Origin of the sequence: Mycobacterium senriense, assembly GCF_019668465.1 — a bacterium.
Taxonomy (GTDB): Bacteria; Actinomycetota; Actinomycetes; order Mycobacteriales; family Mycobacteriaceae; genus Mycobacterium; species Mycobacterium senriense.
Genome location: NZ_AP024828.1, coordinates 2,905,129 through 2,962,203, shown reverse-complemented (window position 1 = coordinate 2,962,203; position 57,075 = coordinate 2,905,129). Strand labels below are relative to the sequence as shown.

53 protein-coding genes, 1 tRNA gene and 3 pseudogenes (2 of these 57 cut by a window edge) are annotated in these 57,075 nt (G+C 66.6%); 31 read left to right on the top strand and 26 right to left on the bottom strand.

Annotated features, from left to right (window positions below; genetic code table 11):
* Together MTY59_RS14330 and MTY59_RS14325 are read right to left on the bottom strand one after the other, a co-directional pair.
* On the bottom strand, window positions 1-1,170 hold the 5' portion of the coding sequence (locus MTY59_RS14330; protein WP_221041736.1) for a cell division protein PerM. It extends 249 nt beyond the left edge of the window; only the first 1,170 of its 1,419 coding nucleotides appear in the window; its start codon is at window positions 1,168-1,170; its stop codon lies beyond the left edge, outside the window.
* Between the two features lie 47 nt (window positions 1,171-1,217).
* The gene (locus tag MTY59_RS14325) at window positions 1,218-2,129 is read right to left on the bottom strand and encodes a DUF5336 domain-containing protein (protein WP_221041735.1); all 912 of its coding nucleotides are present in this window, start codon (window positions 2,127-2,129) and stop codon (window positions 1,218-1,220) included.
* A gap of 255 nt (window positions 2,130-2,384) precedes the next feature.
* Between MTY59_RS14325 and MTY59_RS14320 the strand changes: the two genes are divergently transcribed.
* The gene (locus MTY59_RS14320; protein ID WP_221041734.1) at window positions 2,385-3,233 is read left to right on the top strand and encodes an LLM class F420-dependent oxidoreductase; all 849 of its coding nucleotides are present in this window, start codon (window positions 2,385-2,387) and stop codon (window positions 3,231-3,233) included.
* A gap of 27 nt (window positions 3,234-3,260) precedes the next feature.
* Here MTY59_RS14320 and MTY59_RS14315 read toward each other — a convergent pair whose 3' ends face one another.
* From MTY59_RS14315 to sucC, 3 genes are all read right to left on the bottom strand, one after another.
* Window positions 3,261-4,787: an acetyl-CoA acetyltransferase gene (locus tag MTY59_RS14315; RefSeq protein ID WP_221041733.1), complete on the bottom strand. Its 1,527-nt coding sequence runs from the start codon at window positions 4,785-4,787 to the stop codon at window positions 3,261-3,263.
* Between the two features lie 61 nt (window positions 4,788-4,848).
* Complete coding sequence (sucD, locus tag MTY59_RS14310) at window positions 4,849-5,751, bottom strand: succinate--CoA ligase subunit alpha (RefSeq protein WP_221041732.1); 903 nt, start codon at window positions 5,749-5,751, stop codon at window positions 4,849-4,851.
* Between the two features lie 12 nt (window positions 5,752-5,763).
* Complete coding sequence (sucC, locus tag MTY59_RS14305) at window positions 5,764-6,927, bottom strand: ADP-forming succinate--CoA ligase subunit beta (protein ID WP_221041731.1); 1,164 nt, start codon at window positions 6,925-6,927, stop codon at window positions 5,764-5,766.
* Between the two features lie 323 nt (window positions 6,928-7,250).
* On the opposite strand from sucC, the gene MTY59_RS14300 reads away from it, so the two are divergent.
* Together MTY59_RS14300 and MTY59_RS14295 are read left to right on the top strand one after the other, a co-directional pair.
* A complete protein-coding gene (locus tag MTY59_RS14300; protein ID WP_221041730.1) occupies window positions 7,251-8,294 on the top strand; it encodes a M23 family metallopeptidase in 1,044 nt (347 codons plus the stop codon).
* Window position 8,295: 1 nt separating this feature from the next.
* Entirely contained in the window at window positions 8,296-8,874 is a 579-nt protein-coding gene (locus MTY59_RS14295) for a hypothetical protein (protein ID WP_221041729.1), read from the top strand.
* A gap of 20 nt (window positions 8,875-8,894) precedes the next feature.
* Here MTY59_RS14295 and pcrA read toward each other — a convergent pair whose 3' ends face one another.
* Window positions 8,895-11,294 (bottom strand): DNA helicase PcrA, encoded by a 2,400-nt coding sequence (gene pcrA, locus MTY59_RS14290; protein WP_221041728.1) that lies wholly within the window; start codon window positions 11,292-11,294, stop codon window positions 8,895-8,897.
* Window positions 11,295-11,682: 388 nt separating this feature from the next.
* On the opposite strand from pcrA, the gene MTY59_RS14285 reads away from it, so the two are divergent.
* Together MTY59_RS14285 and pgi are read left to right on the top strand one after the other, a co-directional pair.
* Window positions 11,683-12,000, top strand: coding sequence for a chorismate mutase (locus MTY59_RS14285; RefSeq protein ID WP_221041727.1), 318 nt, complete (start codon window positions 11,683-11,685; stop codon window positions 11,998-12,000).
* A 78-nt stretch (window positions 12,001-12,078) separates the two neighbouring features.
* Window positions 12,079-13,743, top strand: coding sequence for a glucose-6-phosphate isomerase (pgi, locus tag MTY59_RS14280; protein ID WP_221041726.1), 1,665 nt, complete (start codon window positions 12,079-12,081; stop codon window positions 13,741-13,743).
* A gap of 1 nt (window position 13,744) precedes the next feature.
* On the opposite strand, the gene MTY59_RS14275 is transcribed toward pgi, so the two are convergent.
* From MTY59_RS14275 to cobF, 4 genes and pseudogenes are all read right to left on the bottom strand, one after another.
* Complete coding sequence (locus MTY59_RS14275; protein WP_085289756.1) at window positions 13,745-14,494, bottom strand: SDR family oxidoreductase; 750 nt, start codon at window positions 14,492-14,494, stop codon at window positions 13,745-13,747.
* A gap of 42 nt (window positions 14,495-14,536) precedes the next feature.
* Entirely contained in the window at window positions 14,537-14,995 is a 459-nt protein-coding gene (locus MTY59_RS27365) for a zinc finger domain-containing protein (protein ID WP_250160868.1), read from the bottom strand.
* A gap of 162 nt (window positions 14,996-15,157) precedes the next feature.
* Window positions 15,158-15,400: pseudogene (locus MTY59_RS27360) on the bottom strand (DNA-formamidopyrimidine glycosylase family protein); the annotation flags it as partial.
* A gap of 4 nt (window positions 15,401-15,404) precedes the next feature.
* The gene (gene cobF, locus MTY59_RS14265) at window positions 15,405-16,151 is read right to left on the bottom strand and encodes a precorrin-6A synthase (deacetylating) (protein WP_221046442.1); all 747 of its coding nucleotides are present in this window, start codon (window positions 16,149-16,151) and stop codon (window positions 15,405-15,407) included.
* 125 nt (window positions 16,152-16,276) lie between these two features.
* Between cobF and MTY59_RS14260 the strand changes: the two genes are divergently transcribed.
* From MTY59_RS14260 to MTY59_RS14245, 4 genes are all read left to right on the top strand, one after another.
* Window positions 16,277-17,182 (top strand): AurF N-oxygenase family protein, encoded by a 906-nt coding sequence (locus MTY59_RS14260; RefSeq protein ID WP_221041724.1) that lies wholly within the window; start codon window positions 16,277-16,279, stop codon window positions 17,180-17,182.
* The gene (locus tag MTY59_RS14255) at window positions 17,179-18,405 is read left to right on the top strand and encodes a DUF4873 domain-containing protein (RefSeq protein ID WP_221041723.1); all 1,227 of its coding nucleotides are present in this window, start codon (window positions 17,179-17,181) and stop codon (window positions 18,403-18,405) included. The genes MTY59_RS14260 and MTY59_RS14255 overlap by 4 nt, the downstream gene beginning before the upstream one ends.
* Window positions 18,406-18,801: 396 nt before the next feature.
* Window positions 18,802-19,545, top strand: coding sequence for an STAS domain-containing protein (locus tag MTY59_RS14250; protein WP_221041722.1), 744 nt, complete (start codon window positions 18,802-18,804; stop codon window positions 19,543-19,545).
* A 114-nt stretch (window positions 19,546-19,659) separates the two neighbouring features.
* Window positions 19,660-20,526, top strand: coding sequence for an LLM class flavin-dependent oxidoreductase (locus MTY59_RS14245; RefSeq protein ID WP_221041721.1), 867 nt, complete (start codon window positions 19,660-19,662; stop codon window positions 20,524-20,526).
* A 3-nt stretch (window positions 20,527-20,529) separates the two neighbouring features.
* Here the strand turns inward: MTY59_RS14245 and MTY59_RS14240 are convergent, their stop codons facing one another.
* Complete coding sequence (locus tag MTY59_RS14240) at window positions 20,530-21,336, bottom strand: enoyl-CoA hydratase/isomerase family protein (protein WP_221041720.1); 807 nt, start codon at window positions 21,334-21,336, stop codon at window positions 20,530-20,532.
* A 75-nt stretch (window positions 21,337-21,411) separates the two neighbouring features.
* Between MTY59_RS14240 and MTY59_RS14235 the strand changes: the two genes are divergently transcribed.
* A complete protein-coding gene (locus MTY59_RS14235) occupies window positions 21,412-22,329 on the top strand; it encodes a class I SAM-dependent methyltransferase (protein WP_221041719.1) in 918 nt (305 codons plus the stop codon).
* 13 nt (window positions 22,330-22,342) lie between these two features.
* Here the strand turns inward: MTY59_RS14235 and MTY59_RS27690 are convergent.
* Window positions 22,343-24,293 (bottom strand): annotated as a pseudogene (locus MTY59_RS27690) (fumarylacetoacetate hydrolase family protein).
* Complete coding sequence (locus MTY59_RS14225) at window positions 24,290-26,557, bottom strand: ATP-dependent DNA ligase (protein ID WP_221041718.1); 2,268 nt, start codon at window positions 26,555-26,557, stop codon at window positions 24,290-24,292. Before MTY59_RS14225 ends, MTY59_RS27690 begins: the two are co-directional and overlap by 4 nt.
* Window positions 26,558-26,686: 129 nt before the next feature.
* Between MTY59_RS14225 and MTY59_RS14220 the strand changes: the two genes are divergently transcribed.
* From MTY59_RS14220 to ku, 5 genes are all read left to right on the top strand, one after another.
* On the top strand, window positions 26,687-28,213 hold the full coding sequence (locus MTY59_RS14220) for a mannitol dehydrogenase family protein (RefSeq protein ID WP_221041717.1): 1,527 nt from the start codon (window positions 26,687-26,689) through the stop codon (window positions 28,211-28,213).
* Entirely contained in the window at window positions 28,210-29,067 is an 858-nt protein-coding gene (locus MTY59_RS14215; RefSeq protein ID WP_221041716.1) for an HAD family hydrolase, read from the top strand. The genes MTY59_RS14220 and MTY59_RS14215 overlap by 4 nt, the downstream gene beginning before the upstream one ends.
* A gap of 56 nt (window positions 29,068-29,123) precedes the next feature.
* Window positions 29,124-30,551, top strand: a complete 1,428-nt coding sequence (locus tag MTY59_RS14210; RefSeq protein WP_221041715.1) for a mannitol dehydrogenase family protein — start codon at window positions 29,124-29,126, stop codon at window positions 30,549-30,551.
* Entirely contained in the window at window positions 30,548-31,456 is a 909-nt protein-coding gene (locus tag MTY59_RS14205; protein WP_221041714.1) for a carbohydrate kinase family protein, read from the top strand. Before MTY59_RS14210 ends, MTY59_RS14205 begins: the two co-directional genes overlap by 4 nt.
* A gap of 96 nt (window positions 31,457-31,552) precedes the next feature.
* Complete coding sequence (gene ku / locus MTY59_RS14200; protein ID WP_221041713.1) at window positions 31,553-32,458, top strand: non-homologous end joining protein Ku; 906 nt, start codon at window positions 31,553-31,555, stop codon at window positions 32,456-32,458.
* 12 nt (window positions 32,459-32,470) lie between these two features.
* Here the strand turns inward: ku and pstA are convergent, their stop codons facing one another.
* The 4 genes from pstA to pstS (MTY59_RS14180) form a co-directional block, all read right to left on the bottom strand.
* Window positions 32,471-33,373 carry a phosphate ABC transporter permease PstA gene (gene pstA, locus MTY59_RS14195; RefSeq protein ID WP_221041712.1) on the bottom strand — a complete coding sequence of 301 codons (903 nt, stop codon included), beginning with the start codon at window positions 33,371-33,373 and terminating at the stop codon, window positions 32,471-32,473.
* Window positions 33,374-33,422: 49 nt separating this feature from the next.
* On the bottom strand, window positions 33,423-34,421 hold the full coding sequence (pstC, locus tag MTY59_RS14190) for a phosphate ABC transporter permease subunit PstC (protein ID WP_284145214.1): 999 nt from the start codon (window positions 34,419-34,421) through the stop codon (window positions 33,423-33,425).
* A 6-nt stretch (window positions 34,422-34,427) separates the two neighbouring features.
* Window positions 34,428-35,540, bottom strand: a complete 1,113-nt coding sequence (pstS, locus tag MTY59_RS14185) for a phosphate ABC transporter substrate-binding protein PstS (protein ID WP_221041711.1) — start codon at window positions 35,538-35,540, stop codon at window positions 34,428-34,430.
* Window positions 35,541-35,794: 254 nt separating this feature from the next.
* Complete coding sequence (gene pstS, locus MTY59_RS14180) at window positions 35,795-36,901, bottom strand: phosphate ABC transporter substrate-binding protein PstS (protein WP_221041710.1); 1,107 nt, start codon at window positions 36,899-36,901, stop codon at window positions 35,795-35,797.
* A 240-nt stretch (window positions 36,902-37,141) separates the two neighbouring features.
* Between pstS (MTY59_RS14180) and MTY59_RS14175 the strand changes: the two genes are divergently transcribed.
* The 6 genes from MTY59_RS14175 to MTY59_RS14150 all read left to right on the top strand — a co-directional run bounded on the left by MTY59_RS14175 (window position 37,142) and on the right by MTY59_RS14150 (window position 42,393).
* On the top strand, window positions 37,142-37,933 hold the full coding sequence (locus tag MTY59_RS14175; RefSeq protein ID WP_221041709.1) for an SDR family oxidoreductase: 792 nt from the start codon (window positions 37,142-37,144) through the stop codon (window positions 37,931-37,933).
* A gap of 24 nt (window positions 37,934-37,957) precedes the next feature.
* Complete coding sequence (locus MTY59_RS14170) at window positions 37,958-39,034, top strand: NAD(P)H-dependent amine dehydrogenase family protein (RefSeq protein WP_221041708.1); 1,077 nt, start codon at window positions 37,958-37,960, stop codon at window positions 39,032-39,034.
* Between the two features lie 98 nt (window positions 39,035-39,132).
* The gene (locus MTY59_RS14165; protein WP_415822721.1) at window positions 39,133-40,359 is read left to right on the top strand and encodes an Nramp family divalent metal transporter; all 1,227 of its coding nucleotides are present in this window, start codon (window positions 39,133-39,135) and stop codon (window positions 40,357-40,359) included.
* The gene (locus MTY59_RS14160) at window positions 40,360-41,436 is read left to right on the top strand and encodes a poly-gamma-glutamate hydrolase family protein (RefSeq protein ID WP_221041707.1); all 1,077 of its coding nucleotides are present in this window, start codon (window positions 40,360-40,362) and stop codon (window positions 41,434-41,436) included.
* A gap of 7 nt (window positions 41,437-41,443) precedes the next feature.
* Complete coding sequence (locus tag MTY59_RS14155) at window positions 41,444-42,268, top strand: LLM class F420-dependent oxidoreductase (protein ID WP_221041706.1); 825 nt, start codon at window positions 41,444-41,446, stop codon at window positions 42,266-42,268.
* Window positions 42,269-42,317: 49 nt separating this feature from the next.
* Window positions 42,318-42,393 (top strand) — tRNA-Arg (locus tag MTY59_RS14150).
* 804 nt (window positions 42,394-43,197) lie between these two features.
* Here the strand turns inward: MTY59_RS14150 and MTY59_RS14145 are convergent.
* A complete protein-coding gene (locus MTY59_RS14145) occupies window positions 43,198-43,818 on the bottom strand; it encodes a nitroreductase family deazaflavin-dependent oxidoreductase (protein ID WP_221041705.1) in 621 nt (206 codons plus the stop codon).
* 138 nt (window positions 43,819-43,956) lie between these two features.
* Here MTY59_RS14145 and MTY59_RS14140 point away from each other — a divergent pair, with 138 nt between their 5' ends.
* The 3 genes from MTY59_RS14140 to MTY59_RS14130 all read left to right on the top strand — a co-directional run bounded on the left by MTY59_RS14140 (window position 43,957) and on the right by MTY59_RS14130 (window position 44,920).
* Entirely contained in the window at window positions 43,957-44,124 is a 168-nt protein-coding gene (locus MTY59_RS14140) for a hypothetical protein (protein ID WP_221041704.1), read from the top strand.
* A 112-nt stretch (window positions 44,125-44,236) separates the two neighbouring features.
* Window positions 44,237-44,407, top strand: coding sequence for a hypothetical protein (locus MTY59_RS14135; RefSeq protein ID WP_221041703.1), 171 nt, complete (start codon window positions 44,237-44,239; stop codon window positions 44,405-44,407).
* Window positions 44,408-44,605: 198 nt separating this feature from the next.
* On the top strand, window positions 44,606-44,920 hold the full coding sequence (locus tag MTY59_RS14130) for an Mtp family mycobacterial-type pilin (RefSeq protein WP_221041702.1): 315 nt from the start codon (window positions 44,606-44,608) through the stop codon (window positions 44,918-44,920).
* 66 nt (window positions 44,921-44,986) lie between these two features.
* Here the strand turns inward: MTY59_RS14130 and MTY59_RS14125 are convergent, their stop codons facing one another.
* From MTY59_RS14125 to MTY59_RS14115, 3 genes are all read right to left on the bottom strand, one after another.
* Window positions 44,987-45,241, bottom strand: a complete 255-nt coding sequence (locus MTY59_RS14125) for a hypothetical protein (RefSeq protein ID WP_250160566.1) — start codon at window positions 45,239-45,241, stop codon at window positions 44,987-44,989.
* Between the two features lie 820 nt (window positions 45,242-46,061).
* Complete coding sequence (locus tag MTY59_RS14120; RefSeq protein WP_221041701.1) at window positions 46,062-46,229, bottom strand: hypothetical protein; 168 nt, start codon at window positions 46,227-46,229, stop codon at window positions 46,062-46,064.
* A 17-nt stretch (window positions 46,230-46,246) separates the two neighbouring features.
* Complete coding sequence (locus tag MTY59_RS14115; RefSeq protein ID WP_221041700.1) at window positions 46,247-46,852, bottom strand: phage major capsid protein; 606 nt, start codon at window positions 46,850-46,852, stop codon at window positions 46,247-46,249.
* Between the two features lie 171 nt (window positions 46,853-47,023).
* On the opposite strand from MTY59_RS14115, the gene MTY59_RS14110 reads away from it, so the two are divergent.
* Window positions 47,024-47,212: a hypothetical protein gene (locus MTY59_RS14110; protein ID WP_221041699.1), complete on the top strand. Its 189-nt coding sequence runs from the start codon at window positions 47,024-47,026 to the stop codon at window positions 47,210-47,212.
* A gap of 78 nt (window positions 47,213-47,290) precedes the next feature.
* Window positions 47,291-47,743 (top strand): DUF1931 family protein, encoded by a 453-nt coding sequence (locus MTY59_RS14105; RefSeq protein WP_221041698.1) that lies wholly within the window; start codon window positions 47,291-47,293, stop codon window positions 47,741-47,743.
* A gap of 379 nt (window positions 47,744-48,122) precedes the next feature.
* Here the strand turns inward: MTY59_RS14105 and MTY59_RS14100 are convergent, their stop codons facing one another.
* Complete coding sequence (locus MTY59_RS14100; protein ID WP_221041697.1) at window positions 48,123-48,350, bottom strand: hypothetical protein; 228 nt, start codon at window positions 48,348-48,350, stop codon at window positions 48,123-48,125.
* A 403-nt stretch (window positions 48,351-48,753) separates the two neighbouring features.
* Here MTY59_RS14100 and MTY59_RS14095 point away from each other — a divergent pair, with 403 nt between their 5' ends.
* Both MTY59_RS14095 and MTY59_RS14090 read left to right on the top strand, forming a co-directional pair.
* Window positions 48,754-49,146 (top strand): hypothetical protein, encoded by a 393-nt coding sequence (locus MTY59_RS14095; protein ID WP_221041696.1) that lies wholly within the window; start codon window positions 48,754-48,756, stop codon window positions 49,144-49,146.
* A gap of 113 nt (window positions 49,147-49,259) precedes the next feature.
* The gene (locus MTY59_RS14090) at window positions 49,260-49,553 is read left to right on the top strand and encodes a hypothetical protein (protein WP_221041695.1); all 294 of its coding nucleotides are present in this window, start codon (window positions 49,260-49,262) and stop codon (window positions 49,551-49,553) included.
* 31 nt (window positions 49,554-49,584) lie between these two features.
* On the opposite strand, the gene MTY59_RS14085 is transcribed toward MTY59_RS14090, so the two are convergent.
* Entirely contained in the window at window positions 49,585-50,964 is a 1,380-nt protein-coding gene (locus MTY59_RS14085) for a PPE family protein (RefSeq protein ID WP_221041694.1), read from the bottom strand.
* Between the two features lie 28 nt (window positions 50,965-50,992).
* Window positions 50,993-52,219, bottom strand: a complete 1,227-nt coding sequence (locus MTY59_RS14080) for a PPE family protein (protein ID WP_221041693.1) — start codon at window positions 52,217-52,219, stop codon at window positions 50,993-50,995.
* Window positions 52,220-53,231: 1,012 nt separating this feature from the next.
* Between MTY59_RS14080 and MTY59_RS14075 the strand changes: the two genes are divergently transcribed.
* Window positions 53,232-53,447 (top strand): hypothetical protein, encoded by a 216-nt coding sequence (locus tag MTY59_RS14075; protein ID WP_221041692.1) that lies wholly within the window; start codon window positions 53,232-53,234, stop codon window positions 53,445-53,447.
* 57 nt (window positions 53,448-53,504) lie between these two features.
* Here the strand turns inward: MTY59_RS14075 and MTY59_RS14070 are convergent, their stop codons facing one another.
* The gene (locus MTY59_RS14070) at window positions 53,505-53,891 is read right to left on the bottom strand and encodes a hypothetical protein (RefSeq protein WP_221041691.1); all 387 of its coding nucleotides are present in this window, start codon (window positions 53,889-53,891) and stop codon (window positions 53,505-53,507) included.
* Between the two features lie 46 nt (window positions 53,892-53,937).
* Window positions 53,938-55,473, bottom strand: coding sequence for a glycoside hydrolase family 183 protein (locus MTY59_RS14065; protein WP_221041690.1), 1,536 nt, complete (start codon window positions 55,471-55,473; stop codon window positions 53,938-53,940).
* Window positions 55,474-56,275: 802 nt separating this feature from the next.
* Between MTY59_RS14065 and MTY59_RS14060 the strand changes: the two are divergent.
* A pseudogene (locus MTY59_RS14060) lies at window positions 56,276-56,449 on the top strand (acetyl-CoA acetyltransferase); the annotation flags it as partial.
* A gap of 55 nt (window positions 56,450-56,504) precedes the next feature.
* On the top strand, window positions 56,505-57,075 hold the beginning of the coding sequence (locus tag MTY59_RS14055; RefSeq protein WP_221041689.1) for a carotenoid oxygenase family protein. It continues 944 nt past the right edge of the window; only the first 571 of its 1,515 coding nucleotides appear in the window; its start codon is at window positions 56,505-56,507; its stop codon lies beyond the right edge, outside the window.

The following is a 57,075-nucleotide window of genomic DNA, read 5'->3' as shown; positions in this document are numbered from 1 at the left end:
GGCCGGGACCGGTGCGCGCCTGGGCTTGATCCTTCGGGGACGGCGCATGATCCCGCCGCTCATCACCACAGTGATCCCGCCGACGACCGCGAACCAGAAGAAGACGCCGACGAGCAACGCGCCCTGGTCCACGCCGACGTGGCCGAAGTTGCCCAGCTGGCCGCTGCCGGCGTAAGCGAGCAACGACATCACCAGCGTCCCGCCGACCGCGGCGACCAGGAGCTTGGCCGCGGCGGGGAGCAGCGGCAGCGCACGCCGGGCGCATTGCTGGCCGACCGCCACGCCGGAGGACGCGCCGACGATCAGCAGCGCCACCCAAACCGGTCCCAACGGTGGCCTGGGGACCGCGGCCAGCACCGGCAGGGCCGGGATATCGCCACCGAACACGGTGAATGAACTGAAGGTCGCGAACCCGATGTGCGCGCTGGAGCCGACGGCCATCGCCGCGGTGCCCACAATCACGTTGGGCGCGTAGAGCATTGACAGCAGGGTGAGGCTGAACTCACCAAAGATCGAATCGGTGATGCCGTAGAGCTCCTGCATGGTCGACCAGTGCACGACCAACGATCCGGCCGCCACCAGCCCGGACAGCCCGAGCAACGCCAGCAGACCGGCGGATGCGGCGCGCACGGAGTCGCCGAGCCAGAACGGCAGCGACGCGGCCGCCAGCACGCGCGGCCCCACCCGGGACCACACACCGATACCGGCGCCGGCGGCATGAACCACGAGCACGCTGAGGAACGCGCGCAGCGCGCTGGGTGTTTGCAGCTCGGTGATCACCGAGGACGCGTCGTGGATGACCGCCAGGGCGATCGCCGCCATCAGCAGCGGGCCGCCCAGCGCCGAGGCGACGACCCAGCGGACGACCAGCCACGACGAGTGGGGTGTGGTGGCACGCGCCGTGCTGCGCGCGGTCGCCCAGACCATCAACAGGACCGGCAGCAGCGGCATCACCCCGAGTTCGCGGCCACCGATCGAGACCGGGACCTGGTGCACGCCCAGCCACATGCTGGCGATGGCGCCCAGCGCGCCGGTCATGTCGCTGTTGGCGATCAACAACTGGATCAGCGTGACCGCGGCGATGATGACCAACGCCACCACTGCCGGCGCGAACGCGACCCTGACTAGGTCACGCGCCTGGCGAGCGCCCGCTGCCCGGTTGTCCTCCACCCGTGTCACTCTGGGGCACGTCCCCGACTAGGCGCGACAGCGCACGGTTAGGAGGGCGCTGGCCCAGACGGTGACGACCCCGACTGCTGCTCCTGGCCGAACTGCTGGCCCCCACCCTGCTCGGAGAAGTTCGTGGTCGCCGAACCGGCATCCGATCCGCCGGCGTTCGGCGGCGGGCTGAAGCTGGGGAAGCCAGTGGGCGGCGTGGACGGGCCATGCTGCTGCGCGGACGGCTGGGGACCCGACTGCGGCGACGGCTGCGCGCCGAAACCGCCGGTGTGCGCGCCACTATGGGTGGGCGCCGCGCCGGGCGAATAGCCGCCGTACTGCGACCCGTATCCCTGCGGCGACTGCTGCTGGCCCCCGTGCTGCTGGCCCGCCTGCTGTCCGTAGTAGGGCTGCTGACCGTACTGGCCGTATTGCCCGTACTGCTGGTTGTACTGCGCGTAGGGGTCGTACTTGGGCCGCGGCGCCGGCGCGGTGATCACCCCGGACTCCAGCAGGACCACGACGACCGCGGCGATCGCCTGCAGCACGACGGCCGCCACCAGCGGCCACATCGCCCAGCCGATCGCGAAACCGGCGGGCAGGTTGATCGTCTCGGTGATGGCCAGCAACGCACCCAGGACCGCGATCACCGCGACGATCCCCGGGTAGTTCTTAGTCTTTGGCAGCAGGCCCAGCCCGGCGAGCAGCGCGGCCAGCACGGCAACCACCACCGCGGTGCCCGCGTCGCCGGCGCGCCCACCGATGCCCGGGCCGAGGTCGGCGCCGATGGTGAAGGTGGGTCCGAAGTTCAGCAGGTACGCCGCCAGCCCCAGCACAACCACCGCGATGTTCAGGTAGAACGGCAGCTTGCTCGTTCCGTCGTCGTCCTTGGCGAAGGACGGTGTGGCACCCGCATAGCTGCCGCCGGGTTGCGCCGGTGGATAGCCCGGGCTTCCGGGAGAGTAGGTCATGGCTCCTCCTGTTGCTTCCAGTGCCTTGAACTGCCTAGCGGTCGCCACGGTTGCAGTGCAACGCTGTGCTTCCAGGCGCCTCGCTGCGTTAGCGACGCGGTCGATCACCCACGCTAGCGCACGTGCGGCAACCTGTGCCGCCGCCACCGGCTTGGACGGCGCGGCCCACGCCAGGCGGCGCCGCGAGCCCCTCGCGAGACGGTCCGTGTCACAACGGCTTGCCCCGCGGAGGTAGAACACGTTCTAATTCTCTGCATGGATTACGGGCTTGTGCTTTTTACCAGCGATCGCGGCATCTCCCCGGCGAAGGCCGCGAAGCTCGCCGACGACCATGGCTTTCAGACCTTCTACGTGCCAGAACACACTCACATCCCGGTGAAGCGCGAGGCGGCGCATCCCACGACGGGCGACGAATCGCTGCCCGACGATCGCTACATGCGGACACTAGACCCATGGGTAAGTTTGGGTGCCGCGTGCGCGGTCACCTCGCGGGTGCGGCTGTCCACCGCGGTGGCCCTGCCGGTCGAGCACGACCCGATCACCCTAGCGAAAAGTATTGCCACCCTTGACCACCTGTCGGGCGGACGAGTCAGCCTGGGCGTCGGGTTCGGCTGGAACACCGACGAACTGGCCGACCACAACGTGCCACCGGGCCGGCGCCGCACCATGCTGCGCGAATACCTCGAGGCGATGCGGGCGCTGTGGACCGAAGAGGAAGCCCAGTACGACGGCGAGTTCGTGAAGTTCGGCCCCAGCTGGGCCTGGCCCAAGCCGGTGCAGTCGCACATCCCGGTGCTGGTGGGCGCCGCGGGCACCGAGAAGAACTTCAAGTGGATCGCCCGCAGCGCCGACGGCTGGATCACCACTCCGCGCGACTTCGACATCGACGAGCCGGTGAAGCTGCTGCAGGACACCTGGGCGGCCGCGGGCCGCGACGGCGCCCCGCAGATCGTGGCGCTGGACTTCAAGCCGGTGCCCGAGAAGCTCGCCAAGTGGGCCGAGCTCGGGGTGACCGAGGTGCTGTTCGGGCTGCCGGACAAATCCGAGGACGAGGTCGCCGCCTACGTCGAGCGGCTGGCCGGCAAGCTCGCCGCCCTGGTCTGACAACGATTCGTCGCACGGACCGCGGCGTCAGGCCAGCGTGGCCCGGTTGTCCTTCTCGGTCGGCCGGACCACGATCGAGGCCCCGAGCGGCTCGCCGTCGCCGAGCAGGCCGACCAGATCGGGGTCCTCGCTCAGGGCCAGGAAGCGGCTGCCGTCGTCGTCGAGGCGGCCGACGATGATGCCGGTGTGCACCGGCCAGTCGTAGCGCACGGTGTAGGTCTCGATGGTGGCCGGACCGTCGGCCTTGATGCTCACCGGCATCGTGGGACGGGCGGCGACCTCGGCGCGCAGTGCGGCGCTGTTGTCGGGTTTCCAGTTCACCGGCGTTGTCGAGTACACGCCGACGGAGTACTTGCTCATGATCCCGCCATTGGCCGCGACCAGGCCGAACTGGCCTGGGAGGTCCCGCATTTCGCTGACCGTCTCGGCGATGCCGTGCAGTGAGTAGCTGTTTCCGGGTCCGCCGAAGTACGGCAGACCGCCGGTGAGCGTCAGCCCGCGGGGATCGTCGGGGGCCAGACCCGCTCCGTCGCAGAAGTTGAACACCGGCACCGGGAAGCAGCTGTACAGGTCGAAGGTCGAGACGTCGTCGATGCCGACGCCCGCCCCGGCAAGAGCTTCCCGGACCGCCAGCACCGAGGCCGAGTTGTGCGTCAGGTCGAGGCGGTCCAGCAGCGGCTGGTCCACCATGTCGGCGTGGCCGTGCAGGAACACCCAGCGTTCCTCGGGCACGCCGAGCCGGCGGGCGGCGCCCACCGACATCAGCAGCGCGGCCGCCCCCTGGTTGACCTGGTCGCGGGCCACCAGCAGCCTCGGGTACGGATCGCAGATCATCCGGTTGGACGCGGTGACGGTGATGAGCTCGTCGACGCTGCGCTCCACCGGGGAGGACGCGAACGGGTTCTTCGCCGCCACCTTGGTGAACGGGGCGAACAGCTCGCCCATCTGGCGCCGGTAGTCGGCCACGCTCAAGCCCAGCCGGGCGCGGCGCGCGTTCTCCAGCAGCCCGTACTGTGCCGGCGCTCCGATCAGGCCGTGCGCGACCGTGTAGTCGTCGAAGAGGCCGTCGTAGCCGAAGCCCCGGTCCTCGAGGGAACCCTCGACGGTATCGGAGTGGTCCGGCTTATCCCGGTCGGCGAAATACCGGATGCTGGACGTGTTTTCGGAGCCGAAGATCATCACGACCTCGGCCTGGCCCGAGGCGATGACGCCGGCGAACTCGGTGACCAGGTGCTGGGGGCCCTGGCCGCCGATCGGCTCAAGAATCGCGTGGGCCGGTGCGGCGCCGATGCGCTTGGCCACCGACCGCGGGTAGTTGTTGGACTTGCCCATCGGCGCGGGTGTGCGGCCGGAGAGCTCGAACTGCCGGAGCGCGGCGACGGTGTCGATAGCCGCGGCGACGGCCGTTGCGTCGGCCCCGGTGTCATGCAGCGCGGCCCGCGCCGCTGCCGTCGCCAGTTCCACCGACGACATTCCGCGGTAGCCGGAGTCCTCGATTCGCTCGGTGAACTGCCCCACGCCGACGATGACGGGGGTGTTCGGGTCGAGATTCATAGACCCACTATCTACCGAGGGTCGGGCGCCGGCCAAATCCGCGGCCCGTGCAGGGTTGGCCCTACAGGGTCTGCAGGATCTCCCGGGCCAGCGCGGCGGTCTCTGACGGGGTCTTGCCCACCTTGACGCCGGCCGCCTCCAGGGCCTCCTTCTTGGCGGCCGCGGTGCCCGACGAGCCGGACACGATGGCGCCCGCGTGGCCCATCGTCTTACCTTCCGGTGCGGTGAATCCCGCGACGTAGCCGACGACCGGCTTGGACACGTTGGCCTTGATGTAGTCGGCCGCACGCTCCTCGGCGTCACCGCCGATCTCACCGATCATCACGATGACCTTGGTGTCGGGGTCCTTCTCGAAGGCCTCGATGGCGTCGATGTGGGTGGTGCCGATCACCGGGTCGCCACCGATGCCGATCGAGGTGGAGAAACCGAAATCGCGCAGCTCGTACATCATCTGGTAGGTCAGGGTGCCCGACTTGGACACCAGGCCGACCGGGCCGGGCCCGCTGATGTTCGCCGGGGTGATGCCGGCCAGCGCCTCGCCCGGGGTGATGATGCCGGGACAGTTCGGCCCGATGATTCGCGTCTTCTGCCCCTTGTCGACGTTGTAGGCCCACGCGTACGCGCTGTCCTGCACCGGGATTCCCTCGGTGATGACGACCAGCAGCGGGATCTCGGCGTCGATGGCCTCGATGACCGCGTCCTTGGCGAACTTCGGCGGCACGAAGACGACCGACACGTTGGCGCCGGTCTCCTTCATCGCCTCCGCGACGGTGCCGAAGACCGGGAGCTCGACGTCCTTGCCGACGGGGTCCACGTGCGACACGGTCGTGCCGGCCTTGCGGGCGTTCACGCCGCCGACCACCTGGGTGCCGGCCTTCAACATGAGCGCGGTGTGCTTGGTGCCCTCACCACCGGTGATGCCCTGGACGATTACCTTGGAGTCTTTGTTCAGGAAGATCGACATCTCTCGTGTCCCTTACTTGTTCGCCAGCTCGGCGGCTTTGTCGGCACCGGCGTCCATGGTCTCGGCCTGGATCACCAGCGGGTGGTTGGCTTGGGCCAGGATGCGGCGGCCTTGGTCGACGTTGTTGCCGTCGAGCCGGACCACGAGCGGCTTGTTGGCCTCGTCGCCGAGCATGTTCAGCGCGGTCACGATGCCGTTGGCGACGGCGTCGCAGGAGGTGATGCCGCCGAACACGTTCACGAACACGCTCTTGACCTGCTTGTCGTTCAGGATGACGTCGAGACCTGCGGCCATCACCTCGGCCGACGCGCCACCACCGATGTCGAGGAAGTTGGCCGGCTTGACCCCGCCGTGCTTCTCGCCCGCGTAGGCGACGACGTCGAGCGTCGACATGACCAGGCCCGCACCGTTGCCGATGATGCCCACGGCACCGTCGAGCTTGACGTAGTTGAGGTCGTGTTCCTTGGCCTTGAGTTCGAGTGGGTCGGTGGCGTCGCGGTCCTCGAACTCGGCGTGGCCGGGCTGGCGGAAGTCGGCGTTGGCGTCCAACGTGACCTTGCCGTCCAGCGCCAGGATCTGGTCCTGCGGGTCGCGCACCAGCGGGTTGACCTCAACCAGGGTGGCGTCCTCGGCGACGAAGACCTCCCACAGCTTGTTGATGGTGATCGCGGCGGCGTCCAGCACCTCGGCGGGCAGGTGGCCCTGCTCGGCGATGGAACGCGCGGTCGCCAGGTCGACACCCTTGACGGCGTCCACCGGAACCTTGGCCAGCCGCTCGGGCTTGGTGGCGGCGACCTCTTCGATCTCCATGCCGCCCTCGACCGAGCACATGGCCAGGTAGGTGCGGTTGGCGCGGTCGAGCAGGAAGGAGATGTAGTACTCCTCGGCGATGTCGCTGGCCTCGGCGACCAGCAGCTTCTTCACCACGTGCCCCTTGATGTCGAGACCGAGGATGTTCTTGGCGTGCTCGTAGGCGTCGTCGGGCGTCGCCGCGTACTTGACGCCACCCGCCTTGCCACGGCCGCCGACCTTGACCTGCGCTTTGACCATCACCGGACGGCCGATCTCGGTGGCGATCTCGCGAGCGCCCTCGGCGGTGTCGGTCACGCGTCCCGGCGTAGTCGGTACGTTGTGCTTGGCGAACAATTCTTTTGCTTGATACTCGAAAAGGTCCATGGACTCTCTGTCTTCGCTCGACTCAACTACTAGGCCTCTTGGTGGGCGGTGCCGCGCTCGGCAACTCGCACGGACGAACTGTATCCACCCCTCAAACGCCTTTGACCGCCGCGTCCGCCGATGTGGCACAGCTCACCGGCTAGGGGTTGACCGCCCGCGTGATCCAAATCACAATTCTGCCCGGATTTTCCAACGAGGTTGCCAGCCCCGCGCGTTAGCGGATACCTTCCTAGGGTCCAGATAACGTTATGGTCACGATACGAGGACATTTCAGGTTGTCCCAGCATCTTTTTGCCCGGCCTTCTGCCGTAACTGAAGGCGTTGTGCGGGTAGGTCGCGCCGCAGGCGCCCGGTGGGCCGACGCACCGCACCGCACCGAAGTCACCGAGATCCTTCCGCTCGACGGGTTTGACTTCGACGAGTTCGAGTTCAGCGACGACGCCGGTGATCTCGGCGACTTGGACTTCAGCAACGACTCTCCGTTCAACAACGAAGCTCAGGTGTTGCTGGCGCCCGAGCTAGACGACCTGAACGAGGCCGACGACGTCCGCCCGGTATGGCTGGCCGCACCCGTCACCGAGGTGCTGCCGCGGGTGATCGTCGAGCCGCGCACCGAGCGGAGGCCCGCCACCGACGTCGTCGGCGTCGCACGCCGCGGCGGGCAGCACCGCAAGCAACCGACCAGCGCGGCCCGGGGCCGGCTGCTGATCTCGGCGATGGCCGCCGGCGCCGCCGCCGCGGCCGCCCACACGGCCACCAGCCACGCCGACACCCCCAAGACCGACGCCGTGCTGACCGCCAACGCGTCCGCGCTCACCGGCGGGGCCGGCGGCAGCAGCACCGTCCGCGGCCCCCAGGTGATCGCCGCGGCGCCGGCATCCACCGCCGCGCTGCACAACCAGGAGCTCGCCAAGGGCGTCGCCTTCGCCAACGATCGGGCTCAGCGCGAGGCGCGGTTGTCACAGCCGCTCTACGTGATGCCGACCAAGGGCATCTTCACCTCAAACTTCGGCTATCGATGGGGCGTGCTGCACGCCGGTATCGACCTGGCCAACTCGATCGGGACACCGATCTACGCGGTGTCCGACGGCGTCGTCATCGACTCCGGCCCGGCCAGCGGCTACGGCATGCTGGTCAAGCTGCGTCACGCCGACGGCACGGTCACGCTCTACGGCCACATCAACACCACGCTGGTAAGCGTCGGTGAGCGCGTAATGGCCGGCGACCAGATCGCCACCATGGGCAACCGGGGTAATTCCACCGGCCCGCACCTGCACTTCGAGGTGCTGCAGGGTGGCAGCGAACGCATCGACCCCGTGCCGTGGCTCGCTAAGCGTGGTCTTATGGTCGGCAACTACGCTGGCTGAGGTGACCGCGCCGAACGACGAAACCTCCGGTCCGCGTCCGCCCGAGCACGATTCGCCCTCCGACTCACGGACACGGATCATAAGGCGCGCGCCCACCGGGCCCATCCCCACCACGCCGGACAGCCCGACCACCCACTTCGCTCCGCAGTCGGCGCCCTACCGGGCCGGTTCCCGTGCGGGTCGCACCGGCTATGCCGGAGTGCCGGCCCTTGAGCCCAGCGATCGGACGGCCGTCGCCGCCTGCGCGGTGAGCATCGTCAGCGGCTGGGCCACCTCGGTCGTCGCCACGGATCTGATCGCCGGTTGGTGGCGAACCGACCGCCTGTTCTGCATCGCGGTCGCCTTTCTGGCCCTGGTGTTCGCTGGCACCACGGTGTCGGGCGTGATCCTGTTGCTGCAGCGCCGATCGATCAGCCGCTACCTCCTGATGGCCGGCGCGCTGGTCGCCTTCCTCACTTACATCGGCGTGTTCATCGCCGGCGCCCGCGTCGCGTGGGTCGTCCACCTGATGCCGATATTGCCGATCGCCACGGTCGTGCTGGTGTTGCTGCCGCAGACCAAACGATGGCTGGAAGCCTGACGTTCGCCGGACGCGGCCGGCTAGAGCTTGCTGATCGGGGCGTGGTTGTGCATCAGCTTCACCCGCCCGGCGCTGCCGAAGTCGATCAGCGACATCGCCGATTCGCCGACGCCGGAGACCTCTTCGACCCGGCCCAGCCCGTACTTGTCGTGCGTCACCCGGTCGCCGGCCGCGAGCACCAGTAGCGGCCGCTTGCTCATCCCCGAGCGGGTCGGGGCCGCCCGCGGGGTGCCGAACCGGCCGGCGCCGCTCACCGGCGAACTGAACGACGGGGCCGGCGCGGTGCGCCGCCATTCGATGAGTTCCTGCGGAATCTCTTGCAGGAAGCGCGATTCCGGGTTGAGCATCGGCTGCCCCCAGGACGACCGGACGATGGCCCTGCTCACGTAGAGCCGTTGTCGCGCCCGAGTGATCCCGACGTAGGCCAGCCGCCGCTCCTCACAGAGTTCGACCGGATCGTCCAGCGACCGCATGTGGGGGAACATTCCGTCCTCCCAGCCGGTCACGAACACCACCGGAAACTCCAGACCCTTGGCGGTGTGCAGCGTCATCAGGGTGACCATGCCGGCGCCGTCCTCGGGGATCTCGTCGCTGTCGGAGACCAGCGAGACCCGCTCCAAGAACTCCGCCAGCACACCGGTGTCCGGCACGTCTTCGTCTTCGGGGGTCTGCAGCGACTCGCCCAGCGCCGCGGCGTTGGCCCGGTCGGTGCTGAATTCGTGTGCCACGCTGACGAGTTCGTTCAGGTTGTCCAGGCGCGCGAGCTCCTGGGGATCGGTGGAGGATTCGAGTTCCCGGCGGTATCCGGTGCGTTCGAGCACCGACTCGACCAAGTCTCCCAGATCGTCGTCCAGGCGGCCGCGCAGCTCGTCGAGCAACTCGACGAAACCGGCGATCGCCTTCTCCGCACGCGAATTCAGCATCGGCACTTTGCCTTCGGCCGCGGCCACGATCGCGTCGGCGAAACTGGCGCCGGTGTTCTCGGCGTACACCGCGACGCACGCCTCGGCGCGATCGCCGATGCCACGGCGGGGGGTGTTGAGGATGCGCCGCATGCTGACCGCGTCCCCGGGGTTGTCCAGCACCCGCAGATAGGCGACGATGTCGCGAATCTCCTTGCGCTCGTAAAAGCGCACTCCGCCAACGACTTTGTAAGGGATTCCGGCGCGGATGAACACCTCTTCGAACGACCGCGACGAGTTGTTGGTGCGGTAGAAGACGGCGACGTCGTTGTAGTTGATCTCGCCCTTTTCGGCGAGCGCGTCGATCTCCTCGGCGACGAAACGGGCCTCGTCGTGCTCGTTGTCGGCGACGTATCCGACGATCAGCTCGCCGGCACCTTCGGCGGTCCACAGCCGTTTGTCCCGGCGCCCGGTATTGCGGGCGATCACCGAGTTGGCCGCGGACAGGATGTTCTGCGTCGAGCGGTAATTCTGTTCCAGCAGAATGGTTGTCGCGTCGGGGTAGTCGCGTTCGAAGTCCTCGATGTTGCGGATCGTGGCCCCGCGGAACGCATAGATCGACTGGTCGGCGTCGCCGACGACGCACAATTCCGCAGGCGGCACCTCGTCACTGCCGGGCTGATTCGGCGGTCCGGGCTTCGCGTCGCCTCCACCGGCCCCCGGGCCGGCTCCGGCGAGTCTCGCTGAACCGCCGTGGCCGGCCAGTTCGCGCACCAGCACGTACTGCGCGTGGTTGGTGTCCTGGTACTCGTCGACGAGGACGTGCCGGAACCGCCGCCGGTAGTGCTGTGCGATCTGCGGGAAGGCCCGCAGCACCGCCACGGTCTCCCCGATCAGGTCGTCGAAGTCCAGCGCATTGGCCGCCCGCAGCCGCCGCTGGTATTCGCCGTAGACAGTGGCCACCGTGCGGGACAACTCGTCGGAATCGTCGGTCAGGTTGCCCACCGCCTGCGTGGGGTCGATCAGCTCGTTCTTCAGGTTGGAGATGGCATTGGCCAGCAGCCGGGGCGAGTACCGCTTGATGTCGAGCCCCATGTCGCGCCCGATCATCTGCAACAGGCGCCGCGAGTCGTCGGCGTCGTAGATGGAGAAGTTGGAGTTGAGGCCTTCGATCAGGGACGCCTGATTGCGCAGGATGCGCACGCAGGTCGAGTGGAAGGTCGAGACCCACATGGCGCGGGCCCGGTTTCCGACCAGCCGCACCACCCGTTCGCGCATCTCGGCGGCGGCCTTGTTGGTGAAGGTGATGGCCAGCACCTGGCCGACCCCGACCCCGCGTTCCGCGATCAGGTAGGCGATGCGGCGGGTCAACACCGCGGTCTTCCCCGAACCCGCACCCGCGACGATCAGCAAGGGGGAACCCTCATGCACCACTGCTTGGCGTTGTTGCGGATTGAGGCCTTCGAGCAGTTGATCTGCTTCGGAGGCCGGCTTGGCATCTGTTGCGTGCACACTCATGTCAGTCCAAACTTACCGCCGCCCACTGACGCACAGCGCCGCGGCATCAGACCAGGCTAGTGGGCCGGACGGCCGGGACGGCGTCACTCGGACTACCGGGAATTCGGCGTGTCGGAATGCAATTCACCACCCGAATTTTGCCCGGCGCCTTAATTGCACCCGAGTCAAAAAGCGCAGCTTAAACCCCCTTTTGCGCCTTTACCGCTTTTAGTGGCACACTCGATTGGTGCTCACCGTGCAGTGTCGGCGACGCTCCTCGACTCAGGAGTGGCATCGCCGATTTCCCTACGGGTACCAGTTCGCGGCGCCCGTGGCATAACTGCTTCCGCAGAGCCCCGTGGTCCGCTTGCGGCACTCGGGGCTCGTCTTTTGTGAGGCCCGATACTGCATGAGACCAGAACCCCCACATCACGACGACGCGGAGCCAGCAGACATGGACATCGACACGGTGACGACCGACGAAATAACCGACATAGATGAGTTGCGCCAAGAGATCGACCGGCTCGACGCCGCGATTCTCGCAGCGGTCCAGCGGCGCACCGAGGTGTCACAGGCAATCGGCAAAGCCCGGATGGCGTCCGGCGGCACGCGGCTTGTCCACAGCCGCGAAATGAAGGTCATCGAGCGCTACAGCGAGCTCGGCCCCGAGGGCAAGGACCTGGCGATACTGCTGCTGCGGTTGGGCAGGGGCCGGCTCGGCCACTGACCTCGGCGGTTCATTCGTCGGGCTCAGAGCTCCCCGCTACACCTGGCTCCGTCACGGCGCAGCCCATAGGGTCGAAGCATGACCTCCGTGCACACCCTGCCCGACATCACCGCCACTCCGGCGTGGGACGCCCTGCGCAGGCATCATGAACGAATCGGCGAAACCCATCTGCGGCAGTTCTTCGACGACGATCCCGATCGCGGCCGCGAGCTGACCGTCTCCGTCGGCGACCTCTACATCGATTACAGCAAGCACCGCATCACGCGAGAAACGCTGGGGCTCTTGGTCGATCTGGCGCGCACGGCCAACCTCGAAGAGCGCCGCGACCAGATGTTCGCCGGCGTGCACATCAACACCTCGGAGGATCGCGCGGTGCTGCACATCGCGCTGCGACTGCCCCGGGACGCCGAGCTGGTCGTCGACGGCGAGAACGTTGTCCAAGAGGTGCACGAGGTGCTCGACGCCATGGGTAAATTCACCGACCGGTTGCGCAGCGGTGAATGGACGGGGGCCAGCGGGAAACGAATCAGCACGGTGGTCAACATCGGGATCGGTGGATCGGACCTCGGCCCGGTGATGGTCTATCGGGCCCTGCGCCACTACGCGGACGCGGGGATCTCGGCGCGGTTCGTCTCCAACGTCGACCCGGCCGACCTGATCGCCACTCTGGCCGACTTAGACCCGGCCACAACACTTTTCATCGTCGCGTCGAAGACGTTCTCGACGCTGGAAACCCTGACCAACGCCACCGCGGCGCGCCGGTGGATCACCGATGCCCTCGGCGACGCCGCGGTGGCGCAGCACTTCGTCGCCGTCTCCACCAACAAACGTCTGGTCGACGACTTCGGCATCAACACCGACAACATGTTCGGTTTCTGGGACTGGGTCGGCGGCCGCTACTCGGTGGACTCGGCGATCGGCCTGTCGGTGATGGCCGTCATCGGCCGAGAAGCCTTCGCGGACTTCCTTTCCGGGTTCCACATCGTCGACCGGCACTTCAAGACCGCGCCACTGGAGTCCAATGCGCCTGTGCTGCTTGGGCTTATCGGCCTGTGGTACTCCAACTTCATGGGCGCACAATCGCGCGCCGTGCTGCCGTACTCCAACGACCTGGCGCGCTTCGCGGCCTACCTGCAACAGCTGACCATGGAGTCCAATGGCAAGTCGACCCGCGTGGACGGCACCCCGGTCACCACGGACACCGGTGAAATCTTCTGGGGCGAACCGGGAACCAACGGGCAGCACGCGTTCTACCAGTTGTTGCACCAGGGCACCCGGCTGGTGCCCGCCGACTTCATCGGCTTCAGCCAACCCCTCGACGATCTGCCCACCGCCGAGGGCGACGGCAGCATGCACGACCTGTTGATGAGCAATTTCTTCGCCCAGACCCAGGTGCTGGCCTTCGGCAAGACCGCCGAAGAGATCGCCGCCGAAGGCACGCCCGCGGAGATCGTGCCGCACAAGGTGATGCCCGGTAACCGGCCGTCGACCTCGATCCTGGCCACCCGGCTCACCCCGTCGGTCATGGGACAGCTGATCGCGCTGTACGAGCATCAGGTCTTCACCGAGGGCGTGATCTGGGGAATCGACTCTTTCGACCAATGGGGTGTGGAGCTGGGCAAAACCCAGGCCAAGGCACTGCTTCCGGTGATCACCGCCGACGGGTCGCCGGCGCCGCAGTCGGACAGCTCCACCGATGCCCTGGTGCGCCGCTACCGCAGCGAACGCGGGCGAACCAGCTGACTCAGGCGAACATCTTGGTCAGCTGAGGCGGCAGCACCCGCATCAACTGCACCAGCGGGGCCCACGGCCACCACGGCACCGCGGCGCGGCCGGGCTCCCGTTCCATCGCGGCGACGAGGGCGTTGACGCCGGTTTCGTTGTCCACCATCAACATTGTGCTGTTGGACTTGGCCGTCATCTCCGACTCGATGTAGCCGGGCTCGATGACCGAAACCTTGACGGGCCCCTTGGCGTATTCGGCGCGCAGCGATTCACCCAGTGAGCTCACCCCGGCCTTGCTCGCCGCATACGCCGCCTTCACACCCGGCACGCCCTTGTTGCCGAGCACCGACGAGATCAGCACCAGGTGACCCGAACCGTTCTTGTTGAACATCTCCAGCGCGGTCTCGATCTGCACCAGGGCCGAGACCAGGTTGGTCTCGATGGTGGCCTTGTTGGCCCACAGCTTGCCGGAGCCCAGCTTCGCGCCCTTGCCGATGCCGGCGTTGACGACGATTCGGTCGATGCCGCCCAGCTCGTCGCTGAGTTCGGCGAACACCTTGGGGACGGCCTCGTGATCGTTAACGTCCAGCGCGGCGACCGCGATCTGGATGCCCGGATACTTCTGCGAGAGCTCGGCTTTCAGCTCATCGAGCCGGTCGGTGCGACGCGCGCACAGCGCAAGGTCGCGGCCCTTGGCGGCGAAGGCGCGCGCCATGCCGGCGCCCAGGCCCGAGCTGGCGCCGGTGATGAGGATCTTCTGGCGAGTCATCGGGGCAGCATATCGACAGGTGTCGAGTCCGGAGTCGGGCGACTACTTCAGCAAACGCGACATGCGCCGGTCCGCCAGGATCTTGCCGCCGGTCTGGCACGTCGGGCAGTACTGGAAAGACTTGTCCGCGAACGACACTTCGCGCACGGTGTCCCCGCATACCGGGCAGGGCAGCCCGGTGCGGGCATGCACCCGCAATCCGGAGCGCTTCTCGCCCTTGAGCATGGCGGCCCCCTGCCCGACGGACCGGCTCACCGCGTCGGTGAGTACCGAGACCATCGCGTCGTGCAGCGTGGCGAGCTGCGCGTCGGACAGCTTGCCGGCAGTGGCGAACGGAGAAATGCGCGCGACGTGCAGGATCTCGTCGCTGTAGGCGTTGCCGATCCCGGCGATCACCTTCTGGTCGGTGATGACCGTCTTGATCCGGCCGGTGTTGCCCGCCAGCACGTCGGCCAGCGCGCCGAGGTCCAGGTCCAACGCGTCCGGGCCGAGCGCGGCGATCCCGGGGACCTGGGCCGGGTCGTCGACCAGCCACACCGCCAGCCGTTTCTGGGTGCCGGCCTCGGTGAGATCGAAGCCCGGCGCCTCACCGGGCGTGCCCAGGTGCACCCGCAGCGCGATCGGGCCCTTGCCGGGCCGCAGCGGCGCCGCGGCCAGCTTGTCCGACCACCGCAGCCAGCCCGCACGCGACAGATGGGCGATCAGGAAAAGATTGTCGGTGCGCAGCCCCAGGTACTTGCCCCACCGCTCGGCCCCGACAACGGCCTGGCCGTGCAGCGCATTGATCGGCGGGTCGAAGGTCTTCAGCACGGACAGGGCGGCGACGTCGACCCGCCCGATCGTCAGGCCGACGGCGTGGCGCCGCAGATGGTCGACCAGCGCTTCGATCTCGGGTAGTTCGGGCACGGTTTCAGTGTGCCGGTCGCAGCAAATAGGTGTCCATGATCCAGCCGTGCCGGGCGCGGGCTTCGGCTCGCAGCGAAACGATGCGGGGACCCGCCTCGCCGACCGTGCCCGCGATGAGCAGTTCGTCGTCGGTGCCCAGGTAGGCGCCCCACCAGATTCGCGTGTCGGGCGGGCAGAGCTGGAACGAGCAGTCGGCGTCGAGCATCACGACGGCGGATCCGGCGGTCGGCCCGTGGGTGCGCAGCTGCCGCCCGGTGGTGATCAGAACGGGCTCGCCGACCTCGTTGAGCGGGATGCGGTGCCGGGCGGTCAGCGCCTGCACGGCGGTGATGCCCGGGATGACGTCGAACGTGAAGTCGACCCGTTCGGCCACCGCGTCGAGGATGCGCAGCGTGCTGTCGTAGAGCGACGGGTCGCCCCACGCCAAAAACCCGCCGACGCCGTGCGGACCCAGCTCGGCGCCGATGGCGTCGGCCCAGATCTGCGCGCGGGCGGCGTGCCAATCCGCAACCGCGTCCCGGTATTCGGCGTCATCGGCACGCTTGGGGTCGGGCAGCTCGACGAAGCGGAAGCCCGGCTCACGGATGAAACGGCCGCAGATCTCGCGGCGCAGCGCCACCAGGTCGCTCTTCTGCTCGCCTTTGTCCATCGCGAAGAACACCTGGGTGTCGTTGAGCGCCTCGATCGCCTGCACGGTCACGTAGGCGGGGTCGCCGGCCCCGATGCCGATGACGTGAATGTGCCGGCCCACCATGCCGCCTCCTGATGCTCGTTGCCCGCCAGATTGCCGAATCGCAACCTCTGGGATCTAGCCGGGACCGCAAGTACCCAGTACCATGGGTACCGTCTGAAGCACCCAATGGAGGGACGCCAGCGATGACCACCCCGGTGAAGCCAACTGGACCGAGTCGTGAAGACTTCTCGGACCGATTGCTGAAGGGCTCGGTCAAAAAGTCCTACGAACCCGTCGTCGACATCGACTGGGACGCCCCGCTGGACCCGGACAAGTTCTACCTGCCGCCCCGGCTGGTGTCGCTCTACGGCACGCCGATGTGGGACGAGATGACCCGCGAGCAACAGATCGAGCTGTCCCGACAGGAATTGGTCAACACCCTCTCTGCCGGGATCTGGTTCGAGAACATGCTCAACCAGGCGCTGCTGCGCACGATCCTGCACGAGGACCCGACCAGCAGGTCGACCCATTACAAGCTGACCGAACTGGGCGACGAGACCCGCCACATGGTGATGTTCGGCAAGGCGATCGAACGTATCGGCGCCAAACCGGTGCGCCCCAAACTGTTTCACCGGATGATCATCAACTGCCTGCCGCTGGCGTTTCAGCGCGGCTCGATGCTCTGGGTGGCCGCCCTGATCGGTGAGGAGATCTTCGACTCGCTGCAGCGACAGATGATGGACGACCCGGAGCTGCAGCCAATCATTCAGCGGCTCATGCGGATTCACGTCACCGAAGAGGCCCGCCACATCCAGTTCGCGCGCGACGGTGCCCGCAAGCGCGTGGTCGAGATGCCCCGGTTCAACCGCTGGTTCATGGCCAACATCAACGGACTGGGCGGCTACTTCTTCAACTACCTGTTCAGCAATCCCGTCCCCTACGCGCGGGCGGGTCTGGACCCTAAGCAGGCCCGCAGGGTCGCGCGCACCAGTCCGCACCGCCGCGACATACAGGCCGCCGGATTCGCGCCACTGGCGGCGTTTTTGACCGAGGTCGGCCTGATGGGCTCGATTGCACGCCGCGGCTGGAAGCGCAGCAGGTTTCTGTGACGCAGCCGCCGGACCACACCGAGCGCCGCTGCCACATCGTCGTCGTCGGGGCGGGTGCCTGCGCCACGAGCGCCCAAACTGCCTTGCTGGCAGCCGGTTTCACCGACCACATGATGCTGGACCGACCCGCCGGGGACGCGCGCTTTGAGGACGACTCCGACACATGGCTGTTGACCACGGCGGCGGGCGACCAAATCCGGGCCGATGTCGTCGTCGCCGCCCACCATCCGGTTCAGCGGCCCTGGCTGCCCGACATCCCCGGACGCGACGAGTTCGGCGAAGCGGCGTTTCACGCGGCGGCGTGGGATCCCGTATTCGATCCGTCCGGCAAGCACATCGCGGTAATAGGCACCGACGCCGCAGCCGCCCACCACCTCGGTCGGCTGACCCAGGCGGCGGCATCGGTCACCGTGTTCGCCCACGCACCGCGTCGCGTGGTGGCCGACATCCCGGCGTGGTCCAGCCGCGCCACACGCTGGCTGCGCCGCCGCACGCCGGCCTCGCGGCCTCGGGTCGCCATCGCCGGATCCGCGATCGAGGCGGTGACCGCATCGGGCGTGCGCACCGCCGACGGCGTCGGCCACCGCGTCGACGCCATCGTCTACGGCACCGGCTACTTCATCCCCGAGGACGTCGCCGACCAGACCCTGGTCGGCTCGGCCGCGCAGACCATCCGGCAGGTCTGGCACGACGGCATGGAGCCGTTCTGCGGGGTGGCGATTCGCGGGTTCCCCAATTACTTCTTCGTCACCGGTCCCGATCCGGACGCGCAGGCGCGCTACGTCGCCGAGTGCCTGAAAGTCATGAGGCGCACGGCCAGTGGCCGCATCGAGGTGCGCGCCAGCAGCCAGCGGGTGTTCAACGAGCGCGCCCTGCTGCGGCCGGCCGAGCCGCCCTCGGTGGCATCCGCCTTCGATCTCTCGGCCAGCGCGCCCGCCGGTGACGACACGTACGACGGCGCCGCCACGCTCGAAATCGCCGGCGCCCACCACTCGGTGCGGGTCCGGCTGACCGGTCATCTGGACCCGATCGACGGCCGCTACCACTGGCAGGGCACGGTGTTTGGTTCTCCGTCGGGCGGCGACATCCTCAAACAAGCACGGACGGGCACGCTCACGGTCGGTGAGCGCAGCGCGCCGGCACGCATCGTCGAACAGACACCGTGGGGGACGCACTCGGTCGCCGGAGTGGGCGCTCCCCCCTACGCGCTGAGCAACCACTGAGCCGACATGTGCTCCGCCGCGCCGGCTTACGCGCGGCGCGGCGGCTCAAGCCTTTGCGCTGGTTAACCCCCTGTTCTTCGGACATACCGAAAAGTTTGGCGGTGGTCACCGCGTGGTAACCCGGTGGGAAGCGTGGGCTGGGCATTTGACTCCATAGCGCATCGGGGCGGGGATTGGTCGGCTCCCCGACGGGTGTGGGAGGGGGCGCATGGTGCTTTCGTTCCGGGCTTGCGGCATGGATTTGCGAAAATCCCAATCGCGGCCCGCGGTTCGCGGCTGTATTGAGGCCGCTGGTTCGCGAAGTAGACTTTTGCCGCTGAGAGCGGATACTCAAGCAGTCGGCCCGGCATGATGCGAGGAGCGGGAAATGGAACCGGACGCCAGGACCGAGCTGGGATGAGCCCGGTGGCCGTTGCGATGCGGACGGATGACTCGGTTGCCGTTCTGACCGTCGACGGCGAGCTTGACGCCGCGCACTCGACCGCCCTTCGCGAACGCATCCTCAAAGCCACGCTGGAAGATGCCGCCGCGGTGATCGTCAACGTCTCCGGGCTCAAGGTGCACACCGAATCGGCATGGGCGACCTTCATGGGCGCGTACTGGCAGCTCGGCAGCGCCCCCCACATTCCGATCGCGCTGGTCTGCACCGACCGGGCGGCTCGCGAGGTGATCACCAATAGCGGTGTCACCCATTTCATGCCGGTCTATGCGAGCGAGAAAGCCGCGCTGAAGGCGCTCGGCCAGAACAGCCGGCGCCCGGTTCGGCGCACCGATGTGCAGCTGCCCGCGGACCTGACCAGTCTGCGCGAGTCACGGCGCCTGGTCCGCGAATGGCTCACCACCTGGTCGCAGTCCAAGCTCATTCCGGTGGCGCTGGTGGTGGTCAACGTGTTCGTGGAGAACGTGCTGGAGCACACCGCCAGCGTTCCGGCGGTGCGCATCGAAGCGCAGGGCACCACGGCGACCATCGCGGTCTCGGATGCGAGCAACACGCCCGCGGTGCGACTGCCGTCGCCGAAAAAGGGCATCGACGTGTCCGGACTCGCGATCGTCGACGCGTTGTCCCGTGCCTGGGGCAGCACGCCCACCTCGTCCGGCAAGACCGTGTGGGCGGTCATCGGCCCCGAGAACCAGCTGTAGCCCAACACCTCTCCCGGTCGGCGGCCCGGTTGTCGCCGCGCCGATCTGCCGGTTGTGCTGAAACTAGAACACGTTCTAATGTCGAGTGACGACCCCTTCAGGAAGGCAGATGACGTGCGGTTTACCTACGCAGAGGCGATGACGGACTTTAGGTACTACATCCCGCTGGCCAAGGCAGCCGAGGCGGCCGGCTACGACGCCATGACGATCGCCGACAGCATCGCCTACCCGTTCGAATCCGACTCGAAGTACCCCTACACCCCGGACGGCAACCGCGAATTCCTGGACGGCAAGGAGTTCATCGAAACCTTCGTGCTCACTTCGGCATTGGGCGCGGTGACCACGAAGCTGCGGTTCAACTTCTTCGTGCTCAAGCTGCCCATCCGGCCGCCGGCGTTGGTGGCCAAGCAGATCGGGTCGCTGGCCGCGATGACCGATAACCGGGTGGGCTTCGGCGTCGGCACCAGCCCATGGCCCGAGGACTACGAGTTGCTGGGTGTCCCGTTCGCCAGGCGCGGCAAGCGGATGGACGAATGCATCGAGATCATCCAGGGCCTCACCACCGGCGACTACTTCGAGTTCCACGGTGAGTTCTATGACATCCCCAAGACCAAGATGACCCCGGCGCCCACCAAACCCGTCCCGATTCTGATCGGCGGGCACGCCGACGCGGCGCTGCGGCGCGCGGCGCGCCTGGACGGCTGGATGCACGGCGGCGGCGACCCCGAGGAACTCGACCACCTGCTGGCCAAGCTCAAGAAGTTCCGCGAAGAAGCCGGCAAGACCGGGCCGTTCGAGATCCACGTGATCTCGGCCGACGCCTACACCGCCGACGGCATCAAGCGGCTCGAGGACAAGGGCGTCACCGATGTCATCGTCGGCTTCCGTATCCCTTACATCAAGGGCAAGGACACCGAGCCGCTGGACAGCAAGATCCGCAACCTGGAGATGTTCGCCGAGAACGTGATCGCGAAGGTCTAACCGTCACAGCGGATCCCATTTCGGGGCGCGCTTTTCCCGGTGCGCCATCGCGGCCTCGACCGGGTTGTTCGTGAAGCCGCTGAGGATCTGGGTGCGGTTCTCGATCTCGATGGCATGGCGCAGGCCGGGCGCGTCCAGTGCGGCGTTGAGGCCAATCTTGGTCTGCCACACGCCGTATGCGTTGTTCTCGGCGATCTCGCGCGCCTTGCGCAGTGCCGCCGGCATCAGCTCATCGGCGGCGACGACCTCGTGCACCAGCTTGATGCGGTAGGCCTCCGCCGCGTCGATGATGCGACCGGTGAGCATGAGTTCGCGCGCCACCCCGGCCCCGACGATCTTGGGCAGTAGGTAGCTGGTGCCCATGTCCATCGACGAGAACCCCGCCTTGATGAACACCGAACCGAAGCGGGCCTCCTCGGCGGCGACCCGGATATCGCAGACCAACGAGAACGCCAGCCCACCCCCGACGGCGACACCGTTGACCGCTCCGATGACCGGAATGTCCATCTCGTAGATCCGGGTGTACAGGTTGGCCAGCCGGACCTGGGCGTCGTAGTTGACCTTGAACCCCGGGGTGGTCGGCTTGTTGGGCGTCCAGGGCTGTCCGGTGCCGCTCAGGTCGGCGCCGGCGCAGAATCCTCGTCCGGCACCGGTCAGGATCGCCACCCGGTACTCACCGTTGTCCAGCACGTCCAGGGCCTCGTGGACGCCGTCGATCAACGACCCATCGATGGCGTTGAGGCGTTCCGGCCGGTTCAGGGTGATGCAGGCGATGTTGTCTTCGAGACGTTCCAGTGTCACTGCAGGCATAGGGGAACCGTAGGCGACGTCGCTCTTTACCCAATAGGCATACCGTGGTTGGGCCACCACATCGAAGGAGCAGCCATGGCACGAACCGAAGGTGACACCTGGGACCTGGCCAACAGCGTGGGCGCCACCGCCACCATGGTGGCCGCGGCCCGGGCGGCCGCAACCAGACGCCCGCAACCGGTCATCACCGACGAGTTCGCCGAGCCGCTGGTGCGCGCCGTCGGACTGGATGTGTTCACCAGGCTGGCGGCCGGCGAACTCGATTCAGTGGACCTGGAGGAGGGTGTCGGGTTCTCGCGGATGGTGGACACATTCGCCGCCCGGGCCCGGTTTTACGACGACTATTTCGCCGCGGCCGGGCAGGCCGGGTTGCGCCAGGTGGTGATCGTGGCCTCGGGTCTGGACTCGCGGGCCTACCGGCTGCGGTGGCCCAGCGGGACGACCGTGTACGAGATCGATCAGCCGGAGGTGATCGCGTTCAAGACGGCGACGCTGGCCGAGATCGGCGCGGCCCCGACCGCCGAACTCCGCACCGTGGGTATCGATTTGCGCGAGGACTGGCCGTCGGCATTGCAGGCGGCGGGCTTTGACCCCGATCAGCCGACAGCTTGGCTCGCCGAGGGAGTGCTGATCGGGTTCCTTCCACCCGACGCTGAAGTTCGGTTGCTGGACGCCATCATTCCGTTGTCCCGCGAGGGAAGCCGGTTCGCGGCCGACTTCGGGACCGTCGCCCCGACGACGCCGGAGGGGCAGGAACAGACTCGGCTCATGACCGAGGGGTGGCGGCGGCAGGGGCTCGATCTGGACGTCGCCGGCTTGGCCTACCCGGGTGAGCACACCGACGTCGCCGCGCACCTGGCGGCAAACGGATGGAATACCACCACATTTCGGCTCACCGACCTGTTCTCCGCCGCGGGCCTACCGGAACTAGAGCCCGCCGAGCATCAGGTCCCCGCCGACACGATCAGCTTCGTCAGAGCGGTGCGACTCTAGCCGGCGCTGGTAGTCACGCGGACCGCTTGGCCAGCCACTCGGCCTGCATCACCAGCAGTGCCATGACCTCCAATTGCGGTGTCTGCGGATCGAGTTCGCGGTACCGCTGATAGACGTTGACGACGACGCGCTCGGCGTCCAGCCACGTGGCGTACTCGCCGAGGTCGATGGTGTCGGCGGCCTCGGCCCAGGACAAGCCCCGGCGGTAGGCGGCCTCGGCTTGTTCGGCGACGTGCACGAGATAGCCGCGCACCGCGCGGATACCGTCCGGATCGGTGACGGGACCGTGACCGGGCACCACCGTCGGCGCGTCCAGCGCGATCATCGTGTCGCACGCCGCGACCCAGTTGGCGATCGGGCCGGCCCACACGATGGGCGTGCAGCCGATGAACAGCAGGTCGCCGCCGAACAGCACCCCCGCGTCGGGCACGTGCACCACCGAGTCGGCGGCGGTGTGCGCGGGACCCAGATTCAGCACGTCGATCCGCCGCCCGCCGACCTCGACGGATAGGTTGCGCTCGAAGGTCTGGTCGGCGTTGCGCAGCGTGATGTTGCTGAAGTCGAAGTGCCCGAAGCGTTCTCGCGTGTACGGCGTCGCCACCGGTCCGAGGTTGGCGGTTTGCGCCATGGCCAGCATCTCGGGTGCCATCCCGTGCTCGATCTCCTCGGCGGTGCCGTGCGCGGCGATGATGCGCACCGACGCGTCGAGCAGTTGGTTGCCGTGGGTGTGGTCGCCGTTGGAGTGGGTGATCAACGCGTCGGTGATGGGCGCGGACCCGGTGATGGGCCGCATCGCGGTGAGCATCTCGCGGGTCAGCGCCAGGTCGAACAGGGTGTCCACCAACAGGGACGCGCCCTCGCCGGCGATCAGCCCGGCGTTGCTCCACCCGTAGCCCCCGTCCGGCAGCGTCCATGCCCACACCCGGTCGGCGACCTGATGCAGCCCGCGGGTGTAGGGCACCCGGGCGGGCGCCCGATTTACCCGCGGCGCGGCGGGCGCGGCGTCGGGGTTGGGTCGCGCGGCCAACGCGTGCGGCGCGCTGCTCGCGCGGACGGTCTGCCGGGTCTCCCCCAAGCCCTGGACTTGGAGCGTGACCACGTCGCCGTCGTGTAGCCAGCCGGGAAACCCTTCCAGCGCACCGGGATTGAGGTGCTCGACCAGGGTGCAGGTGGGCACCGTTCCGGAGCCGATGACGTCGCCGGGGTTGAGGGTGACGCCGCGCGAGGCGTAGGAGATGACTTCGCCGAAGGTCCAGTCCATCTGGGCCGTCGACCCCGTACCGATGACGGCGTCGTTGACCAGGGCGGGTGACCTGCAGGTCCAGCTTGCCTGGGTGGGAGGGGTCGCGGTACGGCTCGAGTTCGTCGGAGGTCACCAGGTACGGACCAAGCGTGACACCGCTGTCCTTGCCCTTGCCCTGTCCGATACCCAACTGGCTTTCCATCTGCTGCAGGTCGCGCGCGGACCAGTCGTTGAAGATGGTGTAGCCGATGATCGCCTGTTCGGCCTGCTCGACGGTGAGATCCTTGCCGCCGGCCCCGATCACCGCGGCGATCTCCAATTCGAAGTCCTGCCAAGCACTTCCGGGCGCCGTCGGCGCGTCGTCATAGGGCCCTAAAACGGTTGCCGGACAGGCGAAGTAGAACGCGGGGATGCGATACCAGCTGTCGGCGAGCAGCCGGCCAGCGCCCAGCGCGGCTTGGCAGTTGCGCATGTGGTCGAGGAAGCACAACGAATCCCGGATGGACGGCGGGCGCGGTATGGGTGCCAGCAATCGCGCGTCGGCGAGCGGTACCGTCGCCGCGGGGGAGCGCTGCGCCCCCTCCCCCGCTTGCCGCAGTCCGTCAGCGCCCCGCGCGATCAGGTCGAGCAGCGTCACTCCCGCCGGCAGCGCGTGAATGGTGTCGCCGGAGAGCACCCCCACGCGCTCGCCATCATCCCCTTGGTAGGTAACCCATTTCACTCGCGTACCACCTCACTTGCTTCCTTGTCCGGCCGTAGCCCCCGCCAACTCGATTGGCGAAGCCGGTTATCCGGGGTCCACTCGCTATAGCGCACCTCCCCGACCAGAACCGGCTCGACGTAGGTCACGCCCCGGGCTTCGCTGCGGGGCAGCGGTGGGTGGAAGGGGGATTCGTCGGTGTGCAGCGGCGCCAGCGTCTTCTTCAGCTTGGTCAGGTCGCGTTCAGTGAACCCGGTGCCGACGCGACCCGCGAAGTGCAGGCCGTCCGCGGTGGGGATGCCCATCAACAGTGAGCCGATGCCGCTGCTGCGTCCGCCTTCCCCCGCTTTCCAGCCGCCGATGACGACTTCCTGGGTGTTCCAATGCTTGTCCTTGATCCAGGACGACGAGCGCCGGCCGGGCTGGTAGGTGGAGTCGCGCCGCTTGGCGATCACCCCCTCCCAGCCGCGCTTGCCGGACTGCTCCAGCGCCTGCACGCCGTCCCCGGGCAGCAGCTCGGGAACGATGAGATCGCTTCCGGCGCCGAGCATTTCCAGCACCTTACGCCGGTCTGAGTACCGGGCTCGCAGCAGCGAGCGGCCGTCGAGGTACAGCACGTCGAAAGCCCAGAATTCGACGCGCGAGCCCCGACCGCGGTTCTGCATCTCATGGAAGTTGGGCACACCCGAGGAGTCCAGGACGACGGCCTCACCGTCGAGGATCACATGGTGGTCCGCGAGATCTTCTGCGAGCGAACGTAGTTCGGGGTATTCGCCAGTGACTTCGCGGCCGCGCCGAGACCGCACCCGGATGGCGCCGTGGTCGGCCTCGATCAACAGCCGGTAGCCATCCCATTTGCCCTCGAACGCCCACTGGCCCGCCTTCAGAGCCTTCACCGAACCATGGGTGGCCAGCATGGGGGCGATGGTGTCGAAGTCGAAGACCTTCTGATCTTTCATCCGGTGCGCCAGCCACTGGTTGCCGTTGGTCTGAATCAGTGCATAGCGTCCGGAGATCTTGCTGCCGTGCAGATTGACGATGACTTCCCCTTTTTCGGCGGAGTCATTGAACTTCTCGGCCTCGTAGGTTCCGGAGTCCCAGATGATCACCTTCCCGGCGCCATACTCCCCCCTGGGGATGATGCCCTCGAACCCGCCGTATTCCAGCGGATGGTCCTCGGTGTGGACCGCCAGGTGATTCACCGAGGTCGTTTCGGGCAGGTTCTTCGGCACCGCCCAGGACACCAGCACGCCATCCCGTTCCAGCCGGAAGTCGTAGTGCAGCCGGCGGGCGTGGTGTTCTTGGATGACGAAGCTATTCCCTTGTCCAACAGCCGGTTTCGCAACCGGGACCGGCTCGGGGGTTTTCGACGCGTCGCGCATGCTGCGGTATCTGCTCAGGCGATCGGGGACGGGTGCATCCTCGTCGAGCGCTGCCAGCAGATCTCCGTCACGGGCGACCCGGTCGAGCACTTCGTCATAACGCAGCTGGCGCAGCGACGGGTCGTCGAGTTCCTCCCAAGTGCGCGGCGCCGCAACGGTGGGTTGTTCGCGTCCGCGCAGCGAGTACGGCGCGATGGTCGTCTTGGCGCCGTTGTTCTGACTCCAGTCCAGAAAGATCTTTCCGGCCCGCAGGCTCTTGGTCATGGTCGACGTCACGAGTGTGGGCATCGACTTTTCCAGTTGTTGCGCAACGCGTTTGGCCAACACCGTCGCACCCTTAGTGCTCACCGGCTCCTGCAGCGGCGTGTAAAGGTGCAGGCCCTTGCTGCCGCTGGTGAGCGGATAGGTGGTCAGCCCGATTCCGGTGGTCAGCTCGCGGACGGCGCGCGCCACCTCGGCCAGTTGGGCCATCGTGACGCCTTCACCCGGGTCGAGGTCGAACACCAGGCGGGTCGCCGGGCCGGGTTTCAGTTCCTCGGCCCGGCTACGGGTCCACTCCGCGACGAAGCGCCACTGCGGTACGTGAACCTCCAGCGCGGCCTGTTGGGCGATCCAGGCCAGCCCCTCGACGCTGTCGATGATCGGATACGTCGTCGTTCCGGATCGATGTGTCACGCTGGCGCGCGGCAGCCAGTCGGGCGCCGACGAAGCCAGTTGTTTCTCGAAAAACGACTCCTCCTCAACGCCGTTGGGCCAGCGCTTGCGGGTGGCCGGCCGACCAGCGATGTGCGGGATCATCACCTCGGCGATGCGCGTGTAGTAGTCGAAGATGTCGCTCTTCGTGGTCCCGGTGGCGGGGTACAGCACCTTCTCGGCGTTGGTCAGTTTCAGCCGCGGTGCCATGTTGTCAAACTACGCGTTTCGCGCGTGTTAACCGCTTTGACCACAGTTAATCGCCCAACTGCCAAGTTATTTTGTGACATGACCCACGAACACGTTAGATCGGCGGGCAACCCGGGGCACAGACACTAGATGTTTGACGTAATCCCCTCCCCGTGGCGTCGAAACACCGGCGTCCCACTCAGCGACGCGACCCTACGACTGCATTCCCGGAGAATCGACGTTCCAACCTACGACCGGTCGTCCCTCGGCCGCGGAGTCGTCCACATCGGTGCGGGCAACTTCCACCGGGCGCACCAGGCCGTCTACTTCGACGATCTCGCCCGCTCGGGCATCTCCGACCGCTGGGGGGTTACCGGCGTCAGCCTCCACTCCCCGGACGTCAAAGACTTGCTGTCGGCACAGGACGGGCTGTACACCGTGGTACAGCAAGGGCACGATCGCCAAACTGCCCGCGTCGTCGGCTCGATCGGCTCGGTGCACTACGCACCGAACGACGGGGCAGCCGTCCGCGCCGCTCTCGCAGATCCTCAAACCCGCATCGTCAGCCTGACGATCACCGGCAACGGATACTTCCTGAACCCGGTCACCGACGAGTTCGACGCCGACGACCCCGATGTGCGCGCCGACCTGGTCGCGTCCGGCAACTACGCCACCGCGTGGGGGTACCTGACCGAAGCCCTGGACCGGCGTCGCCGCGCCGGCATCGCGCCGTTCACCGTGCTCTGCTGCGACAACATCCCCGGTGACACCCAGCCGGCGAGGACCGCGCTGGTGTCGTTCGCCGCTCTGAAGGACCCCGGGCTTGCCCGCTGGATCGACACGCATGTCGCGTTCCCGTCGACCATGGTCGATCGCATCACCCCGCAAACCTCGAAATCGGAGCGCAAATTCGTCGAGGAGACGTTCGGCGTCGCCGACAAATGGCCCGTCGTGACCGAGCCGTATTGCCAGTGGGTGATCGAGGATTCGTTCAGCAACGGGCGGCCGCCGCTCCACGAGGTCGGTGCCGAGTTCGTGGCCGACGTCAGCGACCACAAGCTGATCAAGACCCGGCTTCTCAACGGGACCCATATCGCGCTCGCGTGCCTGGCCATCCTGGCCGGATACCAGCGCACCGACGAGGCGATGCGCGACGGCATCATCGTCGATTTCGTCGAGAAACTGCTGCGCGACGAGATTCAGCCGCTGCTGCCCCCGGTCCCCGGGATGAACACACCCGAATACCGGCGCACCTTGCTCGAGCGGCTGAGCAATCCCCGAATGAGTGACCAGCTGTCTCGGCTGGCCCGACGAGGGACCAGCAAGATCGCGACGTTCGTGCTGCCCTCCCTGCAGGAGGCGATCGCGCAGGGCAGGCCACACACCCTGCTGATGTTGGCGGTCGCCGGATGGGCCCGTTACATGCGGGGCCACGACCTTCAGGGACGAAAGCTCCGCCTGGAAGACTCGCAGGCGATACCGGTGGCTAGGTTGGCCAACATGGCAAGCAGCAATCCCGATCCGCTGCTGGGGCATGAGATGTTCGCCGAGGTCCGCGCGGTCCCCGGTTTTGCCGAGCGCCTCGGCGACATGATCGCGGATATCGACGCGCGCGGTGTGTTGCCCACGCTGCGCGACGCGCTGCGCCACGACGAGCGGGAGTTGGTGGCACGATGACCGCGGGTTTGACCTTCGTGCGCGAATTCGACCCGGCGCCGATCACCACCCTGCTCTGCGACGCCGATGACAACCTGTTCGGGTCGGAGAGGCCGGCGTTCGACGCGTCGACCGAGGTGACGAATCGTTTCCTGGAGAGGTTCGGCGTGACCGCCCCGCTGAGCTCCGAGGAGCTGCGTAAGCGCGCCGTCGGGAAGAACTTCCGTACCACGGCTCTCGACCTGGCGGTGCAGTGCGAGGTTCCGCTCGACCAGACGCTGGCCCGGGGCCGCTCCGCCGCGGTGGTCGCGTCAGCCGAGGACGTGGCGAGCGGCAGCGCGTTGTGCGCCGACGAGCTCGAGCAGTGGGTGCGCGACGAGCGTGAACGGGTCACCGCTCACCTGGCTGTCACCCTGACCCCCGATCCGCAGGTGCTCGAACCGTTGCGCGACCTCGCGGCGCGCTACGCACTGGCGGCCGTGAGCTCCAGCGCGACCAAGCGTCTGCGTGCCTGCTTCACCGCCACCGGCCTCGACTCGCTCCTACCGGAGGCGGTGACCTTCAGCGCGGAGGATTCACTTCCGGTGCCGACGAGCAAGCCCGATCCGGCGGTGTATCTGCATTGCGGCCAGGTACTGGGCGTCGCACCCGAACAGGGGCTGGCCATTGAAGACTCCGTGGCCGGCGTGAAGTCCGCGGTCGCGGCCGGGTACGCCACCGTCGGCAACCTGATGTTCGTGTTGCCCGACGAACGGGATTGCCGCCGTGCAGAATTGATCGATGCCGGCGCGGTCGCGATCACCGACTCCTGGCGTGCCCTTGCTGATGTCCTGTTGTCGTCGGCCGTGCCGGCCGGCCGTTCCCCGCTCCTGTAGGACATCGACCTCGCAGAAGCGATCCGGGCTGCGACCCGGAAAGGAGGTGGCCAACGATGGCCAGCGCGATCAACCTGAACAACGCGATCGATCTGAACAATGCGTCGCTCTCCGAGCTGCCGATCGACGCGCCGAAGTATGACCGCGGCAGCGTCAGCGTCGGAATCGCGCACATCGGCGCCGGTCACTTCCACCGGGCGCATCAGGCCTCCTACATCAATCTGCTGCTGCAGCAAGGTTTGGCGCACGAGTGGGGCATTTGCGGGATCGGTGTGATGCCCGCCGACTGGACCATGCGCGACGTCCTCAATGACCAGGACGGGCTGTACACACTGATCCTGGAAAACCCCAACGGCAGCCGGGATGCCCAGGTGATCGGCTCGATCATCGACTACCGCTACGCCCCGGACGATCCGGATTCGGCGTTGGAGGTGCTGGCCGCCCCCTCCACCCGGATCATTTCGCTGACCATCACCGAAGGTGGCTACCGCGACCCCGACGGGCCCGCCTTCGCCTTGATCACCGAGGCGCTCGCCCGACGGCGCCAGCGCGGGATCGCGGCGCCGACGATCGCCTCCTGCGACAACATCGAGAACAACGGTGAGGTCGCCAGGCGTACCGTGCTCGCGAGCGCCGAACACGTGGATCCCGAGTTGGCCGAGTGGGTGGCGGAGCACGTCCGGTTCCCGAGTTCGATGGTCGATCGCATCACCCCGGCAACGACTTTGGAGATGGCCGCGGAAGTGCGACGCGACTTCGGCGTCAACGACCGGTGGCCGGTGGTGGCCGAGCCGTTCACCGCCTGGGTGATCGAGGACTCCTTCGCCGACGGTCGGCCGCCGCTGGAGCAGGCGGGCGTGCTGTTGGTCGACGATGTGCGCCCGTACGAGCTGATGAAGCTGCGACTGCTCAACGCGGGACATCAGTGCCTGGCCTACTTCGCCCATCTCTGCGGCTTCAAATTCGTCCACGAGGCCGCGAGCGATCCGTTGTTCGCCGAATTCCTGCGTGCCTACTTCGAATCCGAAGCCATCCCAACGCTCCCGCCGGTGCCGGGAATCGACCTGCATGAGTATGGCCGCACGCTGGTCGAGAGGTTTGCCAACCCGGCCGTGCGGGACACCGTCGCGCGGCTGTGCGCCTACTCGTCGGATCGCATCCCGAAATTCCTGTATCCCGTCATCTGCGACAACCTGGCCAACGGCGGACCGGTCCGGCTGGCGGCAGCGGTAGTGGCGAGCTGGGCCCGATACGCCGAGGGCGTCGACGAGTGGGGCAACCCGTACGAGGTGTTGGACCAGCTGGCGGACTCGCTCATTCCGATCGCCAGGTCGCAGCACGAGAATCCCACCGTGTTCATCGAGATCACCGCGGTGTTCAGCGATCTGGCCCATCAGCCACGCTTCGTCGAGGCCTACCTCTGGGCGCTGGATTCGTTGCACACCAAGGGAGCTCGCGCGACGCTGGATGCCTTGGTGCGATGACTCGCGGGCTGGTGATCGGCGAGTCGCTGATCGACATCGTCGGGAGCGAAGAGCACGTCGGCGGCAGTCCGCTCAACGTCGCCGTCGGACTCGGCCGGCTGGGCCGCGAAATCGACTTCCTGACCGCGATCGCCGACGACCCGTATGGGCGACGCATCGTCGACTACGTCGAAGCCGCAGGGGTGCAACTGGTTTCGGAAAGCCGGAGCGCGCAGCGCACGCCGACCGCGCGGTCAACCATCTCCGAAGACGGGTCGGCCGACTACGTGTTCGATCTGGACTGGCGGCTCTCCGGAACGCCGCCGGTCGCCCCGCCGCTATTCGTCCATACCGGATCGATTGCCGCTGTGCAGGATCCGGGCTGCCTGGCGGTCGCGGCGCTGATCGACACATATCGAGTCTCGGCCACGGTCACCTTCGATCCCAACGTTCGGCCGTCGCTGATCGCCGACCGGGAACTGGCCGTCGAACGCATCGAGCACCTCATCGAGCGCAGCGACATCGTGAAGGTCAGCGAGGAAGACCTACGCTGGATAGACCCCGCTCACCCGCCCGAGCAGATCGCGCAAACGTGGCTGCGGTTGGGTCCGGCCATCGTGGCGGTGACAATGGCCGACCGGGGCGCGGTGGCCTACTGCGCGGCGGGCGTCGCCCGGGTGCCGACGCGCGCGGTGCACGTGGTCGACACCGTCGGCGCCGGTGACTCGTTCATGGCCGGCCTGCTCGACGCGCTGTGGGAATCGGGATCGCTGGGCGGTGACCGTCGCGCCGACTTACACGCGATCGAGGTGGACGCGCTGACGACGGCGCTGGAAGCGGCGAGCCTGTCCGCGGCGCTGACCGTCGCTCGCGCCGGAGCTGACCTGCCGGATCGGGCCGCGCTGGACGCGGCTTCGGATCAGTAGGCGCATGCCCCGATAGGCGAAAGTCCGGGCGGACAATCCCAGGTCGTAGCCCTGTCGTGCTGTTTTGCCACCGGCCCTACGGGCATACTGACTTGCATGCGCTCCATCTGGAAGGGTTCCATCGCGTTCGGGCTGGTGAACGTCCCGGTCAAGGTGTACAGCGCCACCCAGGACCACGACATCAAGTTCCACCAGGTACACGCCAAGGACAACGGCCGCATCCGCTACCAACGCGTTTGCGAGGTGGACGGCGAGACGGTCGAATACCGTGACATCGCCCGGGCCTACGAATCCGACGACGGTCAGATGGTCATCATCACCGACGACGACATCGCCACCCTGCCCGAAGAACGCAGCCGTGAGATCGAAGTGCTGGAGTTCGTTCCGGCCAGCGAGGTTGACCCGATGCTGTTCGACCGCAGCTACTTCCTGGAGCCGGACTCGAAGTCATCGAAATCCTATGTGCTGCTCGCTAAGACGCTCGCGGAGACGGATCGGATGGCGATCGTCCACTTCACGCTGCGCAACAAGACCCGGCTGGCGGCCTTGCGCGTCAAAGACTTCGGCAAGCGCGACGTGATGGTGATCCACACCTTGTTGTGGCCCGACGAGATCCGCGATCCGGACTTCCCCATTCTGGACAAGAAGGTTGAGATCAAGCCGGCCGAACTCAAGATGGCGGGTCAGGTGGTGGAGTCGATGGCCGAAGATTTCAATCCCGACCGCTACCACGACACCTACCAGGAGCAGCTACAAGAGCTGGTCGACGCCAAACTCGAAGGCGGAGAAGCGTTTACCACCGAGGAACAGCCCAAGGAGCTGGACGAGACCGAGGACGTCTCCGATCTGCTCGCCAAGCTGGAGGCCAGCGTGAAGGCGCGTTCCGGTAACGGCAAGGCACCCACGAAGAAGGCCGCGGCCAAGAAGGCCCCCGCGAAGAAAACGGCCGCCAAGAAGGCTCCGGCCAAGAAGGCGGCCTCGAAGGCGTCGTCGAAATCCTGACCCGCAGTCGGGTCAGCGCCTGCGGGTGGACAGGAAGCGGGTCAGCGCCGCGACGATGTTGATGACGGCGACCATGATGATCAGGGTCAGCGCCGCACCCCAGATCCGCAGGAAGCCCGCGTGTTCGGGGTTGGTGAGCTCGGTGTAGATCAGCAGCGGCAGTGACGCCATATTGCCGTGGAAGATGTCGACGTTGATCGAACGGCTGTAGCCAACCAGCACCAGCACCGGCGCGGTTTCGCCGATGACTCGTGCGACGGACAACAGGATTCCGGACACGATGCCGGGCATCGCGATCGGGAAGACGATCCGCACGATCGTCTTCCATTTGGACACACCGAGCGCGTAGCTGGCCTCGCGCAGGTCGTCGGGCACCAGCCGCAGCATCTCCTCGCCGGAGCGCACCACCACCGGCAGCATCAGCAGGACCAGGGCCAGCGACACCGCGAACGAACTCTGCTGGAAGCCCAGTGTTGCGATCCAGAGGCTGAAGATGAACAGCGCTGCCACGATCGAGGGCACGCCCGCGAGCACGTCGACCATGAACGTCGTCAGTCGCACCAGGCGCCCGGATCCGTATTCCACGAGGAAGACCGCCGTCATCAAGCCCAGCGGCACGGCCAGGGCGGCGGCCACCCCGGCCTGCACCAGCGTGCCGTAGAGCGCGTGGTAGATGCCGCCGGAGAACTGTTCCGGCAACACGCCGTGCAGTGAGTGGGTCCACCAGCCCGATTGCGTGACCGCGTACCAGCCGCGCTCGACGACGATCCACAACACCCAGATCAGCGGCACCAGCGCGACGCAGAACGAGCCCAGGAAGAAAACCGTCGCGGCGCTGTTGGTGATCCGGCGCCGGAAGCTCACCGGCCGGAACACCTCGACCTTGACCGGCCGGTCCAGTGCTTCAACCGTCACGAGCGCCGCTCCTCGGCATCGCTTCGCGCTGCATCGTCGCCGGCGCGCGTCATCCGTTGACCTTGCCGCCGGCGATCGCGCGGGCGAGCGCATTGACGATGAACGTCAAGACGAACAGCGCGAATCCCGCCGAGATGTACGCCCCCGTCGGCAGCGGCGAGCTGAACTCCGCGGCCGCGGACGCGATCTTCGAGGCGAACGTGTACCCGCCGTCGAACAGCGACCAATTACCCGGGCGGGCGGCCGAACGCAAGATGATCAGCACCGCCACCGTCTCGCCCAGCGCTCGGCCCAGCCCCAGCATCGAGGCCGCGACGACCCCGCTGCGGCCGAACGGCAGCACGGTCATCCGCACCACCTCCCATTTGGTGGCGCCCAGCGCCTGCGCCGCCTCCATCTGGATGCGCGGGGTCTGCCGAAACACTTCACGCGAGACGGACGTGACGATGGGCAGGATCATCACCGAGAGCACGACGCCGGCGGTGAAGATGGTGCCGCCACCGGCCAACGAGACATTGCCCTGCTTGAACAGGAACAGCCAGCCGAGGTGGCGGTTGAGAAACGCGCCCACCGGCTCGATCTGGGGTGCGAGTACGAAGATTCCCCACAGCCCGAAGATGATCGACGGCACCGCGGCCAGCAGGTCCACCACCGCGCCGAAGGGGCGCGCCAGCCGCTTCGGCGCGTACTGGGTGAGGAACACGGCGATGCCGACCGCGACCGGGACGGCCAGCACCAGCGCGCTGAGCGAACTGAGCACCGTGACCATGAGCAGGTCGCGGATGCCGAACGCGAGCTTCGCCGGGTCGCTGGTGCTGAACTGGGCGCTGGTGAAGAAGTTCGCGTGGTTGACGCGCAACGACGGGATGGCGCGCAGCAACAGGAAGACCGCGATCAACAGGATGGCGACCACGATCGTCGAACCGGCGGCGGCGGCCATCAACTTGAACAAGCGATCAGCCCGCCGCCCCACGTGTTGACTCAGCGCAGTTAGTGCCGGCTTCTCCCCGGTCGACGGGCTGATTGCTGTTCCTCGTGTCACGACCATCCCAGATTATGTGATGGCGTTGATGGAAGTAGACAACCTCGACTTGAACGCGTCAGGGATGGGGATGTAGCCGTTGTCGGCCAGGCCGTTCTGCCCGGCGCCGATGGTGCTTTGCAGGAACGCCTTGACCGCCGTGCCGACCTGGGCATCGGGATACTTCGAGCAGACGATCTCGTAGGTGGCCAGCACGATCGGATAGGAACCGGCCTGGGTCGGCTTGTAGAAGGACAGCGTGTCCAGCACCAGGTCGTTGCCCTGGCCGGCGATCTTGGCTCCAGCAATCGTCTTGCCCACCGAGTCGGCACTGATCGACACCGCATCCGGGCCGGCCGAGGTGATGATCTTGGCCATGTTCAGTTTCTGCGCCTGAGCAAACGACCACTCGTTGTAGGTGACGGAGCCCTCGGTCGCCTTGATCGCTGCCGAGGTGCCGTCGTTGCCCTTTGCTCCCTCGCCGACGCCGCCCTTGAACGTCTTGCCGGCGCCCTTGCCCCACGCGCCGTTGGAAGCGGCATCGAGGTACTTCTGGAAGTTATCCGTGGTGCCGGATTCGTCGTTGCGGAACACGACGTGAATCGGCTCGGACGGCAGGGCGGCTCCCGGGTTGAGCGCCTGGATCGCGGGGTCGTTCCACGTCGTGATCGCGCCGTTGAAGATCTTGGCGGCCGTGGCGCCGTCCAGGCTCAGTGAATTGAGGCCCGCGACGTTGTAGGTGATGGCGATCGGCCCGAAGACCACCGGCAGGTTCAGCGCCGGCGACCCGCATCGCTGTTGCGCGGCGGCGTATTCGTTGGCCGCCAGCGGCGAGTCCGAACCACCGAAATCCGTTTGCTTACCGTTGAATTCGCTGATTCCCGCGCCGGACCCGTTGGCGGTGTAGTTCAGCGTCTGGCCGGGGCAGGCCTGCTCGTATGCGTTGACGAACCGGGTCATCGCGTTGGCCTGGGCCGTCGAGCCGCTGGCCTTGAGGGCCTTCTTTCCACCGCAGCTCACGTTGCCCGACGAGGAGCCGCTCGTTGCGCTCGCGCCGGACCCGTTGTTGTCGCTTCCGCATGCCGACAACGCCAGCGCGCCTGCGCTCACGACACTCAGCACGGCGCCAAATCGGTTGAGTTTCAATTCGCTTCCTTACGGTAGGGATGAAACAGGATCGCCGCCGGTCGGTAGCCCACGGCGGCCGACCAGCCGTCTCGCAGCCACGAAGCTAACAGTAACAAGGTGAACGTTGAGCAAATTGTTCGGCGCTCACCGCTGAACGCGAAGGCACCGGGCGGCGACGTGGGCGCGAGCCGTGGTCGACAGTGGGTCGCCACGCCGCGGCAGCAAAGAAAAATCGGTTGGTTTTCGGGACGGCCCGCGGGCGCGCTCTCACATCACGAGATGGCGTTGATGGATTCCGCCGGCCGTGACCTGAATGCCGGTGGCACCGGGATATACCCGTTGCCCGCCAAGCCGCTTTGTCCATCGCCGATTGTGCTCTGCAGGAACGCCTTTACCGCCGCACCGACCTGGGGGTCAGGATACTTCGAGCACACGATCTCGTAGGTGGCCAGCACGATGGGATAGGAGCCGGGCCGGGTCGGCTTGTAGAACGAGAAGGTGTCGACGACCAAGTCGTTGCCCCGCCCGGTCAGGGTGGCGCCGGAGATCGTCTTGCCGACCGACTCCGCACCGATCGACACCGGGTCCGGGCCGGCCAAGGTGACGATCCTGGCGATCGCCAGGTCCTGCGCCAACGCGAACGACCATTCGTTGTAGCTGATCGATCCTTCGGTCGCCTTCACGGCCGCCGACGTGCCGCCGTTGCCTTCGGCGCCCTCGCCGACCCCGCCGTTGAAGACCTTGCCGATACCCCTGTCCCACACGCCGTCGGACGCGGAGTCCAGATATTTCTGGAAATTGTCCGTGGTGCCGGACTGGTCGCTGCGGAACATGACATGGATGGGCTCGGCGGGCAGCGGGGTGCCGGGGTTCAGCGCCCGGATGCCGGGATCGTTCCAGGCGGCGACCGCGCCCTTGAAGATTTTGGCGGTGGTGGGGCCGTCCAGGATCAGCGAGTTGACACCCGTGACGTTGTAGGTGATCGCGATCGGGCCGAAAACCACCGGCAGGTTCCATGCCGGCGAACCGCACCGCGCCTGGGCCGCGAAGTATTCGATCGGGGCCAGCGGTGAGTCCGAGCCGGCGAAATCCGTTTGATTACCGGTGAATTCACCGATGCCGGCACCCGAACCGTTGGGGGTGTAGTTCAGAGTCTGGCCGAAGCAGGCCCGCTCGAACGAGCTGACGAAGCGGGTCATCGCGTTGGCCTGCGCGGTCGATCCGCTGGCCTTCAGGGCCTTCTTTCCACCACAATCGACGTGGCCCGGCGGGGTTGCCCCGCTCCCCCATGCCCGAGTGTCGTTGCCACCGCAGCCCGACAACGCCAGCGCACCGGCCGTCAGGACGCTCAATGCGACACCAAATCGGTTGCGCCTCAAGTTACTTCCTCACGGTGAAGACCAGACATGATCGTCGCCGTTCAGCTAACAGCACCAAGGTTAACGGCGGGCGAATGGTCGCCCGGCGCGGGCGGGGCGCCCGGCACCGCGCGCATGCCTGCGCTACGGGCCGCATCGCCACGCCCGGGTGCAAAAGTAGAACCTGTTCCAGAAATGCCCGATCTGAGACGGCGCGGCTTGCTACCGTGTCGGCTGACACCGAAATGAAGAGAGGCCGCCATGATCCTTGACAGGTTCCGTCTCGACGACAAAGTCGCCGTCATCACCGGTGCAGGCCGCGGCCTCGGGGCCGCCATCGCGCTGGCCTTCGCCGAGGCGGGCGCCGATGTCCTCATCGCCTCACGCACGGAGTCTCAACTAGAAGCCGTCGCAGAACAGGTCCGGTCCGTCGGACGGCGGGCCCACGTCGTGGCCGCTGACCTGGCGCATCCCGAGTCCACCGCGGAGTTGGCCGGCAAGGCCGTCGAGGCGTTCGGGAAACTAGACATCGTCGTCAACAACGTCGGCGGCACCATGCCCAATACGCTGCTGACCACCTCGACGAAAGATCTCAGGGACGCCTTCACCTTCAACGTCGCCACCGCCCACGCCCTGACGGTGGCGGCGGTGCCGTTGATGCTGGAGCACTCCGACGGCGGCAGCATCATCAACATCACCTCGACCATGGGCCGGCTGGCCGGCCGCGGTTTCGCCGCCTACGGCACCGCCAAGGCCGCGCTGTCGCACTACACCCGGCTGACCGCCCTGGACCTGTGCCCGCGCGTTCGCGTCAACGCGATCGCTCCGGGATCCATCCTGACCTCCGCCCTGGACGTGGTTGCGTCCAACGACGAACTGCGCGCGCCGATGGAGAAGGCCACACCGATGCGCCGCCTCGGCGATCCCATCGACATCGCCGCTGCCGCAGTCTATTTGGCATCCCCGGCCGGAAGCTTCCTGACCGGCAAGACGCTCGAGGTCGACGGCGGCCTCACCTTCCCCAACCTCGACATCCCCGTCCCGGACCTGTGACCCCCGACCGCCAAGGAGCACGTCATGCCCATCCCCGTCGTCCAATTGGGCACCGGCAACGTCGGTGTCCACGCCCTGCGCGCGCTCATCACCAATCCGGAGTTCGACCTGAAGGGCGTCTGGGTGTCCTCGGACGCCAAGGCGGGCAAGGACGCGGCAGAGCTTGCGGGCCTTAGCGAGTCGACCGGCGTGCTCGCCAGCACCGACCTCGATGCCGTGCTGGCCCCCGGGCCGCAATGCGCCGTGTACAACGCACTGGCCGACAACCGGTTGCCCGAGGCGCTCGAGGACTACCGGCGCGTCCTGGCGGCGGGAATCAACATCGTCGGCAGCGGCCCGGTCTTTTTGCAGTACCCGTGGCAGGTCATCCCCGAGGAACTCATCAAGCCTTTGGAAGACGCTGCCCAAGAAGGGAATTCGAGCCTCTACGTCAACGGCATCGATCCCGGCTTCGCCAACGATCTGCTGCCGCTGGCGCTGGCGGGTACCTGCCAGAGCATCCAGCAGATCCGGTGCATGGAGATCGTCGACTACGCCACGTATGACAGCGCCGCGGTCATGTTCGACGTGATGGGCTTCGGCAAGCCGCTGGACGAAGTACCCATGCTGCTGCAGCCCGGCGTGCTCAGCCTGGCGTGGGGCTCGGTGATCCGCCAAATGGCTGCGGGCCTGGGCATTTCGCTCGACGAGGTCACCCAGGACTACGTCCGCATCCCCGCCCCCGAGGACTTCGACATCGCCTCGGGCCATATCGCCAAGGGCACCGCCGCGGCGCTGCGTTTCGAGGTGTTCGGCATGGTCGACGGCGCCCCCGTCGTCGTCCTCGAACACGTCACCCGGCTGCGCGAGGACCTGTGCCCGGAGTGGCCGCAACCCGCGCAGGAGGGCGGCTCCTACCGCATCGAGATCACCGGCGAACCGTCTTATGCCATGGACGTCTGCCTGAGCAGTCGCAAGGGCGATCACAACCACGCCGGCCTGGTGGCCACCGCGATGCGCGTCGTCAACGCGATCCCCGCGGTGGTGGCCGCCCGGCCCGGCATCGTGACGACCCTGGACCTGCCGCTGGTCACCGGCAAGGGGCTCTACCTCCCGCAGTGAGGCCCGAGTGCGGGAAACGCCGTAGCCGCTGCGGGTCGCGCCGAGATGTTCGACTAACCTCACTTTCTTATTCGGTGAAGTGAATCGAGGGCGACACGTTGGGGCAGCGCACCCAGGGCTCACTCAAGGGCAACTGGTATCTGCTCGGGCCCGCGTTCGTCGCCGCCATCGCCTACGTCGACCCGGGAAACGTCGCCGCCAACGTCAGCGCCGGCTCCCAGTACGGCTACCTGCTGCTGTGGGTCATCGTCGCGGCCAACGTGCTGGCGGGCCTGGTGCAGTACCTGTCGGCGAAGCTGGGACTGGTCACCGGACGCTCCCTGCCCGCGACGCTCGGCAGGCGGATGGGCCGCCCGGCGCGGTTGGTCTACTGGGCTCAGGCCGAACTCGTGGCCATCGCGACCGACGCGGCCGAGGTCGTCGGCGGGGCCATCGCCTTGCACATTCTGTTCAACCTGCCGCTGCTGGCCGGCGGGCTGATCACCGGCCTGGTGGCCCTGCTGCTGCTGGGGATTCAGGACCGGCGCGGACAGATCATCTTCGAGCGGGTCATCACCGGCTTGCTGCTGGTCATCGCGATCGGGTTCGCGGCGAGCTTCTTCGTCAAGACGGCCCCGCCGGAGGAGATGCTCGGCGGACTGGTGCCCCGGTTCCACGGCACCGAAAGCGTGCTGCTGGCAGCCGCCATCCTGGGCGCCACCGTGATGCCGCACGCGGTCTACATGCACTCGGGCCTGGTCCTGGACCGGCATGGGCATCCCGACGAGGGCTCGCATCGGCGCCTGCTGCTGCGCGTCACCCGCTGGGATGTGGTGCTGGCGATGACGGTGGCCGGCACGGTGAACGCCGCGATGCTGCTGATCGCCGCGATCAACCTGCAACACCGCGACGTCAGCGCCTCCATCGAGGGCGCCTACTCCGCGATCCACAACACGCTGGGCGCGACCATCGCGGTGCTGTTCGCGATCGGGTTGCTCGCCTCGGGCCTGGCGTCGTCGTCGGTGGGCGCCTATGCCGGCGCGATGATCATGCAGGGGTTGCTGCACCGGTCGATTCCGATGGTGGTACGGCGGGTCATCACCCTGGTGCCCGCCCTGGTGATTCTGGCGGTGGGATTCGACCCCACCCGCGCACTGGTGCTGTCGCAGGTGGTGTTGTCGTTCGGAATACCTTTTGCCGTGCTGCCTTTGATCAGGCTGACCAGCGATCGCGCGCTGATGGGTAGCGACGCCAATCACCGCGTCACGACGATTCTCGGCTGGGCCGTCGGCACATTGATTAGTCTGCTTAACGTGGTGCTCATCTGGCTGACGGTGACCGGCTGAATGCCGGCGCTGCGGCACCTTTACTTCGCATACGGGTCGAACCTATGCGTCCGGCAGATGGCGCAACGCTGCCCCGACGCCGCGCATCCGCGGCCTGCCGTGCTGGCCGACCACGACTGGCTGATCAATCAGCGCGGCGTGGCCACCGTCGAACCGCTCGCCGGAAACCGGGTGTACGGGGTGGTGTGGCGGATCTCCGACGGTGACCTGGCGACGCTGGACAGCGCCGAGGGGGTTCCGGTGCGCTACCGGCGCGACGAGATGACCGTGCACACCGACGAAGGACCCGAGCCGGCCTGGGTCTACATCGACCACCGCGTGACGCCGGGCCCGCCCAGACCGGGCTATTTGCCCAAGATCATCGACGGCGCCACCCAGCACGGGCTGCCGCAACGCTGGGTCGACTTCTTGCGCCGCTGGGATCCCGCCGGCTGGCCCCGCCCGAAAACGTCGTCGACGTCCGGGCCTGGGCCACAGTCGCTTTCGGCGTTACTGAGCGAGCCCGGGGTGACCGAGAACAGCCAATTACGTTCGCAGTTCGGCTTTTTGGCGATCCACGGCGGCGGGCTGGAAGAGATGACCGACGTGATCGCCGAGCGTGCCGCCGAGGCCGCCGGCGCCTCGGTGTACGTCGTGCGCCATCCCGACGCCTACCCGCATCACCTGCCGTCGGCCCTGTTTGACCCGGCCGAGTCGGCGCGGCTCGCCGAATTCCTCGACCATGTCGACGTCGCGGTGTCGCTGCACGGGTACGGCCGCGACGGTCGCAGCACCCAACTGTTGGCGGGAGGCCGCAACCGGGCGCTGGCCGCGCACCTGACCCGGCATGTTCGGCTGGACGGCTACCAGGTGATCACCGACCTCGGCGAGATACCGCCGGAATTGCGGGGCCTGCATCCGCGCAATCCGGTGAACCGGGTGCGTGGCGGCGGAACCCAGCTGGAGCTCTCGGCCCGGGTCAGGGGGATCAGCCCGCGCAGCCCGCTGCCCGGTGATGACGGTTTGTCGTCGGTCACCAGCGCCCTGATCCAGGGGCTGGCGACCTCCGCCCGTAGTTGGTCTTTGTCGGATCGTTGAACGGAGATTGTTGGTGGCCAAGGAATTTCGCTTTGGAATGAGCTTGCGGTTCTTCAAGTCACGCGAGGCACTGCTCGACAAGGCCAAGCGGGCTGAGGACGCCGGCTTCGACATCCTCTGTGTGCCCGACCATTTAGGCGCGGCGGCTCCGTTCCCGACGCTGACCGCGGTTGCGATGGTCACCACTACGCTGCGGCTGAGCATGTATGTACTCAATTCCGCGTTCTACAAGCCGGCCCTGCTCAGCCGGGACATGCAAGGTCTGGATCTGCTCAGCGACGGCCGCCTGGAGATCGGGCTCGGCACCGGCTACGTCCGGGAAGAGTTCGAGGCCGCGGAGATCCCGTATCCCAGCGCCGGCGCGCGGGTCGACTATCTCGAACACATGACGAAGTACCTGAAAGAGCACCACCCGTCGACGCCGCTCATCATCGCCGGCAATGGTGACCGGGTGCTGACCATCGCCGCCCGCAACGCCGACATCATCGGGCTGACCGGCTCCAAGGTGCGCGATGTCGAGGACCCGTTCGCCGAACGCGTGGACTTCGTCCGCAAGGCTGCGGGAGACCGGTTCGATTCACTCGAGCTGAACCTGGCCATCACGGCGATGCCGCGGGTCGGCGAGACCGAGCCCGACCTCAAGCTGACCCGCGCTTACGCGCCGGACCTGTCCGACGAAGAGATCCTGTCCCAGCCCTCGGTACTGAGCGGTTCGCCCCGCGAGATCGCCGACACGCTGCTCGCATACCGCGAAAAATACGGCGTGTCGTCCTTCACCGTGCAGGACAACAACATCGACAACTTCTCGAAGGTGATTGCCGAACTGCGCTGACCGCCGCGGCGATTTACCGGCGGGCGTGCCGGTAAGCTCAGGCCCGTCCGCCCCCGTAGCTCAGGGGATAGAGCACGGCTCTCCTAAAGCCGGTGTCGCAGGTTCGAATCCTGCCGGGGGCACCATCTGACCACCACAGATGTAATCCCGCACAAGGTTTGCACAACTGGATCTAGGTGTGGCTGCCTTCCGAGAGGCAGTCAATATACGAACGCATCAGCGATAATCCCTGCGCGAGACCTCATGGAGGAGCTGCTTTCGCGCTTCAATCCCACGTCTATGCCCGAGTCGCTGGCATATCTCCGTGGTAGTGACGGCGCAGGAGCTACTGCAGGTCGCAGACGATCTGGACAGGCGGGCGGGGCGGTGAGCGCCTAAAGCGGCCATCGTCAGGGCGGCCTGATGGCCCCCAATTCCCCGGCGCCCCAGACCTACACCCCGGCTTGGTGTGTAGCCGCCCTGGTGGCCGCAACCGGCATTACCACGCGCGGAAATCGCACGGGGGGATCCCGGCCGGGCGTACGCTCTCCAGTTTATGAACAAGGGTAAGAGAGTCTTGTTTGCGGTGCTGCTCGCGTTCGCCGTCTCGACAACGTCGGTGAGTTGTCTTCCTTACTGCCCCATGAAAGGCGGCCCGTCCGTCACCTGCTGATCACCTGCGGTGGAGGGGCGGGAACTTCGGGTCCCGACGGAACCGGATCGCGATAGTGCGCGTCCTACCAGTTGTTCGGGCCGCCCCTACTCTCAAAGGGGAGGACCGATTTTGCGGCCGGCCGACGTTGAATGACTGCCGCTGACGGTGACTTCGTCGTCTGCCATAGTCAGCGGACCACCGGTTTGTCAGTTGACGGACCACTTTTCGGAACCGATTCGAGCTTGAACTGGTTTATTGCGAGTGTCGGCGCGAAGAACCCCTATCCCTGGGGGCATCAGCGCGAACCCGAATCGCGGAGATCGATAGCGACCGGTACCCCGGTATCGAACCAGTGTTGGTGTAGGCGCTGAATCTTGTCGTGGGTGGGCCGATCGGCGGTATGGAACCGGTACTCCCAGGAATCAAAAGCGTTCACCGTGTTGGTGTATGCCCGCCGAGCAGTAGCTAGTTCGGCAGGCTCACTGAGTTCCCGCGCGGTGCCGGTGAACATCCCAGCAGAGACACGCAGTCGTACAGCTGGATTCGCCCGGATGTTACGCAGCCAGTTCGTGATGGCCTGGTCCTTGGGCAGTTTCAACAGGACCGGTCCGAGCATGACTAGGTAGGCGACGGAGTTGTCCAGGATGACCCGCACGCATTTCCGTCGGGGTTTCCCGGTCCGACGCCCGGTCGTCGTGAGTACTCCGAAGCCGGCGGGCGGGTGCAGCAGGAAGTACGGCAGTTGCAACGTTGACAAAGCCTTTCCGCCGCGCTGCGGCCAGCGGGTGAACGGGTTGTGCCGCCATTCCTGTGGAACGCCATCGTCAGGTGCTGCTCCGGTCTCAGTGCCGCTCACGTCGAAACTTCCCATGCTGGCCGATTTAGCAGGATTCACCAGTTCATCACCGCCGGACACGCGACGGCAAGAGACCCCCAACGGAACCCGCCGCCGAAGGAGCCGACCGGCGTATCGGATCCCCCTCAGCTAGCTATTTAACTCCGCCGGACGGTGGTGAATTGCCGCACTCGGTTTGTGCGGGCACGCTAAGCCGCTGTGCGCTACATCGACACCATTCACTCCAAGCTGCAACTGATCGCGACCCTTCGCCGTGCGGCTCGAGAGCGGGGTGGGCCGCTGCCGTCGACAGCCATGGGCGCGGATGCGTTGCAGGATGAACGCCGCGAGCTGACCAGGTGGTTCCGGCGAATGGTCGGCTACTGAAAGTGCGTCTACAGATTGTGAGGTCCCGTATCGCATGGCGGGAAGAAGTTACTAGACGTTAGCGTTCTCTAACATGGATGCATTGGGCAAACGATCGACGGGAGGCCCCGCAATGCACACAACCACAGCGAAGCCGGTCGCCGTCACCACCGTCGACGACGAAGGCGGGCAGCGGATCGAGCCCCACCGATATCAGACCAACGCAAACCTGAGCCAACGGCCGACGACGGGTGCTGACCGGCCAGTGCGCGAGTACGTGACCAACGTCAGGGGGTCGCGTTAGCGTTCGACATGGTAGCCGTCACTACCTGGCAATGATCTCGCCTAGACGGCCTTCAGGTGGAACCAGGTATTCCACCGTGTGGAAGACCTACGCGTCACCGAGATTATTCACAGGTTCTACTGAGATGGTTCTTACGCGCGAGCGGGTAACCAGGCTCGCATGAGGAACTTCATGCGTATTGCAACATCATCGCTCGTATTGACCAGCGGTTTGGGCCTCGCGGGTGTGGGGGCTGCGGCAGTCGCCGAGGCCTCACCCATCGCTCCGCCGCCTACTTATCACTGGTGCCCCGGACAGCAGTGGGATCAGGGCTGGGGCAACAACTATGACTGGGGCCGCTGCCACGACGACCACTTCTACGACGGCGAGCCGCGCGACCAGGGTCACTGGCACAATGGGGACTACGACGAGCACTGGCAGCAGGGCGGCCCTGGTGACCGCGACCACTGGCAGCAGAACGGCCCTGGTGACCGCGACCACTGGCAGGGCGGCCCTCCGGGCGATCACCACTAATCATCGCCGACGAGTCACCGAATCGGCGACTCGTACACCTGATGGCGGACGCCCAAAGGCCCGCCATCAGGCACCGTCCTTCTCAGTCATCGACCTGACCAGCGCCAACTGCGAACGTCGCCGAGGCACACCAACCCGCCCCAGCTCGCCCAGCAGCCCGGCCAGTACCTTTGCTGCACTGGGATGCACGTTCCGCGCACCCGGGTTGTCTAACAAGCGGGCGAACGCGAGCGCCGTCTCAGCAAGCCCCGGACGCAACTCGGCGGAGTCGCCGATCTCCTCTTGGACGCCGATCTCGACCGGCCCGGGTGTTACTGCCAATGACCCTGACACGGCGACACTCGGAGTTGTCGGTTCAGCGCCGATGCGCCTCTGGCGGTAATTTGCCTGGTAAGTGGTGTTGGCGTTGGTACATTCCGGGCAGTGGCAGCCCGCGATGTAGCGCCGCCGCGTGCCGTGCTTCGCTGCCATAATGCTCCAAAAGGGTTGTGGTTTAATGCAATTCATTCACGAAAAGCGTTGTGACAGTGCCACTTTCGCTGCCGTGCGCGAAAAATGATCTAAGCCTTTGGCCCGTCCGGATGGTCGTTTGCTGAGATTCGCATACCCCCTGGTCAGGGGTGAGGTTTGGCGGGCATGTATCGGTGATCGGGCCCGCTCTACGGGCTGGGGCTGGGGCTGGGAGCGGGGTTGGGGCTAGGTGCAGCAGCATCTCCATACATGCAAGCGTGAAGCTCCGGACTGCCGGGGGCGAAGTCGAAGCCGCAATTGCACTCGTGAGCGTCCCTGGGCGCGAGCGAATCGCAATAGGGGGTGTTAGCTGAGGCTGCGGGTGCCGTCCACGCCACCGCTGCGAACAGCGCTGCGGTGGCAATAAATACTCTCGTCTTCATGTCGGGATGATCCTTTTCTCGCAGATGACGGCACTCTGCCGCCGGTCATAGGGGTGACAGCATTTGTAGCAGCCTGAGCGGATGCACGCGGCTATTTGGGCTGAGCGCCCTTAAGGTCTCGGCGTGCGTGGCGCTGGTCGTGGCTAGGTGTTCAAACGTCCACCATGCTGGCCACGCCATCGCTACCTGCCTGGATCAGGAGATCAGGTTGAATGCGGTTGACGCCAGGCCACGCCGAGGGCATGTTATCAGCTCTTGCCTGTCACGCGTTCGATCCAGCGTGAGCGTTCCCATTCCGCGCCAATGCTTTCCGGAACGGTGAGTGTGTCGCCGTGGGTGAAAGCGTTGCCTTCGTGGACAACACGGAACGGCGCTTGGACTTTCACGCTGACGGCTTTCTCGGTTTTCTCGGCCACTGCTGGTTCCTTTAAGATCATGATGTGGGCAGGTTGGTCACGACACAGATCGCCGCAGGCGGCGGGACGCTCAGTGAGACACGTTCCTCAGCTCGCCAGCCGTACTGGTTGGTCCGCCAGAGATCAGCGCCCGCGTCGGTGGTGCCGCCGTACGGGTTGTACATGAGCTCGAGGCCCATCCGGATCCAGCCCACAGCTGCGCCGCCCTGGATAGACATCACGATCGCGGTCCCGTCTGGCACCTGAGTACTGGTGACGGTTCGGACGCCGAACACGTCGAACTCATTCTGTTGGTTGAGTCCGCCGGGGCCGCGAACGATGTCGAAAACGTAGGCGCCGGTGGATGTTTTGGTTCTTAGCGCCGCCGCGGCCGTTGCAGGCGAGGTGAGGACCAAGTCCGGTTCACTAAACGCTGATCCGGTGCGAATCTTCGTGTACGCGTGCGAGAGCGCGTCCGCAAAGGTGAGGCTGGTCGCGTCTTGCGCCAGCGTCCCACTCACCGCAAGTAGCCCGTTGAACTCCGCAGCCGTCGGACCACCGGAGGCGTTGGCGTTTATCAGATAGTTCGACTCGCTGTTGATTACGGAGCGCTGCAGCTCGACCGCTACTGGTGCCGTTGACAATGAGGCGGTCAGCGATCGTGGCGCACGGACCGCAAACCGTCTTGGGAGGTCCAATCGAATGTCGATTACTCGTACCCAGAGGCTCAGGTGTACGGACACCTCGGTCGCGCAAGCTACTTCGAGACGGGTTGCCCCTCGCCTTCCAACACGATGACTCGTCAGGAGCGCACTATGACGACACAGGCCAGCCTTGAGAAGAAAGAGCGTGATTTCCTTGCACAGTGCGTGGGCGACGCGCACCAGATGCTTGATCTTCTGCCGGGCGTGGACCCCAATGGCCCCGCCCTGGTGTGGCTTGCCGAGCAGTTCGTGCTGTTGCGTCGGGGCGATTGCCCGCCTGCCCACGCGATGACCCTGTGATGGCAGCCGGATACCGAGTCGGCCACACCATCGGGTGCCGTGACCGCCGTCGTTGCTCGAAGCATCAGGAGGTAGCGCATGACCCACCCATCAGGTGTGCCGGCGTTCGAACGGTTCTTTCGCTCGGTTGCCGGCATCAAAATCGGCAAGAACGACGTGCGGCGCTTCCGGGAATTCGTTGACGAGCAGATCGATGACATCGCCATCGCCGCACGTGACTCGGCGAAATGGAACGGACGCGACGTGATCGTGCCACAGGACCTACCGATCACTAAAGGCATTCAGGAGCGGATGCGCGAGTTCGACAAGCTCGACGAGGCCGACGAGATCCGCGATTTGTTGCGCCAGGTGGTGCGACGACCACCCGCGGATGTCACGTTCGATGAGGACACCGAAAGGCTGCTACCCGAGCTGTTCGGCGGGCTGAGTATCGCGCTGGCCCGGTCGTTCCGAGTGCTCGATCCAACTTTGGCAAACCCGTCGACCGAGCACTGGGACCGGGTCTTCACACTGTTCCGCTTGCTGTTTTGAGCCATCCCTGGCTTAAATCGCGGTCGAGTGCGTCGGCCTACCCGACGACCACGGTCGCGGAGCCCCCGATGATCGCCTTGCCCCGCGCCTCGTGACAATCCGCGGCGCATCGGTAGCCGTCTGAGGCGAGGCAGTTCGACAATTGAATGTGGCTGTAACAATGAACGGCCCTCAACGTGGACGACTTTAGAACGTGCTTCGCAATGCTGGATACGAAAGACCCAGCAGCTTAAGTGACTCTTGAAACGATCGCGTCACAGACGCACGTCAGACAGGGTTTTTCGGTTCGACCGCCACGCTGGGCACCCCGAGGTTCTCAGTTCCGCGTCAACCCACCGGCCGGGTATTTCGGAGAGGATCGGTGATGATGCGTCGAGCCCTAGGCGACCGCTGTCGCGTCGCCCTCCTCGACTTCCGTGTGCGCCAAGAGCAGCGCTGATGTGAGCCGCTCGAATTGGCAGTCGTGGCATAACACCACGTCAATCCCGGGCAACCGCCGGATTACAGCATTTGCTTTGGTGGCCACTCGTTGGCAGTGACCGCATTTCAGATACGAGGCAGAGTGCTCGATGATGCGGGCGGCGGCGAGGGCGGAGGGGTCGACCATGGATCGATCATCCACCACGCCTCTTGCCACCTGCTGAGAGACAAGCCAGCAATCTCCCAAGAATCTGTTAGGAATCTGCTGAGTGCGGCCACACTCCGGGCCCCAGTCCTCAACCGCAGGATAGTGCGCAAGGGGGTTTGCCATCTCGTCGTGACCGCTCCCTGCGCTCCACCACATCGCGATTTGAGGCTATAACCAGTGGCGGAGGTTGACTTGGCTGTGATGCCGAAGTCCGTTGCGCAACAACGGCTTACAATACCGGACGGCAAACCAGAGGTAGCTACCGAATCCTAGTGCCGGCGCCATTGGTTCGAATCCGGCCAAGGCGGCGCTTCGACGTCTCTGGCACGTATCCGGTCCGTAAGAGCTGTGCATCGACGGCTCGCCGGAAGAGGATGGTCCCATGACGACCACAACGAACAGCGCCCTCATCCCGACATTCGCTGCGCTGCGATTCGCCACCGGCGTGGCCGCGTGGGCCGCCCCGAACAGAGCCGCACGGTTGTTCGGGCTCGCTTCCGCCAAACAGCAGCCCTTCATCACCCAACTGTTCGGGTCTCGCGAGCTGACGCTGGCCCTCGCCGTCACGGACGCCTCGCCGCAACTACGCCACCGCGCTCTGCAGCTCGGGGTGCTCACCGACGCGCTGGACATCATCGCCGCGCTGCGCGGTATCCGCCACCGGACGCTGCCGCCGGTCGGTGCGATCGTGACCGGTGGCGGCGCGGCGTTGTTCCTCGGCATGGGCCTTACGGCGCTGGCGAACCAGAAACGTGCCGCCGTCTCGACGCCATAAGTGGCAGTGAGTTGGGTCACCTCCGGCCCCGGCACGGGCAGCCTTTCGGCCGCTCAGGTGTTGAAACCCGCAGTCACTAGTTCAGACGGTGGCCCTCATTCAGCGAGGCTGACATGCGACAGACCATCATTCGCCAACGCCCTGATGCCCGTTTACCCATTGCCGAGACACTGTGGATCATCGCGGGCACCATCCTGCTGCTCGCCCTAGGAGACGTCGTGATCGTGTTGACCCTCGCGGTGGTCGGCGCGGCCATCGCGAACGCGTGGTGGATCCGTCGCACCGCCGGGCGTCGCGCATTGAGCAGCGCGGTGACGCTAGCTTCCGTGTCTCGCCTGCCGACCGGGAACCGCGAGCGGAATTGGGCGTCGGCACACGCGCCGTGGCATCGCCACAGCGCCGCGTAGGCACTGTCTCAGGCTTCGCGCTTCCCACCCGTCATCCCCAAGTAGCCCGCGGCGGCGTGGCCTTGGATTTGTCGGCGGAGGACAGGTGCACGGCGTGCACGCCCGGCTTCTTGGCCAGCTGATCCAAAAGGCTTTCCAGATGCGCCTTGTCGGTGTGCCAGTGCTGCACCGCCTCGGGGGCCTGCTGCAGTTCCGCGAGGACCGTCTTGAGCTTGTCCGGGGTCTTACCGTCGTCGTCCGACGAGCGGCGAGCCGGGCTCCGCGCGGCGCCTCCGGCAAACCCGCGGGGCACGGCACCGCCGAGCGCGCCTCCGGCCAAGCCCGCCAAGGCCATCTCGCCCAAGAGACCGCTCGCGGCCGCCGTGACCGTCGGCGCGGCGCCGGTGCTGGTGTACTCCAACACGGTGGCGGCGATCTTGACGCCGGGACCGGCCGCGGCCCAGCTCGGCGGCACGGACAACGCCCCCGCGAGTCCCGCGGTGCCGGCGCTCGCCGATACGGCAGACGTGCCAGCCGCGCCCGCCGCCTGCGTGCTCGAACCCAGCGCGGCGAACAGCGGTCCCTCCAGTTCTACCGCCGTATCGCTCCATGTCCGCGCCGTCGCCACCAGGCCCAGGCTGATGCTGAGCAACGTGTCGTTGACCGGACGGATGGCCTTGGTGACGAACTCGACGTTCGCGGCGGCTTGCGCTAACGGTGTGGAATTCAGGCTGCTCAGCCATGTCGCCAATGACGACGCCTGCGACGGCGGATCCGCCGCGGGTGTTGCGAGACCTTGCAGGGTTCGCGGGGTCGTCGAGATCAGCTGCGATAAGGACGACTGCGCGTTGGCGGGCGCCGTGCCGGCAGCTTGGGCGACCGCCCCCGATTGACCAGCCGCTCCAACGGGATTGGTCGTTTGAGGCGCGGAGTTGAACGGCGACATCCGCGCGGCGGTCGCCGACGAACCGGCGTAGCCGTACATCGCGGCGGCGTCCTGCGCCCACATCTGCCCGTACTCCGCCTCGATGGTCGCGATTGCGGCCGTGTTCTGGCCGAGAACGTTGGTCGCCACCAGTGTCGCCAGCTGACTACGGTTTTCCGCGATCGCGACCGGGGGGACGGTTCCCAGGAACGCGGTCTCATAGGCCGCCGCCGCCGCTCTGGCCCGGGAGGCGGCCTGCTCGGCCTGCGCGCCGGTGGCGCTCATCCACTCCACATATGGCGCCGCCGCTGCCGCCATCGCCGCCGACGACGGACCCTGCCAGCCGCTGGACAGATTCGAAATCACCGACTCATACGCTGCGGACGCGGAATACAACTGGGCGGCCAATCCGTCCCATGCCGACGCCGCGGCCAACAGGGACCCCGAGCCGGGCCCGACGTACATCCGGCCGGAGTTGATTTCCGGCGGAACGGCTCCAAAATCCATTGCTGCTCCTTGGTATTGGCGACGGCGGCTATCCCTGCGCGTCGTCTGCGTTGATGACGATGATCGTGGCGGTGGTCGCCGCCCGCCCGAATGCGCTGCCCCCGAAGCTCATTGCGCGAGCAGAACCACCACCGGCGGCGGCCACGGCGCGCCCGGCCAGGCCGGACGCGGCCATGTTGCCGAAGAGCGACCCCTGCCCCTCCGCGGCGACGGCGGCCGGGGCACCGGCAAAAGCGGTCTGCGGCAACACCGCGGCGACCGACCGGATCTCCGGGGCCGCCGCGGCCCATCCCTGCGGCACCGACAAGCGACCGACCACGCCGGCACGGGCGATGCCCGTTGACGTTCCGGCGCCGACCGGAGCCGTTGAGCGCACTACCCGCGTCTCCGAACCGAGGCCGCCGCCGAGCTGAGCCAGCTTCGATCGGTCCCGGTCCAGCCTCTGTCTGGCGCTGTTCACGTTCGCCACGTTCTGGGGCACCAGGTAGTTTTCGACGCCCAGCAGATACGGGCTGCCCCCGATGCCATACAGCGAGACGGGACCCAACGGTCCCGTGAAGGCCGAGTCGAACGCTGACAGCAGCGAAGGATCAGCGGCGGCGGGCGTGGTCAGGCTTTGCAGCGATTGCGGCACGGCCGACATCAGTTGCGGCAGTGCGGTTTGCGCGTTCGCCGCCGCAGAGCCACTGGTCGCGTGCGCGACGGCAGCGGCCTGCACCGCCGTCCCGCCCGGGTTGGTGGTCTGCGGCGGATCTCCGAATGGGGTTATTTGCGCGGCGGTCGCCGACGAGGCAGCGTAACCGTACATTGCCGCCGCATCTTGCGCCCACATTTCGGCGTACTGCGCTTCGGTGGCCATGATCGCCGGAGTGTTCTGACCCAAGAAATTGGTGGCGACCAGCGCCATCAATTGCGCACGGTTGGTCGCTATGACCGGCGGCGGCACCGTTGCGAGGAACGCGATCTCGTAGGCAGCGGCCGCCGCCCTGGCCTGGTTGGCGGTTTGCTCGGCCTGGGCAGCGGTCGCGCTCATCCACGCCGTATACGGTGCCGTGGCGGCCGCCATGATGCCCGATGATGGGCCCTGCCACGCGCCGGCCACGTTTGAGATCACCGACTCATACGATGCCGCTGCGGAGTGCAGTTCGGCGGCCAACGCGTCCCAGCCCGCTGCGGCGGCCAGCATCGGGGCCGACCCGGGGCCAACGTACATTCGGCCGGAGTTGACTTCAGGCGGCAAGCCTCCGAAATCCATTGCTATACCTCGTGCTTAATTGGGCAACGGTCGCACTCAGGCCGCCCCGCCGCATTCTTTTACTTGACTGCTCAACCACAGAGCTGGTTTTTGTACCCGGCTTCACAGACCTGGCGGCTCCTGGTCATCCAGGATTGCCGGGCCGGTCCGCCGGCGCTGCTGACGGTCGCATGTTAACGGAATAGGTTGTTACACACGACTATTCGCTGAATAGCATTCCGCGCTCACGGCCGTGGCTGCGGGTGGCACCCGAAAGGCTGTGCAACTTGGGCTTGGGCTACGCATACTTTGGACCGTTGAGCGCGCCTATCGGTGTGCGCTCGAACGCGTGATCGTCGGCACCTATACGGGCCGACCGGCTGAGTCCGAGGGTCTGCGGCCGCTGCCGTCAGCGAGTTTGACCTGTGGGTCGCAGGCTAGGATCCCCTGTTGCGCCACGGGCGATGCCGCCGTCGCTGCAGATAGGATTCGACACGGCGACTATGGCGATCAGCGATGACTGCGATTGCGTGCCAGCAATCTTGACGGTCTTGCGCACCCGCGGGAGCGACCGGGCACGCCCGCGCTGCAGACGCCGAGGGTGAACCCGCGTCGAGAGACCTCATCGTGATGCTCCTGCACGGCGCCAAAGCCGCACCAAAGTGCCCGCCCTACCAGTAGATGACCAAGCGATCCTACTTTTCGTGTTCACGCGCTGTCCACATCCTGTTCGTTCTTCGCGTTCACGACAGCCGAAATTCTCAGTACGCGCCCAGGAGGGCAGACGAGCTGTTCGGATTCCGGATCATCACGGCGTCGGCGAGGGAAAAGGGCGCCAGGTGTGCTCGCAAAGTCAGCCGCCCTGCCCTGGCAAAGGCGGTCGGTATGCACTCGTCCCGCGCGCTAACGACCGACGTCGGCGGAAGGGATTCAGATCCCACCAAGTGCGCGGAGGAGGACTAGCATCTATACCGTGCGCGTGAGGGAAGAAACGTAGCGCCCGTCGCTTCGTAGGGCATAAGCCGAGCCTGCGATGCGGAAGCTGGTCGCGACACTGATGGCCGTTGGGGCCGTGATGCTCAGCGGGGCTGTCGCCCGCGCCAAGAACCAGCAGCCGCCGCCTCCTCCTGCCCCCTCGTTCTACGCACCGAAGTGCCTGAGTTTCGACCCGGGCCCGCCGGCACACTGGAACTACCTGCCCTGCGGTTGGACGACGGACGGTAAGCGGTGGATTCCGCCGCCGCCGTAGCCGATACCCCTGACACAGATGACGACGGCGGCCGCGCGAAAAATCCTCAGGCGCTGACTAACTCGCTTTGAGGTGCCCACCTCCCCGGCAGCTGACGCCGCAGACGCCCGCATCCCCCCGGGCGTCTGCGAGCGAAAGCGCCTGATCGATCGGAACACCACTGCAGTCCAGGCCGTTGACCACGAGGCCCAAGCTGATCGCGCCGTCGGCGCGGGTGCCTTCGATGCACACCTCGATGTCGCGGAGCCCCGGCCTTCCAACTGTCCAGAAGTCCGGCCGGTGGCCGTCGTACACCGTATGGGTGCCCGCACCGTCGACACCCTCCCGTCGGGAGAGCTCACTCGCCGACGACAGCGGCACATCGTCGGGCAACGCAGCCGCCGCGAGAGGAGTGAGCGGGTCGGCGAGGCCGCAACAATTGTCGTGATACTCCAAGGCGATCATCGTCGCCCTCCTCTCACTTGGCCATCGTTGTTCGACGGCAACGGTTTTACGGCAGCACGGTGTGCATCAGCATCACGTCGTATGCCGACCACAGCGACAGGTTGAAGTACAGGTCTCGTCCGGACGACCAGGGATGAATCATCGGCGCATAGATACCGCCGGGCATTTGGAACGAGGACACCAGCGGCTGCTCGGGACTCCAGGGCCCTTGCGGCGTCGGCGCGGTCCGTGCCACCACGTCGTTGCTGCCGCCGTCGGTGTAGAGCACCAGGTACTGCTTGAGATAACTGTTGTACTGGGCCGACATTTCGCCGACCGGCCCCGGGAAAATCGGTGTTGCCGCCCCGGGATTGTTCGCCACCCAGTGACCGCCGTTGTCGCCGTTCCAGTACTGGTACTTGGTCAGGTCGGGCAGCTGATTCGGTGGGACGCGCGAGAGGAATGCCGCGCCGCCACGTCCCGACGGGGTGCCGAACTGGTAGAGGTAACCGTCGTTCCCCTTCATGAACGCGCCCATCTGGAAGTTTTCGTTTCCGGGCGTAAACCCAGCTCCCGGAATGGCATCCGGCGAGGCCGTACGAATGGTGGTCGGGAAGATACCCCAGTTTTGGCCGTTGTCGTTGGACCGGGCGATCGCCGAGTAGTTCGTCGACCATTCGCCGTCACGGCCCCACTGGCGGATGGACATGTAGCTCATGTACTGGGTTCTGCCCATGGACATCGCCGCGGTCGGGATGATGCCCGTCTCGTGCGCCGCCTTGTGGATGGTGTTGACGACCTGCTTGGAAAGTCCGGGCGCCCACACCGGCGAGCCGGAGTATCTGTCGTTCGGCGCACCGTCGGCGATGTGAATCCCCTTGGACAGATCGTGGTCGTTGCTGCGGAACAGGGTGTTGTAGCGCCACTGCTGGCCGTGCACCTTGCAATAGCCGAAGGTGTCGCCGAAGGCCATCAGGACCTGGCGGTTGGCGGGATCGCCGTTGTCCCAGGCGATCCCGAGGTCGGTGCCGGAGATGCTGAAACGTTCCAGGGTCTTGTTGGGGCCGTTCGGTCCGGTCACCCAGTCGACGAGCGACGTCGGGGCCCCCGCGATCGAAGGGGGCGGCGGCCCCGGCTCGGGCTGCGGCTGCGGCATCGGGGCGGCGTTCGGGCGCAGCTGGTTGGCATTGGGAGGGGCCGGGACCCCGGGCGCGGGCGGATTGGGTCCGGGCGGCAACACTGCGGCTTGCGGGTACATCGGCGCTGAGGGGTCCGGTCCGGGCGTCGGCACCTCGGCTCGCGGATGCGCCGGCGCGGAGTACTGGCGGCCCGGAGCGGCCGGCTTGAGCAATGACGAGATCAGCGGACCCAGCCGCGGTAGCGGCGCCTGGTCATTCGTGTGCGTCGGCCTGCGCCCGGTTGGCGGCTGGACGACCGGCTGGGGTGCGGGCATGGCCGGCGGCGCGGCGGGAGGATCGACGTTCGCCTCGGGCGCCCCGCACGGTGTTGCGTTTGCGATTGGCGCGGGCCCCACCACGAGGACGAATCCGACAGCGGCCGCCGACGCCATCGATAGCGACACACTTCGCAGAAACGCCGACATGTAGCACCTTTCGAGGGGTAGGACACCGCGTTGGCGCCCTTTAGCTGGCCCATGTGACGATAGTGATCTGCGAGGCGAATGTGACCAGTGATGAGCTGATAGGTATCCATCCGTAACCGTGTCGCAACGCGGCGATCCCCGCCCGCGGCGCGTCCTTCGTGTGATTAGCTCACCCGCTATATGGGCAGCTGGGACACGTTGTCAGCTTTGCCACAGCCGCGATCGCACCGGACTGCCCGTGCCCCCGGGGCGGTGCCAGGATGGACCCCGGATCCGCCCCACCGGGGCATGAGTGAGCGTCCTGTCGAAGCCGGCTTGTCGCTACGAGGTGGGCACCCCATCACCCGGTCCCGCGGCAGCGGCACGGGGGTTGCGGGGTGCCGGAGGAAGCGGCATCGACTTTGCTGGCGGCCGCCGGAGCCGCCGCCGAAGAGCGGCGCGGACAGCGATCCGCGTTCGGTACGGGCGCACCACATTGCCGCAGCTCAGCCTCGCGGGCGCGCAACCGTCGAACGCCCTGTTGCACACACGCAAAACGAGAATCGTCATTCGCCCGGCGCCACGCGAAAGTCGTGTCACACTCAAACAGATTGGGTCAGCATGTTTGTCCACCCCAATCGGTGGCAATGATCCAACAGAGGCGAGTGTGTTGGCCGGCCTTCGCATTCGTCTAGGTCCCGTCGGTTCAGCCCGAGAGCCGACGGGGCCGCCCTCTTTCACCCGCCTTTTGCACGCGCACGCCAGCCGCACCGACTCGCCCATAGACCTCAACAACGCCGCCGTGCGGGAGTACCGTCGGCGTATGGCTGGCTCGACCGGTGGATGGATTCTCGGTAATTGCCAAAGCGATTTCGCTCGCAGCCTCACCAAAGAAGGCCGCGACATCGCCGCGTTGACCGTCGAGGTCGTCGATGCCACGCTGACGGCGGCGAGGGTCGACGCGGGTGACATCGGGGTGGTGCACGTCGCCAACGCCGTCGACGGCATCGAAGTCCAGGTTTCGTCGTCAGCGGCACCGAAGGCCTGTGATCATGGATGTTGAGATCGTCGGCAAGTTCCTGTCCACCCTGCCCGAAGACGACGACCACCCGTACCGCACCGGACCGTGGCGTCCCCAGACCACCGAGTGGGACGCCGACGACCTGATCGCCGTCGAGGGTGAGATTCCCCGCGACCTGGACGGCGTCTACCTGCGCAACACCGAGAATCCGCTGCACCCGGCGTTGAAGACCTATCACCCGTTCGACGGCGACGGCATGGTGCACGTGGTCGGCTTCCGCGACGGAACGGCCTTCTACCGCAACCGGTTTGTCCGCACGGACGGCTTCCTGGCCGAGAACGAGGCGGGTGAGCCGCTGTGGCCGGGGCTGGCCGAACCCGTGCAGCTGGCTCGGCGCGAGCAGGGCTGGGGCGCACGCACGAAAATGAAGGACGCGTCGAGCACGGACGTCGTCGTCCACCGCGGTGTCGCACTGACCAGCTTCTACCAGTGCGGCGACCTGTACCGGATCGACCCGCACTCGGCCGGCACACTGGGCAAGGAGTCCTGGAACGGCAGCTTCCCGACCGATTGGGGTGTGTCCGCACATCCCAAGGTAGACA

Coding starts and splice junctions, on each gene's coding strand:
- MTY59_RS14325 (WP_221041735.1), bottom strand. CDS start 2,129: ATGACCTACTCTCCCGGAAGCCCGGGCTATCCACCGGCGCAACCCGGC.
- MTY59_RS14320 (WP_221041734.1), top strand. CDS start 2,385: ATGGATTACGGGCTTGTGCTTTTTACCAGCGATCGCGGCATCTCCCCG.
- MTY59_RS14315 (WP_221041733.1), bottom strand. CDS start 4,787: ATGAATCTCGACCCGAACACCCCCGTCATCGTCGGCGTGGGGCAGTTC.
- sucD (WP_221041732.1), bottom strand. CDS start 5,751: ATGTCGATCTTCCTGAACAAAGACTCCAAGGTAATCGTCCAGGGCATC.
- sucC (WP_221041731.1), bottom strand. CDS start 6,927: ATGGACCTTTTCGAGTATCAAGCAAAAGAATTGTTCGCCAAGCACAAC.
- pcrA (WP_221041728.1), bottom strand. CDS start 11,294: ATGAGTGTGCACGCAACAGATGCCAAGCCGGCCTCCGAAGCAGATCAA.
- MTY59_RS14285 (WP_221041727.1), top strand. CDS start 11,683: ATGAGACCAGAACCCCCACATCACGACGACGCGGAGCCAGCAGACATG.
- pgi (WP_221041726.1), top strand. CDS start 12,079: ATGACCTCCGTGCACACCCTGCCCGACATCACCGCCACTCCGGCGTGG.
- MTY59_RS14275 (WP_085289756.1), bottom strand. CDS start 14,494: ATGACTCGCCAGAAGATCCTCATCACCGGCGCCAGCTCGGGCCTGGGC.
- MTY59_RS14260 (WP_221041724.1), top strand. CDS start 16,277: ATGACCACCCCGGTGAAGCCAACTGGACCGAGTCGTGAAGACTTCTCG.
- MTY59_RS14250 (WP_221041722.1), top strand. CDS start 18,802: ATGAGCCCGGTGGCCGTTGCGATGCGGACGGATGACTCGGTTGCCGTT.
- MTY59_RS14240 (WP_221041720.1), bottom strand. CDS start 21,336: ATGCCTGCAGTGACACTGGAACGTCTCGAAGACAACATCGCCTGCATC.
- MTY59_RS14235 (WP_221041719.1), top strand. CDS start 21,412: ATGGCACGAACCGAAGGTGACACCTGGGACCTGGCCAACAGCGTGGGC.
- MTY59_RS14225 (WP_221041718.1), bottom strand. CDS start 26,557: ATGGCACCGCGGCTGAAACTGACCAACGCCGAGAAGGTGCTGTACCCC.
- MTY59_RS14220 (WP_221041717.1), top strand. CDS start 26,687: ATGTTTGACGTAATCCCCTCCCCGTGGCGTCGAAACACCGGCGTCCCA.
- MTY59_RS14215 (WP_221041716.1), top strand. CDS start 28,210: ATGACCGCGGGTTTGACCTTCGTGCGCGAATTCGACCCGGCGCCGATC.
- MTY59_RS14210 (WP_221041715.1), top strand. CDS start 29,124: ATGGCCAGCGCGATCAACCTGAACAACGCGATCGATCTGAACAATGCG.
- MTY59_RS14205 (WP_221041714.1), top strand. CDS start 30,548: ATGACTCGCGGGCTGGTGATCGGCGAGTCGCTGATCGACATCGTCGGG.
- ku (WP_221041713.1), top strand. CDS start 31,553: ATGCGCTCCATCTGGAAGGGTTCCATCGCGTTCGGGCTGGTGAACGTC.
- pstC (WP_284145214.1), bottom strand. CDS start 34,421: ATGGTCGTGACACGAGGAACAGCAATCAGCCCGTCGACCGGGGAGAAG.
- MTY59_RS14175 (WP_221041709.1), top strand. CDS start 37,142: ATGATCCTTGACAGGTTCCGTCTCGACGACAAAGTCGCCGTCATCACC.
- MTY59_RS14170 (WP_221041708.1), top strand. CDS start 37,958: ATGCCCATCCCCGTCGTCCAATTGGGCACCGGCAACGTCGGTGTCCAC.
- MTY59_RS14160 (WP_221041707.1), top strand. CDS start 40,360: ATGCCGGCGCTGCGGCACCTTTACTTCGCATACGGGTCGAACCTATGC.
- MTY59_RS14135 (WP_221041703.1), top strand. CDS start 44,237: ATGCACACAACCACAGCGAAGCCGGTCGCCGTCACCACCGTCGACGAC.
- MTY59_RS14110 (WP_221041699.1), top strand. CDS start 47,024: ATGACGACACAGGCCAGCCTTGAGAAGAAAGAGCGTGATTTCCTTGCA.
- MTY59_RS14105 (WP_221041698.1), top strand. CDS start 47,291: ATGACCCACCCATCAGGTGTGCCGGCGTTCGAACGGTTCTTTCGCTCG.
- MTY59_RS14100 (WP_221041697.1), bottom strand. CDS start 48,350: ATGGTCGACCCCTCCGCCCTCGCCGCCGCCCGCATCATCGAGCACTCT.
- MTY59_RS14095 (WP_221041696.1), top strand. CDS start 48,754: ATGACGACCACAACGAACAGCGCCCTCATCCCGACATTCGCTGCGCTG.
- MTY59_RS14090 (WP_221041695.1), top strand. CDS start 49,260: ATGCGACAGACCATCATTCGCCAACGCCCTGATGCCCGTTTACCCATT.
- MTY59_RS14085 (WP_221041694.1), bottom strand. CDS start 50,964: ATGGATTTTGGAGCCGTTCCGCCGGAAATCAACTCCGGCCGGATGTAC.
- MTY59_RS14080 (WP_221041693.1), bottom strand. CDS start 52,219: ATGGATTTCGGAGGCTTGCCGCCTGAAGTCAACTCCGGCCGAATGTAC.
- MTY59_RS14075 (WP_221041692.1), top strand. CDS start 53,232: ATGCGGAAGCTGGTCGCGACACTGATGGCCGTTGGGGCCGTGATGCTC.
- MTY59_RS14070 (WP_221041691.1), bottom strand. CDS start 53,891: ATGATCGCCTTGGAGTATCACGACAATTGTTGCGGCCTCGCCGACCCG.
- MTY59_RS14065 (WP_221041690.1), bottom strand. CDS start 55,473: ATGTCGGCGTTTCTGCGAAGTGTGTCGCTATCGATGGCGTCGGCGGCC.